Source organism: Serpentinicella sp. ANB-PHB4 (assembly GCF_031432315.1).
Taxonomy (GTDB): Bacteria; Bacillota; Clostridia; order Peptostreptococcales; family Natronincolaceae; genus Serpentinicella.
Genome location: NZ_JAVKGO010000002.1, coordinates 90,815 through 148,485, shown reverse-complemented (window position 1 = coordinate 148,485; position 57,671 = coordinate 90,815). Strand labels below are relative to the sequence as shown.

General features: G+C 32.1%; 52 protein-coding genes and 1 riboswitch (1 of these 53 cut by a window edge). Of the genes, 20 read left to right on the top strand and 32 right to left on the bottom strand.

Going from position 1 to position 57,671, the window contains the following annotated elements; all coding sequences use genetic code 11:
• Positions 1-1,284, top strand: the 3' portion of a protein-coding gene (locus RH915_RS03265; RefSeq protein ID WP_310477882.1) for an LTA synthase family protein. Its footprint begins 369 nt before the window's first position; only the last 1,284 of its 1,653 coding nucleotides appear in the window; the start codon falls outside the window, past its left edge; its stop codon occupies positions 1,282-1,284.
• A gap of 87 nt (positions 1,285-1,371) precedes the next feature.
• Here RH915_RS03265 and RH915_RS03260 read toward each other — a convergent pair whose 3' ends face one another.
• The 5 genes from RH915_RS03260 to RH915_RS03240 form a co-directional block, all read right to left on the bottom strand.
• Complete coding sequence (locus RH915_RS03260; RefSeq protein ID WP_310477881.1) at positions 1,372-3,309, bottom strand: YgiQ family radical SAM protein; 1,938 nt, start codon at positions 3,307-3,309, stop codon at positions 1,372-1,374.
• 168 nt (positions 3,310-3,477) lie between these two features.
• The gene (locus tag RH915_RS03255) at positions 3,478-4,164 is read right to left on the bottom strand and encodes an ABC transporter ATP-binding protein (RefSeq protein ID WP_310477880.1); all 687 of its coding nucleotides are present in this window, start codon (positions 4,162-4,164) and stop codon (positions 3,478-3,480) included.
• Positions 4,165-4,177: 13 nt separating this feature from the next.
• Positions 4,178-6,661 carry an ABC transporter permease gene (locus RH915_RS03250; protein ID WP_310477879.1) on the bottom strand — a complete coding sequence of 828 codons (2,484 nt, stop codon included), beginning with the start codon at positions 6,659-6,661 and terminating at the stop codon, positions 4,178-4,180.
• A gap of 146 nt (positions 6,662-6,807) precedes the next feature.
• On the bottom strand, positions 6,808-7,191 hold the full coding sequence (locus RH915_RS03245; protein ID WP_310477878.1) for a rhodanese-like domain-containing protein: 384 nt from the start codon (positions 7,189-7,191) through the stop codon (positions 6,808-6,810).
• A 155-nt stretch (positions 7,192-7,346) separates the two neighbouring features.
• Positions 7,347-7,505 carry a DUF1540 domain-containing protein gene (locus RH915_RS03240; RefSeq protein WP_310477877.1) on the bottom strand — a complete coding sequence of 53 codons (159 nt, stop codon included), beginning with the start codon at positions 7,503-7,505 and terminating at the stop codon, positions 7,347-7,349.
• Positions 7,506-7,853: 348 nt separating this feature from the next.
• On the opposite strand from RH915_RS03240, the gene RH915_RS03235 reads away from it, so the two are divergent.
• Positions 7,854-9,467: a putative manganese-dependent inorganic diphosphatase gene (locus tag RH915_RS03235; RefSeq protein WP_310477876.1), complete on the top strand. Its 1,614-nt coding sequence runs from the start codon at positions 7,854-7,856 to the stop codon at positions 9,465-9,467.
• A 65-nt stretch (positions 9,468-9,532) separates the two neighbouring features.
• Here RH915_RS03235 and RH915_RS11495 read toward each other — a convergent pair whose 3' ends face one another.
• Together RH915_RS11495 and RH915_RS03225 are read right to left on the bottom strand one after the other, a co-directional pair.
• On the bottom strand, positions 9,533-9,697 hold the full coding sequence (locus RH915_RS11495; RefSeq protein ID WP_310477946.1) for a hypothetical protein: 165 nt from the start codon (positions 9,695-9,697) through the stop codon (positions 9,533-9,535).
• Complete coding sequence (locus tag RH915_RS03225) at positions 9,628-10,020, bottom strand: LURP-one-related/scramblase family protein (protein WP_310477875.1); 393 nt, start codon at positions 10,018-10,020, stop codon at positions 9,628-9,630. The genes RH915_RS11495 and RH915_RS03225 overlap by 70 nt, the downstream gene beginning before the upstream one ends.
• A gap of 151 nt (positions 10,021-10,171) precedes the next feature.
• On the opposite strand from RH915_RS03225, the gene RH915_RS03220 reads away from it, so the two are divergent.
• Positions 10,172-10,864, top strand: a complete 693-nt coding sequence (locus tag RH915_RS03220; protein WP_310477874.1) for a response regulator transcription factor — start codon at positions 10,172-10,174, stop codon at positions 10,862-10,864.
• Entirely contained in the window at positions 10,857-12,356 is a 1,500-nt protein-coding gene (locus RH915_RS03215) for a sensor histidine kinase (protein ID WP_310477945.1), read from the top strand. Before RH915_RS03220 ends, RH915_RS03215 begins: the two co-directional genes overlap by 8 nt.
• Before the next feature lie 201 nt (positions 12,357-12,557).
• Here the strand turns inward: RH915_RS03215 and RH915_RS03210 are convergent, their stop codons facing one another.
• The 8 genes from RH915_RS03210 to RH915_RS03175 all read right to left on the bottom strand — a co-directional run bounded on the left by RH915_RS03210 (position 12,558) and on the right by RH915_RS03175 (position 20,299).
• Positions 12,558-12,722, bottom strand: a complete 165-nt coding sequence (locus RH915_RS03210) for a hypothetical protein (protein ID WP_310477873.1) — start codon at positions 12,720-12,722, stop codon at positions 12,558-12,560.
• A gap of 238 nt (positions 12,723-12,960) precedes the next feature.
• Complete coding sequence (locus RH915_RS03205; protein ID WP_310477872.1) at positions 12,961-13,290, bottom strand: hypothetical protein; 330 nt, start codon at positions 13,288-13,290, stop codon at positions 12,961-12,963.
• Positions 13,291-13,462: 172 nt separating this feature from the next.
• On the bottom strand, positions 13,463-13,621 hold the full coding sequence (locus RH915_RS03200) for an aspartyl-phosphate phosphatase Spo0E family protein (RefSeq protein ID WP_310477871.1): 159 nt from the start codon (positions 13,619-13,621) through the stop codon (positions 13,463-13,465).
• A 71-nt stretch (positions 13,622-13,692) separates the two neighbouring features.
• On the bottom strand, positions 13,693-14,688 hold the full coding sequence (locus RH915_RS03195) for a protein-glutamate methylesterase/protein-glutamine glutaminase (protein ID WP_310477870.1): 996 nt from the start codon (positions 14,686-14,688) through the stop codon (positions 13,693-13,695).
• A gap of 2 nt (positions 14,689-14,690) precedes the next feature.
• Complete coding sequence (locus RH915_RS03190; RefSeq protein ID WP_310477869.1) at positions 14,691-15,515, bottom strand: CheR family methyltransferase; 825 nt, start codon at positions 15,513-15,515, stop codon at positions 14,691-14,693.
• Positions 15,515-17,737, bottom strand: a complete 2,223-nt coding sequence (locus tag RH915_RS03185) for a methyl-accepting chemotaxis protein (protein WP_310477868.1) — start codon at positions 17,735-17,737, stop codon at positions 15,515-15,517. Before RH915_RS03185 ends, RH915_RS03190 begins: the two co-directional genes overlap by 1 nt.
• Before the next feature lie 21 nt (positions 17,738-17,758).
• Entirely contained in the window at positions 17,759-18,256 is a 498-nt protein-coding gene (locus tag RH915_RS03180; RefSeq protein ID WP_310477867.1) for a chemotaxis protein CheW, read from the bottom strand.
• Between the two features lie 15 nt (positions 18,257-18,271).
• Entirely contained in the window at positions 18,272-20,299 is a 2,028-nt protein-coding gene (locus RH915_RS03175) for a chemotaxis protein CheA (RefSeq protein ID WP_310477866.1), read from the bottom strand.
• 163 nt (positions 20,300-20,462) lie between these two features.
• On the opposite strand from RH915_RS03175, the gene RH915_RS03170 reads away from it, so the two are divergent.
• The gene (locus RH915_RS03170) at positions 20,463-21,167 is read left to right on the top strand and encodes a response regulator transcription factor (RefSeq protein WP_310477865.1); all 705 of its coding nucleotides are present in this window, start codon (positions 20,463-20,465) and stop codon (positions 21,165-21,167) included.
• Positions 21,168-21,196: 29 nt separating this feature from the next.
• Here RH915_RS03170 and RH915_RS03165 read toward each other — a convergent pair whose 3' ends face one another.
• From RH915_RS03165 to RH915_RS03155, 3 genes are all read right to left on the bottom strand, one after another.
• Positions 21,197-21,940, bottom strand: a complete 744-nt coding sequence (locus RH915_RS03165) for a response regulator (RefSeq protein ID WP_310477864.1) — start codon at positions 21,938-21,940, stop codon at positions 21,197-21,199.
• Positions 21,941-21,974: 34 nt separating this feature from the next.
• Positions 21,975-22,340 (bottom strand): hypothetical protein, encoded by a 366-nt coding sequence (locus RH915_RS03160; RefSeq protein ID WP_310477863.1) that lies wholly within the window; start codon positions 22,338-22,340, stop codon positions 21,975-21,977.
• Between the two features lie 220 nt (positions 22,341-22,560).
• Positions 22,561-25,302, bottom strand: coding sequence for a PAS domain S-box protein (locus tag RH915_RS03155; protein WP_310477862.1), 2,742 nt, complete (start codon positions 25,300-25,302; stop codon positions 22,561-22,563).
• Positions 25,303-25,497: 195 nt separating this feature from the next.
• Here RH915_RS03155 and RH915_RS11490 point away from each other — a divergent pair, with 195 nt between their 5' ends.
• The gene (locus RH915_RS11490; RefSeq protein WP_331618276.1) at positions 25,498-26,070 is read left to right on the top strand and encodes a response regulator; all 573 of its coding nucleotides are present in this window, start codon (positions 25,498-25,500) and stop codon (positions 26,068-26,070) included.
• A gap of 37 nt (positions 26,071-26,107) precedes the next feature.
• On the opposite strand, the gene RH915_RS03145 is transcribed toward RH915_RS11490, so the two are convergent.
• The gene (locus RH915_RS03145) at positions 26,108-28,012 is read right to left on the bottom strand and encodes a PAS domain-containing hybrid sensor histidine kinase/response regulator (protein ID WP_310477861.1); all 1,905 of its coding nucleotides are present in this window, start codon (positions 28,010-28,012) and stop codon (positions 26,108-26,110) included.
• 170 nt (positions 28,013-28,182) lie between these two features.
• Here RH915_RS03145 and RH915_RS03140 point away from each other — a divergent pair, with 170 nt between their 5' ends.
• Positions 28,183-29,535: a deoxyribodipyrimidine photo-lyase gene (locus RH915_RS03140; protein WP_310477860.1), complete on the top strand. Its 1,353-nt coding sequence runs from the start codon at positions 28,183-28,185 to the stop codon at positions 29,533-29,535.
• A gap of 26 nt (positions 29,536-29,561) precedes the next feature.
• On the opposite strand, the gene RH915_RS03135 is transcribed toward RH915_RS03140, so the two are convergent.
• From RH915_RS03135 to RH915_RS03125, 3 genes are read right to left on the bottom strand one after another with little or no spacing between them, the layout of a single operon-like run.
• Positions 29,562-30,248 (bottom strand): ABC transporter ATP-binding protein, encoded by a 687-nt coding sequence (locus tag RH915_RS03135; protein WP_310477859.1) that lies wholly within the window; start codon positions 30,246-30,248, stop codon positions 29,562-29,564.
• Entirely contained in the window at positions 30,241-31,401 is a 1,161-nt protein-coding gene (locus RH915_RS03130; protein ID WP_310477858.1) for an ABC transporter permease, read from the bottom strand. The genes RH915_RS03135 and RH915_RS03130 overlap by 8 nt, the downstream gene beginning before the upstream one ends.
• Complete coding sequence (locus RH915_RS03125) at positions 31,385-32,053, bottom strand: cobalamin B12-binding domain-containing protein (protein WP_310477857.1); 669 nt, start codon at positions 32,051-32,053, stop codon at positions 31,385-31,387. Before RH915_RS03125 ends, RH915_RS03130 begins: the two co-directional genes overlap by 17 nt.
• 423 nt (positions 32,054-32,476) lie before the next feature.
• Between RH915_RS03125 and RH915_RS03120 the strand changes: the two genes are divergently transcribed.
• From RH915_RS03120 to hydF, 4 genes are read left to right on the top strand one after another with little or no spacing between them, the layout of a single operon-like run.
• The gene (locus tag RH915_RS03120) at positions 32,477-32,734 is read left to right on the top strand and encodes a TM1266 family iron-only hydrogenase system putative regulator (protein WP_310477856.1); all 258 of its coding nucleotides are present in this window, start codon (positions 32,477-32,479) and stop codon (positions 32,732-32,734) included.
• Positions 32,731-33,777 (top strand): [FeFe] hydrogenase H-cluster radical SAM maturase HydE, encoded by a 1,047-nt coding sequence (gene hydE, locus RH915_RS03115; protein WP_310477855.1) that lies wholly within the window; start codon positions 32,731-32,733, stop codon positions 33,775-33,777. Before RH915_RS03120 ends, hydE begins: the two co-directional genes overlap by 4 nt.
• Positions 33,777-35,153, top strand: coding sequence for a [FeFe] hydrogenase H-cluster radical SAM maturase HydG (gene hydG / locus RH915_RS03110; protein WP_310477854.1), 1,377 nt, complete (start codon positions 33,777-33,779; stop codon positions 35,151-35,153). Before hydE ends, hydG begins: the two co-directional genes overlap by 1 nt.
• Before the next feature lie 15 nt (positions 35,154-35,168).
• Positions 35,169-36,374, top strand: coding sequence for a [FeFe] hydrogenase H-cluster maturation GTPase HydF (hydF, locus tag RH915_RS03105; RefSeq protein WP_310477853.1), 1,206 nt, complete (start codon positions 35,169-35,171; stop codon positions 36,372-36,374).
• A 62-nt stretch (positions 36,375-36,436) separates the two neighbouring features.
• Here the strand turns inward: hydF and RH915_RS03100 are convergent, their stop codons facing one another.
• Entirely contained in the window at positions 36,437-36,784 is a 348-nt protein-coding gene (locus RH915_RS03100) for a flagellar protein FlaG (protein ID WP_310477852.1), read from the bottom strand.
• A 248-nt stretch (positions 36,785-37,032) separates the two neighbouring features.
• On the opposite strand from RH915_RS03100, the gene RH915_RS03095 reads away from it, so the two are divergent.
• Both RH915_RS03095 and RH915_RS03090 read left to right on the top strand, forming a co-directional pair.
• A complete protein-coding gene (locus RH915_RS03095) occupies positions 37,033-39,168 on the top strand; it encodes a sensor histidine kinase (protein WP_310477851.1) in 2,136 nt (711 codons plus the stop codon).
• Positions 39,169-39,170: 2 nt separating this feature from the next.
• The gene (locus RH915_RS03090) at positions 39,171-39,875 is read left to right on the top strand and encodes a response regulator transcription factor (protein ID WP_310477850.1); all 705 of its coding nucleotides are present in this window, start codon (positions 39,171-39,173) and stop codon (positions 39,873-39,875) included.
• 121 nt (positions 39,876-39,996) lie between these two features.
• Here the strand turns inward: RH915_RS03090 and RH915_RS03085 are convergent, their stop codons facing one another.
• The 6 genes from RH915_RS03085 to RH915_RS03060 form a co-directional block, all read right to left on the bottom strand.
• The gene (locus RH915_RS03085) at positions 39,997-40,551 is read right to left on the bottom strand and encodes a biotin transporter BioY (RefSeq protein WP_310477849.1); all 555 of its coding nucleotides are present in this window, start codon (positions 40,549-40,551) and stop codon (positions 39,997-39,999) included.
• 155 nt (positions 40,552-40,706) lie between these two features.
• Positions 40,707-41,528 carry an ABC transporter ATP-binding protein gene (locus tag RH915_RS03080; RefSeq protein ID WP_310477848.1) on the bottom strand — a complete coding sequence of 274 codons (822 nt, stop codon included), beginning with the start codon at positions 41,526-41,528 and terminating at the stop codon, positions 40,707-40,709.
• Between the two features lies 1 nt (position 41,529).
• Complete coding sequence (locus tag RH915_RS03075) at positions 41,530-42,414, bottom strand: glycine betaine ABC transporter substrate-binding protein (RefSeq protein ID WP_310477847.1); 885 nt, start codon at positions 42,412-42,414, stop codon at positions 41,530-41,532.
• 15 nt (positions 42,415-42,429) lie between these two features.
• Complete coding sequence (locus RH915_RS03070; protein WP_310477846.1) at positions 42,430-43,080, bottom strand: ABC transporter permease; 651 nt, start codon at positions 43,078-43,080, stop codon at positions 42,430-42,432.
• 168 nt (positions 43,081-43,248) lie between these two features.
• The gene (gene mgtE, locus RH915_RS03065) at positions 43,249-44,616 is read right to left on the bottom strand and encodes a magnesium transporter (RefSeq protein ID WP_310477845.1); all 1,368 of its coding nucleotides are present in this window, start codon (positions 44,614-44,616) and stop codon (positions 43,249-43,251) included.
• Between the two features lie 224 nt (positions 44,617-44,840).
• Positions 44,841-45,012: riboswitch (M-box (ykoK) riboswitch) on the bottom strand.
• 84 nt (positions 45,013-45,096) lie between these two features.
• Positions 45,097-46,554 (bottom strand): methyl-accepting chemotaxis protein, encoded by a 1,458-nt coding sequence (locus tag RH915_RS03060; protein ID WP_310477844.1) that lies wholly within the window; start codon positions 46,552-46,554, stop codon positions 45,097-45,099.
• A 235-nt stretch (positions 46,555-46,789) separates the two neighbouring features.
• Here RH915_RS03060 and RH915_RS03055 point away from each other — a divergent pair, with 235 nt between their 5' ends.
• A complete protein-coding gene (locus RH915_RS03055) occupies positions 46,790-47,551 on the top strand; it encodes a putative ABC transporter permease (protein ID WP_310477843.1) in 762 nt (253 codons plus the stop codon).
• Positions 47,552-47,627: 76 nt separating this feature from the next.
• Here the strand turns inward: RH915_RS03055 and RH915_RS03050 are convergent, their stop codons facing one another.
• Together RH915_RS03050 and RH915_RS03045 are read right to left on the bottom strand one after the other, a co-directional pair.
• Positions 47,628-48,137: a hypothetical protein gene (locus RH915_RS03050; protein ID WP_310477842.1), complete on the bottom strand. Its 510-nt coding sequence runs from the start codon at positions 48,135-48,137 to the stop codon at positions 47,628-47,630.
• A 36-nt stretch (positions 48,138-48,173) separates the two neighbouring features.
• Positions 48,174-48,905, bottom strand: coding sequence for a DnaJ domain-containing protein (locus tag RH915_RS03045; protein ID WP_310477841.1), 732 nt, complete (start codon positions 48,903-48,905; stop codon positions 48,174-48,176).
• Between the two features lie 247 nt (positions 48,906-49,152).
• Here RH915_RS03045 and RH915_RS03040 point away from each other — a divergent pair, with 247 nt between their 5' ends.
• The 3 genes from RH915_RS03040 to RH915_RS03030 all read left to right on the top strand — a co-directional run bounded on the left by RH915_RS03040 (position 49,153) and on the right by RH915_RS03030 (position 51,710).
• On the top strand, positions 49,153-50,634 hold the full coding sequence (locus RH915_RS03040) for a 4Fe-4S binding protein (protein WP_310477840.1): 1,482 nt from the start codon (positions 49,153-49,155) through the stop codon (positions 50,632-50,634).
• A 63-nt stretch (positions 50,635-50,697) separates the two neighbouring features.
• Positions 50,698-51,177 carry a permease gene (locus tag RH915_RS03035; protein WP_310477839.1) on the top strand — a complete coding sequence of 160 codons (480 nt, stop codon included), beginning with the start codon at positions 50,698-50,700 and terminating at the stop codon, positions 51,175-51,177.
• Positions 51,174-51,710: a permease gene (locus tag RH915_RS03030; RefSeq protein WP_310477838.1), complete on the top strand. Its 537-nt coding sequence runs from the start codon at positions 51,174-51,176 to the stop codon at positions 51,708-51,710. Before RH915_RS03035 ends, RH915_RS03030 begins: the two co-directional genes overlap by 4 nt.
• Before the next feature lie 43 nt (positions 51,711-51,753).
• Here RH915_RS03030 and RH915_RS03025 read toward each other — a convergent pair whose 3' ends face one another.
• Entirely contained in the window at positions 51,754-52,494 is a 741-nt protein-coding gene (locus RH915_RS03025; RefSeq protein ID WP_310477837.1) for a flavodoxin family protein, read from the bottom strand.
• A 251-nt stretch (positions 52,495-52,745) separates the two neighbouring features.
• Here RH915_RS03025 and RH915_RS03020 point away from each other — a divergent pair, with 251 nt between their 5' ends.
• From RH915_RS03020 to RH915_RS03010, 3 genes are all read left to right on the top strand, one after another.
• Complete coding sequence (locus tag RH915_RS03020) at positions 52,746-55,247, top strand: CoA-disulfide reductase (RefSeq protein ID WP_310477836.1); 2,502 nt, start codon at positions 52,746-52,748, stop codon at positions 55,245-55,247.
• A 661-nt stretch (positions 55,248-55,908) separates the two neighbouring features.
• The gene (locus tag RH915_RS03015; RefSeq protein WP_310477835.1) at positions 55,909-56,823 is read left to right on the top strand and encodes an NAD-dependent epimerase/dehydratase family protein; all 915 of its coding nucleotides are present in this window, start codon (positions 55,909-55,911) and stop codon (positions 56,821-56,823) included.
• A 23-nt stretch (positions 56,824-56,846) separates the two neighbouring features.
• Positions 56,847-57,587: a glycosyltransferase family 2 protein gene (locus RH915_RS03010; RefSeq protein WP_310477834.1), complete on the top strand. Its 741-nt coding sequence runs from the start codon at positions 56,847-56,849 to the stop codon at positions 57,585-57,587.
• Positions 57,588-57,671 lie beyond the last annotated feature (84 nt).

Here is a 57,671-nt window from a genome sequence, read left to right as displayed (position 1 = left end):
ACAGAACCAGATATAGAATATGATGCTATGGAAGATGATGAATACGATTATAACGTAATGGATATTGATTTTAAATCTTTAATGGAAAACGAGTCTAATAGCGAAATTAAGCAAATGCACCAATACTTTAAAAATGTATCCCCTACACAAAAAAATGAATACACTGGAAAATATGCTGATTATAATCTTATACTAATTACCGCTGAAGCTTTTTCACCAATGGCGGTTAGAAAAGATATTACACCGACACTTTATAAGATGGTTCATGAAGGCTATAACTTTACCAATTTCTACGTCCCTCTTTGGGATGTCAGTACTTCCGATGGGGAGTATGTTGCCCTAACTAGCTTAATTCCCAAAAGTGGCGTTTGGAGTTTTAGAGAATCTTCAAATATTGAACTTCCCTTTGTTATGGGAAATCAATTAAAAAATGCAGGCTATAAAACAATGGCATACCATAACCACACCTACTCATTTTACAGACGAGATTTATCTCACCCTAATATGGGATATGATTATAAAGGTATCGGAAATGGTTTAGATGTAGAAGAAATTTGGCCGGCATCAGACCTTGAAATGATGGAAGTTTCTGTTGGTGAATATATAAATGATGTCCCTTTTCACGCATATTATATGACTGTGAGTGGGCATCTTCAATATAACTTTATGGGAAACAATATGGCAGCTAAAAATAGACACTATGTAGAAGATTTACCTTATTCTGAACAAGGCAGGGCTTATTTAGCTACACAAATTGAACTTGATAAAGCTTTAGATCATTTATTAAATGAGTTAGACAAAGCTGGTGTCGCTGACAATACGCTTATTGCATTAAGCTCTGACCATTATCCTTATGGTCTTGATCATGAAGTAATCGACGAGTTGACTGGTCATTATGTGGAAAGAGATTTTGAATTGTATCGTAGTCCCTTCATCCTGTATACGCAAAATATGGATTCAAAAACAATTGATAAGCCGGTTTCAAGTTTAGATATAATTCCCACACTTTCAAATTTATTAGGACTTGAATATGACTCAAGACTTTTAATGGGAAATGATATGTTTTCCGATGCAGATCCATTAGTTATTTTTAGGAACCATAGCTTTATTACTGAAAAAGGATATTACAATGCCGAGACAGAAGAATTTATTTCTACTAATAGTGCTACAGTAGACGAAGATTACATTGAAAGAATGTTAAATATTGTTGGTAGTAAATTTTACTATTCTGCAAAAATACTTGATACTGATTACTATAGCATTGTATTAGAAGGTATTGAATAACATAAAAAAATATTGTTGATTCCTTAAATCAAAAGCGTAGTTAATGTAATTTAATACATTTAACTACGCTTTTTTAAATTTACCTGTCTATCTTTTTGTTCTTTTATTTCTACCTTTATTATTTCTTTTATTGTTTTTATCATTTTTATTTTTTATGGTTTTCGTTTTCTTATCATTACGTCCGTTACGCCTATTATTATTTTTATGGTCATTTTCTATTGCCTGCTTATTTTGTCTTGGTGGTTTTATTAAACAATCTTTACCAAAACCAATTAAATCTGTTCTGCCAGCCTTTACTAAGGCTTCATGAACTAAATGATAATTTTGTGGCTTTCTATACTGGATCAAAGCCCTTTGCATGGATTTTTCATGATATGACTTTGGTACATATACTTTTTTCATCGTTCTTGGGTCTAATTCTGTATAGTACATACAGGTTGATAAAGTTCCCGGTGTTGGATAAAAATCTTGAACCTGCTCAGGCATATATCCTAAGTCTCGTAAATACTCTGCAAGTTCAACTGCTTCCTTAAGGGTAGATCCTGGATGGCTAGACATTAAGTAGGGTACAAGAAATTGATTCATACCTAAATCTTCATTAATTTTATGATACTTTTTAACAAATCGATTATAAACCTCTTTTTGTGGTTTACCCATTTTCTCTAATACATTAGGTGAAATATGTTCCGGTGCGACTTTTAGTTGCCCACTAATATGATGCTCACATAACTCTTTAAAAAAGGCATCATCTTTGTCATGAATCAGGTAGTCATATCGTAAACCAGAACGAATAAATACTTTCTTTACTTTTGGAAGTCGGCGTAGCTTTCTTAACAGCTTAAGATAGTCCTTATGGTCAATCTTTAACTGTTTACAAGGGTTTGGAAATAAACATTGTTTGTCCTTGCACACCCCATGCTTTACCTGTTTTTCACAAGCTGTATGCCGAAAATTAGCTGTTGGTCCCCCTACATCATGAATATAACCTTTAAAATCCGGCTCCCATACCATCTTTTCTGCTTCAGTCATAATCGACTGATGACTTCGAGACTGGACTGCTCTTCCTTGATGAAAGGTTAAAGCACAGAAATTGCAGCTACCAAAACATCCTCGATTACTAATTAAACTAAATTTTACTTCTTTTATTGCGGGTATTCCTCCACGCTTTTCATACATAGGATGATAGGTTCTCATATAAGGAAGGGAATATACACTGTCCAGTTCCGATTGGCTCATAGGCTCATGGGGTGGATTTTGTACTACATAGTAGTTTCTATAGGGTTCTATTAAAGGCTTACCTACAATTGCGTCCATATTATTATATTGCTTCATAAAACTTTCTGCATATCGGCTTTTTGATTCAAGTATCTCATCATAATGGGGTAAAATAATCGGTTTATAGGGTCTTTCTTTATCCTTTGTCTTATAAACTGTTCCTTTTATAAAGGTTATTTCTGATATAGGCAGTCCACTTTCTAAAGCCTCTGCTATTTCGATAATCTGACGCTCCCCCATACCATAAACAATTAAATCTGCTTTAGCGTCTAAAAGAATGGAACGTCTAACCTTATTACTCCAATAATCGTAGTGAGCAAATCTTCTTAGACTTGCTTCTATCCCACCTAAAATAATTGGTACATCACTATAAGCCTCTTTAATGCGATTTGAGTAAACTATGGATGCACGATCTGGGCGTAGCCCCCCTTGTCCACCTGGGGAATATAGATCGTCCTTTCTTCTTTTTTTTGCAACTGTATAATGATTCACCATAGAATCTATATTGCCAGCCGTTACAAGAAATCCTAGTTTGGGTTTTCCTAGTACTTTAAAATCTTTATTGTCCTGCCATGAGGGTTGTGCAATAATACCGACTCTATAGCCTCTATTTTCTAATATTCTCCCGATAACTGCTACTCCAAATGATGGGTGGTCTACATAAGCATCTCCGGAAACAAGAACAAAATCAAGTTCCTCCCATCCTCTTTCTTTCATTTCCGTTTTATTTATAGGTAAAAACTTTGTCATTCAATCAGTCCTTTAAGTCAATTGTACTTATACTATGTTCAGATACAAATTTAATTATCCCTTATTCTAAGCTATAATTCAACAGTATTTAAGCCTTTAATATACAAATAAAAGCTACGAATGAATTCGTAGCTTTAGTATTGAATCGACCATTAATTCGTTTTAGTTTTATATTATTGCTTTTTGCGATACGATTTCACCATCTTTTAACTGCAATAAATTGGTTCCATATTGTGCCGCATCCTTAGAGTGCGTTACTTGAATAAGGGTTTTTCCGAAATCTTTGTTAATGCTTTTAAACAGTTTCATAATATCATTACCACTTTTTGAATCGAGATTTCCTATAGGTTCATCTAAAAGGATGATTTCAGGTTCAAAAATTAAGGCCCTTGCAATTGCAACTCTTTGCTGTTGTCCTCCAGAAAGTTCCCTAGGTGTTACTTTTCTTTTATGGGCCATTTCTGTTACTTCTAGTAATTTATCTAACTTACTTTTATAATCTTTTATTTTTTTACCATCTAATATTAAGGGAAGCATAATGTTATCTTCAACCGTCAGATTAGGCACAAGATTATAAAATTGAAAAACAAAGCCAATTTCTCTTTTCCTCATTAAACTCTTTTCTTTTTCCTTCAAAGTACCTAAGTTTTTATCGTTTACAATCACTTGCCCACTGGTAGGTTTGTCTAGTCCTCCTAATAAATATAGCAGTGTTGATTTCCCACAACCGGAAGGCCCCATAATCGATAGAAATTCTCCTTTGTTTACGGAAAAAGTTAGATCTTTTAATACTGCTATATTTTCTTTCCCTATTTTAAACGCTTTATATAAACTTTGTACTGATATTGATTTCATTGTTATTTCCCCCCTACTCGTATTTGATTTCTTCTATAACTGATAGTTTTTTATTTCTAAAGATTACTGGTAGTGTTGCTACAAAGAAAATAATAATTGACGCAACAAAGAAGTAAATCATCGAACTTAATTCAAATTGGATCTCCATTGGAAGACCAATAAGCCTGGTAAACTTACTGACTAGGGACACTGCTAAATAACAATAAGGGATTAAAATAGCTATGGCCCAAATAACGCAAATAAATGATTCGGACATTATCATATAAGCCCTTTGTTTTGTTGTCATCCCAATAGAACTTAATATAGCCAACTCTTTTTTACGCTGTATAAAGCTAATAATCATATTATTAATTGCGCCTAACGCCCCTATAACAACAGCCATCAAAGAAAATATGCTCAATAGATCCATTAGCTGTTTGTTTTGTTCTAAGTTCAAATCTCTAGCCTCTTCAAAGGTCCAAGGCGTACCACCAAATTCTCTAACCATTCCCTCAATGTCAGACTTTACTTCATCAGGCGCTACTAAAGTATTGAATACAATATCCTGAGAAGTATGAAAATTAAAGTCTTCTTTTATTTTACCGCTATTTATATAGAAGAAATTACCAGTAAAGTACAACCCACCGTCAAAAGTTCCTAAAACTTTATAATCATGAGTCCAGCCGTTTATTGTTAGTTTAACGTGATCACCTTCACTTACACCACTTCTATCTGCTAAGGAAGTTGTCACCATAACCACCCTATCATCACTGTTTTCAAATTCTGAAAACAATGCAGCATCTCTTCCTGAATTAAACTCAAAATAATGATTATAGTTTTTATACTTACTAGGGTCCATTCCAATAACTAATGTATTTGCATCCTCTATTTTTGCATCTGTAAAAAATATTTGCTGAATTGAGTTAGCATCAATGTTCGGGTTTTCCTTAAGTTTCTCTACAAGTAATTCTCTAGAGCTGTATTCGTTTATTCTAAAATCTCGAATAGATATGTCAAAATCAATGCTTGTAAAGGCATCTATAACAATTCCCTTAAGACTAGTGGCGGCAGAATTTATGAGAACCATTGCTAGTATGGAAATAATTAAAAGGGTCACATTTCCCCTTAAAGCTCTAGAACTTCTAGTATTATTTATTGCTAAACCAGTAACTTTAAATATGCCTTTAATCCTATGAAAAATAAAATCCGTCACAACATCCATTAGCTTTGGATAGGTCATAATTAAACCAACCAGAGAAATTAATAGTAAAAATGGGCTAATATCTACAGCCCAGTTCGGACTTAATATATTAATTGTAATAACAGCAATTAATATTACACTACCTATAGCAAACTTAATCCAACCTTGTTCCTTATCTGTGTCAACACTATTTAATATAACGTCTTTCACTTCATATTTATCAGTTTTAAATATAGGAATGGTACAAGATGCAATTGATATAACAAATGCAAACATAAGTCCATACATAATGAAGGCATGATTAAATGTAAAGGCGTCTACTATACCGTAATCCCTTAGTGGTGAAAGTAGATAATGAATCAGGTAAAGTATCCCTATACCAAATCCGCTTCCTAGGACGCCTCCAAGAATTCCATAAAAAGCACTTTCTAAATACAGCACTTTCTTAATATTACCCCTGGTGGCTCCTTGACTAAAAAATGTACCTATCACAGGGAGTCTTTCTGTAATTGTTAATTTAAAAGATCCATATATAATAACACTACTCATCAGTACAACAATGACAAGCATGGCATAAAACAATCCGGTTATTTGCTCTAATTGATCTAATATTACTTCTTCATCAAATAACTCTGTTGCCTTAAAATTAGGGTTTGATTCATTAAAGGTTGTAATACTTTCCTTTATATTTTCTTCCGTACCCTCTGCTAAAATAAAATTATATTTTCCCGAGGCGCCTAACTGTTCTTCTAAGAAATCATAGGGTGTTATTACTGCAAAATCATTTTTTTGGTCAGGATAAAACAAACCGGTATTTGCGCTAATACCTACAACTGTTAATGATAGATTTTCACCATTAATAATGATGTCTATATTGTCACCTTCTTTAACAGTTAAGTCATTGCTAATTCTTTGTGAAATAATCGCTTTATTTCCAGAAAAAGTATTCCAGTTGGGTTTTTCTATTAACTCATTTTTATTTATATACGCTAGCTCCCTTGAATGAATAATGACATTCTCCATATTGTCAGTGTCCATTAGTCCGTTGACTACTAGACTTGGTTGTATACCTGTAATCCCTTTTTCCTGGAGATCATCAATAGCATAAAAACGGTTTTTTTCCGTTGTTGTAATCATCACTTCTTTTCCTTCAAAACTTTGAAGAATAGGCTTTGTAAAGCTCTCTATTGCTGATTGTACTGCTCCCATACTCCCTATAAATAAGCCAGTACTAACTGCAATTGCAAAGATTAATAATATTAATCTTGCTTTCTTTTCAAACATCGATTTTAATATGTATTTAACAAAAATTTTCAATACACATGCCTCCCACAATCATTTTCCAGTAATTTATATTATTTCCATGTCGCCTATTTATTTTACTACATTATTCTTATAAATAGAATAACGTTTATTTAAATTTTAAAAAAACTCGGGTTTTATCCCGAGTTTTTAGCCTACATCTAATGATTCACTTCGTATGGCCAGCTATTAATGCCGCCTAAATCATAAACATTATTATATCCCTTCTTGAGTAGCATATTTGCCGCTGTTCTACTTCTATTTCCAGATCTACAGTAAATAATGATTTTCTGATCTTTTTTTGGTATTTTTCTACCTACTTCTGATTCTAACACATGTAGTGGGATTAAAGTGCTCCCATCAATATGTTTTTCATTATACTCTTCAACCGTTCTTACATCCAACAGAACGATGTCTTTATTCTGTTCCAGTTGATTTTTAGCTTCTTCAGGTGACATCCGTTCATACCCACTTTCTGTCTTGTTATTATTATATAAATAGAAACCTAGTACTAATACGATTATAATGATAACCCATCTATTCAAAAAACCATCCCCTTATATTATTATATTATAATTATACGATATATGTAATAATAGCATAATTGATATAATTTATCAAGTAATGTCTCTTATCAACAAAGAAGATGACCTAATAGGTCATCTTCTAAGATCATTTTTAAATCTATTGTTCTTTTCATTTACTCCATTTGAAAACTTCCACAGTCTGTTGCCTCTTGGTTTTTGGCATGACTTTCATGCTTTACTACATTTATATGGTCTAAACTACAGTAAGATTCTTTTTTTGCATGGTATTTACATTCGTCTACTGTACACCCAATACTTTTATTCATTTTCATACTAATCCCTCCTTTACAAAAGTTTATGGACTGTTAAATCCATATAAATATTCTTTGTAATTAATTAAGTTTTATACGAGTATAAAAAATCATACTTTACTTAATAAAGTTATTTTACTTGGGAAGAATTTAATTATACTTAAAGGATTTTAATGAATTGAGCCATTTATTTGACTTCTTATTTAAATTTTAATAAAGCTATAAATATGTTCTTAGTTAATATATTGTATAAAATAAAGTAATTATACAATTTTTTCACTTAATTTGTTATAATGATTTAAATAATGCAATATGCAATATATACAAGTATTTTATTTTAATATTTCATATTTTTTTAGGAGGCTACAAATGACTATATCTATTTTTGGACATACAAATCCTGATACCGATTCTGTATCTTCAGCAATCGCACTTTCAGATTTATTAAACCAACTTGGGCTCGATACAATACCCTACGTTTTGGGAAATATAAGTAAAGAAAGTAATTACGTTCTTGATTATTTTAAACTTTCCAGGCCTTCATACCTGCCTGATGTTAAAGTTCAGGTTCGTGATTTACAATATGATTTTTCTAATGGTATTTCACCTAAGAACTCGATTCTTTCTACATATAACCATATGAAAGCCAATGCATTAGAAACAGTTGGTGTTGTGGATCACGAAGATAAGTTACTAGGTATTATAAGTATGAAAGATATCGCTATGGGTGTTATTGAAGGTGAATATTATCATTTGCAAACTTCACTGCAAAATTTAATCAATGATCTTGATGGGCGAGTTCTATATTCAAATAGAGAGTTTGTTGATGGAAAAGTTTCTGTCATGGCTTATTACTACGAAACTGATGAAGATCACCTTGGCGAAGACGATATTATAATTGTAGGAGATAGATACCATATTATTGAATATGCCATTTCCTGTAAAGTACAACTCATTATCATAACCGGTGGTAAAGAAATTCCTCAAAAGTATATTGACTTAGCAAAAGAAAATGGCGTTACAATGATTTTGGTTCCAAAGGATACTTACTTTATTTCAAAAATTATCAATATGAGTAACTTTACTAGTCAGATAATGCGTAAGAATAACATAATACAGTTTACAGAAAGTGAATATTTAGAAGAAGTTAAGGAAGAACTACACCATAGCCACTTTAGAAATTATCCTGTAACAGATAGTCAAAATAAATTTTTAGGGTTTATTAACCGTAAACATATTATGAATCCGACAAAGAAAAAGGTTATTCTAGTTGATCATAATGAATATAGTCAAAGTGCAGAAGGTCTTGAAGAATCAGAAATTTTAGCAATTGTTGATCATCATAAAATTGGAGATATCTCAACTTCTATACCGATTAACTTTAGAAATAGACCTGTTGGTAGTACTTGTACTATCGTCTATTGGATGTATAGAGAATATAATGTAGAAATTCCTTTTAAAATTGCAGGTGCTTTATTATCTGGTATTTTATCTGATACTTTACTTTTTAAGTCCCCTACAACAACAGACATGGACAAAAAAGCTGCTAATAAACTAAATGAAATCTTGAATTTAAATATAGATGATTTTGCTATGGATATGTTTAAATTTGGTACATCTTTAGAGGGACAAACAATTCCAGAGATTTTCCATAAAGACTTTAAGGAATTCCATTTAGACACTTATAAAACTGGTATAAGTCAAGTATTTACTTTAGATATTGATCATGTCTTTAATAAAAAAGATGAATTTATGACTTATATACAGGACATCCACAAAAGAAAAGAATATGATATCACCTTAGTGTTAATAACTGATATTTTAAAAGAAGGCTCCTATTTACTATATCAATCAAAACATCATAGTATCATATCATCAGCCTTTGATGTTAGTACAGAGCAAGGAGCATTTGCTGAAGGTATTGTTTCTAGGAAGAAACAGGTTATCCCTAAATTATTGGACACAATCCAATTAATAAAATAAAGCAGTAAAAAAGCAGACTATTTTTTAAAATAGTCTGCTTATTACTGTAAAATACTTTTTCTAATTTAATGATTATTATGGTTCCGATCATGTAGCACTTGATCTATAACAATGACCAGGGCTAACATAAAGGGTTGGTCTTCATCATCAGCAATATCTGTCATGTATGTATCTGCGAAGGATAACCATTTCTTATTGACTGATGCCACATACTTGCCGTTTTTTGTGATTTCAAAATTATGGCTAAAAAAGTCACCGGACATTCCATAGTTCCTGTGCTACTAGTAATAGTAAATTTAGGTTTAAAGAAAGTAAACGCTTTCTTTACCATTGCCATATGTTTTCCCTGGTGAAAAATATTATACTCCGGTAAAAAACGAAGTAGCTTTTGTTCTATCGCTATTAGTTCATTCCCAGCTAAATCTTCTAACTTTAATTTATCTCCGAGAGCAAAAACCTTTCCCCTTACAATAAATTGTGGTTCATCATTTTCATCTTTGATGGTAAAGTTATCCCCAAAACTAAATATCTTTTGTCTTATTTTATATTTCAATATGATCACGCTCCATACTTAATCTTAATAAGTATATTATACAGTATATTTACTATGTTTTGGGTCCTAATAGTTCACCCATTATATAGAAAGTAGAAAGTAATTAATAATGATGATACAATATTGATAATAAAAATTTAAGGGGGATTCTATGGACTTGGATCGAGTAGCACTTCTTGTGGAAGATGATGGAGATATTTGTGAACTTGTGAAAATTGTTTTAAGATCAGAAAACATTGAACTTGATATAGCATATGATGGTCAAATTGGTTTAGAAAAAGCGTTAAATAATAAATACCACCTTATTATTTTAGATGTTATGCTTCCAAAAATAGATGGATGGACCTTATGTGAAAATATAAGAAATGATTCTAAGAGTAATGATGTTCCAATTATTATGCTAACCGCAAAGGACCGAGAATCAGATAAGGTATATGGACTTGAAATTGGTGCTGATGATTATATATCTAAACCCTTTAGCCCTAGAGAGTTTTTAGCAAGAGTGAAAGCACTTCTAAGGCGATCTTCTAAATATAACCCCCAAGAAAATCAATTAACATTCGGAAATCTAACGGTTAATTTAAATAAATATCAAGTTCTACTAAATAAAAAAAACATTTCATTAACCCCAAAAGAGTTTGAACTTTTATATACACTGGCATCTCATAAAGGTCAAATTTTTACCCGACAGCAATTGCTTGAAAAAATATGGGGATATGAATATTTTGGTGAAGAACGTACTGTTGACGAGCATGTTAAAAGAATAAGAAAAAAGTTAACCCAAGAAAGTCGCCATAAATACATACACACGGTTTGGGGGGTAGGTTATAGGTTTGATGTTTAAAAAAATGATTTTAAAAAGAACTGGTAGTCTATTTTCTAGAATTTTGCTGTCACATATTATTATTATCGGCATAACACTTTTCACAATTAGTTTATTATTTTTTAATCTTGTGGAAAAATATTTTTTTAGCTTAAGAGAATGGGAACTAGTAGAAGATGCGAATAAAGCTATCGCTCTAGTTACTGAAGATTACGAAGATCGTAATTATGCCGAACTTGAAAAAACAGCTTCAGTTTTATCCGCCTCTATGAATTCTAACCTGCGAATTATCGATCCTCGCATTGATTCTTCTTATAGCAGTACTATCATACCTATTCCTTCCGATGAACAAAGTGAAGCGCTAACTGGATTAGGATATTATGAAATTAATAATGTTTTAATGGGAAATACATTATTTAAAAAGCAATATGGACCAAATATGCAAAGATTGATGGTCGCTATGCCTATAGTTTCATCTAATGAAGATTTTTCTGAATCAGGAGAAGCATCTACTATAGGAATGTTAACTTTAAGTACACCTATTGCTGCAATTGAAACTACAATATCTAGAGTAACTAGATTGATTATATATTCTTCTTTATTTGCTGTAACCGTAGCTTTAGCCTTAGCTTTATTTTTATCAAAGACAATTTCAAAACCTTTAAAAGCAATGGCGCTCTCGGCTCAAGAGTTGTCTAAAGGTAATGCCTATAACAAAGTAGACGTAAGTACTGCTGGTGAGATAGGAGATTTAACTATTGCCTTTAATAAAGTTATCGAGGAAACTGAAAATACAGTAAATGAACAAAAGAACCTTCAAGCCTTACAAGACAAGCTAATTGCTAATGTCTCCCATGAGTTTCGTGTTCCACTGACATCTATACAGGGCTATACAGAATCGATGTTAGAAGGATTTGTTAAAGAAGAAGAAAAAGAAAAATGTTTACATACCATTTTAAACAATGCATTACACTTAAATCACCTTGTTGAAGATCTTTTAAAATTATCTAGTATGGAAAAAGGTTATACAAACTTAAACTTTAAACCGATTTACCCAAAAGCAATACTTAATAGAGCAATTTACAGTATTAAGTCTAAATCTGATGGTAAAAATATATCTATTACAGTTTTTCTTAATGAAGAAATACCATATATCTTTGCTGATGAAAATAGGCTATATCAAATTTTAATCAATTTACTTGACAATGCCATTGCTTATACACAAGAAGGTGGACATATTGAATGCTCAATACGAACAGAAGATGACTTACTTGTATTTGCAATATCTGATAATGGCATTGGTATTAATAGAAAAGATTTGCCTTATATTTGGGATCAGTTCTATATGGCGGATAGTTCAAGAAATAGAGCAAACAAGAGACATCGTGGTCTTGGTTTATCTATCGTAAAAGAATTGGTTAAATTGCATGGTGGGGAAATTAATGTAGAGAGTAAAATTGGTGAAGGGAGTACATTTTATATAAAACTTCCTACTTATAAAAAAAGTAGCTAAGGAAACTTTCGCTAGGAAACCCTAGGTTTCCTTCGGCAACAGTTATGCTGACTGAGCCCCGCCCTTACTACGACAGAGGATTTTATCCCCTATAACCTCTATTTTTTATATAGTAGAAAAGCAGAACTTTCCTACTATATAAAAAAAAAATTATACCCCTAGTTTGTTACTCTAGGGGTATAGAATGGGAGGCTTTTCTAATTAGTCTTCTTCAGGATCAACAGGTGGCTCATCAGGTCCTGGTTCTTCTGCTGGTACTCCTCCTGGAACCTGATCCATATTCTCATCAATAGCTTCGCACCCGATAACGAATATAGAACCAATCATTAGTATCATAGATAGTAAAATCATCAATTTCTTTTTCATTTTCTATCCCTCCTAATTATTTATACTCTAACTATAACAAGGATTTTTCAATAATTTTTAACCCTTTTTTAAACTTTTTGTAAACTTATATTTAAAATGTATCCCGACCTTAAGTGACATTTTGTTTTATACTAACCTATAATAATGTAAGTAATTTTCTCATTTAAAAAGATATAAGATGATCTCTAGATTTAAACCTAGAAATCACCTTTTAATATACATACTGCTGCACTAAGCTTTATAATAGTATTTTATAAGCTTCCATCCCTAACCAATCAGGGCCAAAAACTAATCCTAGTATGGCGATTATAATTAAAAACCCACCAAAAACAATTGAAAATACACCGGATATGCCAAAATTAATTAACGTATCTATTATATTATCTCCCAGAGATTGCTCAGAAAATATGAAAACACCAAATGATATACTAAGTAAACCTAAAAATATTACTGCTATAAGTAATATATATCTTAGATCCATAAATGGACTTATGTAGTCTGAAAAATATAAAATTACAAATATAAAAACTAAAATAAGTATAATAGAAATTATGATGCTTCTTTGCATTTTTACCCTCCTTACGCAAGTGCTTCTATGTTAACCAATCTTATTAAAATTAAACTTCTCTACTTATTCTCATACATTAAATAATTCAACAATGTAACTCATATGTGTAGATATAAAAAAAGAAGGTTTTTGTTTTAACCTCCTTTTTAATCTTATTTCTTCCTTTATTTCGTTAGTATTTAAATTTAGTAATACTATTTTGCAACTCTGAAACAATTAATTTATCTAGTTCTTGACTTAATTTAACTACTTCTTTATCCGTTAGTTCATCTTTCTTTTGGATGACTGTATTAAGCTTTTGTTTAAGCATATTAATATTATAATCTTCCATAAATTTATCCCCCTGTATTATTTTTATTGTCTTTTTCCCACATATTTATTTGATAAATATAGCCAAACCTACTAGTTTAGCATCTGCAAAATAACATTTGGTATCTTTTCTAAGGGTACTTGTCTTTCCACTGCCCCTAAGTCGTAAGCCGCTTTTGGCATCCCATAAATAACCGAACTTTTCTCATCCTGTCCAATTGTTTTAGCACCAAGTTTTAGTAAACTATATAGCCCTTTAGATCCATCTTTTCCCATACCTGTAAGAATAATCCCCAAACTTTCTTTATGTCCTATACCCACTATCGAATCAAAAAAAACATCTACAGAAGGCCTATGGCCATTAATTTTTTCATTTTGATTTAATTCAACTTTTAGTACTTCTCTCGTTTTTTTTACTTTTAAATGATAATCGCCCGGTGCAATTAACACTTGTCCTGGTTTTATTAAAGTCCCATTTTCCGCTTCTAATACATCTAGTACACTTATTTCATTTAGTCGGTTCGCGAATATTTTAGTAAATGTTTTTGGCATGTGCTGAACCACTACAATTCCCGGAACGGTTTTAGGAAGATTTTTAATAATATATGATATAGCCTCTGTTCCTCCAGTTGATGCGCCAATTGCAATTAAACTTATTTTTGTGGTACTTCTTTTTAAATTATTTTTTTCTGTTTTTAATAAATCTAAATTAACTGTTGAAGCCATCTTTATTTTAAAAATTAATTCCTGCATAAATACATCTGCATTTTTTCCTGATGGTTTATCGATAAAATCAACAGCCCCACTATTTAATGCTTCAAAAACTTTTTCACTTGCACTACTAATAACTACCGTCGGTAATGGATATTGTGGCATTAATTTTTTTAAAAATTCTATTCCATCCATTCTTGGCATTTCTATATCTAATGTCATCACATCTGGTCGAAACTTTATAATTTTATCCCTTGCCTCAAAGGGATTTGAGGCAAGGCCTAATACTTCTATATGTGTATCTTGCTCTAAAGCATTTTTTAAAAATTCTCTAAATAAAAGAGAATCTTCTACTATTAGTACGCGAATCTTTCTCATATTTATTCCTTTCTGTATATTGAAGGCATTACTTGATGATATAAGTTCCAATCATAATTAATGGATTCTGACTGTCCTATAATTAAGTATCCTCCTTTTTCTGTCCAATCATAGAATTTTTCAACTAGTGCTTTCTTTGTGTCATGATCAAAATAAATCATAACGTTTCTACAAAATATTACTTGAAATTTTTTCTTGAATGAAAAATCACCCATTAGATTGAACCTTCTAAACAATATATCTTCTTTGATTTTTTCATCAATTAAGTATTTGTTATTATGTTGCTTAAAATACCGTCTAAGGTAACCCTCAGGGATTTTATTCACTTTATCATCTTCATAAATACCTTCTTTTGCAATTTCTAATGCTTTTGCAGAAATATCTGTTGCAAGAATCTTTGTGTCCCACTGATTGTTATTCTTACCAAAATAATCATTAATGACCATTGCAAGCACATAGGGTTCTTCACCACTAGAACAACCAGCGCTCCATATTCTTAAATCTCTAGTGTTAACATATGTTTTTTCTAAATAAGGAAATATCACTTTTTTTAAATACTCAAAGTGCATATTTTCTCTCATGAAGAATGTATGATTTGTTGTAAGTTTGTCTACTAAGTAACTGATTTCCTTGCCATCTTTATCAGCAAGAATATAATCATTGTAATAAGTTTTGAAGTTAGGAATATTCCTTCGCATCAAATCATTTTGTAACCTACCGATGATCAATGACTTTTTTGACCTAAGATTAATTCCGTAATTATTTTTAATATATGCAATAAGTAGCTCTATATCTTGATCAGAAATTCTAAATTGATTTTCCTTCATTAATACTTCCCAAGGTCTTTGTCATCAAGGTCAATAGATATATCGGCATCGTTATTCTCATTTTTTTCTTGCTTTATCTCTTGGTTGTTCTTGTTGTTAGCATCTTCTTCATATCCCCATCGATTCACATTATTTCCTAAGCGCTTAGATTTTTGAAGCTGAAACTTTTCAATCATTTTTCTTACTAACTCAGCCTGATTTGTTAACTCTTCTGTTGTTGCTGCAGTTTCTTCTGCTGTAGAAGAATTTGTTTGAACGACTTCACTTACCTGGTCAATAGATTGGTACACTTGTGTAACAGCAGTAGCTTGTTCATTTGACGCGCCTGCAATTTTTTCAACTAGTTCATTAACCTTATTTACATTTTCTACTATAACTTCTAATGCATTAGAAGTTTCCCCTGCAATTTCAGTGCCTTGGGCTGTTTTCTTAATTGAGTTCTCTATTAATTTTGTCGTTTCTTTTGCTGCATTTGCACTTCTTGCCGCTAAGTTTCTAACTTCTTCTGCGACTACTGCAAAGCCTTTACCATGTTCTCCAGCTCTTGCTGCCTCTACTGCTGCATTTAATGCCAATATATTTGTTTGGAAAGCGATCTCATCAATTACTTTAATAATTTTAGAAATATTTTCTGCTGAACCATTTATCTCGTCCATGGCATTGACCATATCTCCCATTTGTTTGCTTCCCATTTCTGCTTTTTCATTAGTTATGGTCATCAAATCATTCGTTTTATTAATATGTTCTGCTGTTTCTTTTACCTGATTCGCTATGTCTGACATTGTCACATTTGTTTCTTCTAGTGCACTTGCTTGTTCCGTAGAACCTTGAGCTAGGCTTTGACTACCTTCAGAAATTTGTATTACCCCACTAGCAACCTGCTCCATTGCACAATTAATTTCACCAATAGTTTCATTAAAGGACTCTATAATATACTCTAGTGCTTGTCTTATTTTAATAAAATCTCCCTTATAAACTTTCTTAAGCTTTACATCTAAATTATTATTGGCCATTTCCGAAAGCACTTCTGATATTTCACTTATATAATCTGAAAGGATTTCCATTGTACTATTTAATCCATCTTTAATTTGAGCATGGTCTCCTAGATATTCTCCTGTAACTTTTGCTTTTAGATTACCTTCCGAAAGCTGTTGCAACACTTCATTTGCCTCTTTTACCGGATTGAGAACAGCATCTAATGTGTTATTAATGCCATCTAATAGTTCATACCAAGCACCGTGACAGTCCTCTGTACTTGCTCTAAAGCCAAGATTCCCCTTTTTAGCAGCATCGTTTAATGCGTTCACCTCGTTAATTATTTTTTTTACGATCGTTGCAGATTCTCGTAGCTTAGCTCCTAAAAAGTCTTTATCCGACTCCAGCTTTACATCGTAATCTATTTCACCTTTGGATATATGTTCAGCAATTTCGGCTTTGTATTGGATACTTGAAATCATTTTTTTAAATGATTCTCCTAACTCACCAATCTCGTCCTTTGAATTAACATCTACTTTTACATCTATATTTCCTAAGGCTAGTTCAGATGCAATATAGGTTAATTTTTTAATTGGTTTACTAATTGCTTTAGTGCTTATAAACACTAATAAAATTGCAAGTAGCATTCCTATAATAATAATCACCATAATAATTTGATTTACACTTGATACTGTTGCAGTATTTCTTTCTGAAATACTTTGTGTATTTTCAGTGATGAGTGTAAACAGTTCATCAATGTTCCTGTTTACACTTTCTGCTACAGGTGCTCCTTCATTAGTTAGCAGAATATATGCCGCTTCATTTTCATCATTCAAAGCTAAATTTACCATTTCCTCTCTAATACCTTGGTAATGATAAAGGTTTAAGCGTAACTGTGCAACATCTCTTAATAAATCTTCATTTGTTAATGCCGCCTCTAGTTCCTGTAAATCTTGTTGTATCTCCGCTGCAATATGATCAATTCTCTGGGCATAACTTATTTTAGCATCCATGTTATTAGATGCAATCATCTGACTTACGTTAACACGCTCTCTTTGAAAACGTGTTGATATTTCTGAAATTTCAACCATAGGAATAACGTTTTCTTCGTACATTTCAGTATAACCTTGGTCTATATCATTAAAGTAATAAATAGATGCCCCACCTACTGCAATTATTGCTATGCCTAAAACAATTGTACTAAACAAAATTTTACTTCCTATCTTTAAGTTATTAAACCATTTCATCATATATCCCCCCATTTTTTATTAGTCTTGCAATACACCTTCTATTTCCTCTTTTTTTATTAATTGCTCTACATCTAGTAGTAACTTTATCTTTTTTGATGTTTTTACAATGCCTCGGATGTACTTATTTTTATATTGGTTATTAATTTGAGGCGGTGGCGTTATATCTTCTGTTTTAATTGTAATTACTTCTGAAACACTATCTACGGCTAAACCAATAAATATATCCTGTATTTTTATTACAATTATACAAGTTCTGTCGTGATAAGCCTTAAAAGCTTTTTTAAACTTAAGCCTTACATCCATAACAGGAATGATCTTTCCCCTCAAATTTATAACGCCTTTTATATAAGTCGGCAGTTCTGGTATTGAGGTAATTTCTTGAATCCCAATTATTTCTATTACATGACTAATATCAATACCAAACTCTTCTTCTCCCAATGCAAATACAAGTATCATCTCTGTAAGCTTTACATTTTCAGAAGTTGGTAATACAACTTCCTGTTCAGCAATCGACATAAAATCTCCCCCCTTTTATTCATCTAAAAAATCCGTTAGTTTGTTTACATCTAAAATTAAACTGACACTACCATCTCCTAATAGCGTGCACCCTGCAACGGCCTTTACTCCTTTTATATATTCCGGGAGTTCTTTTACAACAATTTGTTGTTGACCAGCAAGCTCATCTGCAAAGACACAAAACATTTGTTTATCACTTTCTACAATAATAATAACGCCTTCTGAAATCTTTTCTCGGGCACCTTCCGTTTTATACAAATGATGCAACCTTAGAATAGGCAATGCCTGATTTCTTATTAAGAGCATTTCGTTCCCATCTGTATCTTTGATGATCTCATCTTCTTTAATGCATATGGAGTGGTTAATTGACATAGTCGGTATAATATATTTTGAGACACCTACGTTAATAATCATGCCATCGATGACTGCTAAAGTTAAGGGGATTTTAATACTAATGGTTGTCCCCTTTCCAGATGTACTATCAACGGCTACACGCCCTCTAACCTGTTCAATATTTTTATTAACAACATCCATTCCTACCCCTCTACCGGAAAACTCGGATACATTGTCTTTAGTAGAAAACCCGGGTAAAAAGATAAAAGCATAGACTTCTTTATCCGTTAATTCTTTTGCACTAATATCTACTAATCCATGATCTAAGGCTTTATTTAAAATCTTATCTCTATCTAAACCCTTTCCATCATCTATAATATTAATGACAACATCTCCACTTACATTTTTTGCTTCTAAAGTTATTTTTCCCTCTTCTGCCTTTCCACAGTTTAATCTTTCTTTTGGGGATTCAATACCATGGTCTACTGCATTCCTTATAATATGTAATAATGGGTCGGATAAAAACTCGATCACATTTTTATCTACTTCTACTTCTTCCCCTCTTGTGACTATCTCTACTTTTTTGTTTGTCTTTTTTCCCATATCTCTAACGAGTCGTTTCATCTTTTGAAAGGTTTGAGATAAGGTGACCATTCGTATAGACATCACCTCTTGTTGTGTATCGTGAATAATCTTTCTTAATCTTGTCGTTGCTTTACTAAAGCTTTCTATATTTAGATTTGCAACCTCTGGATTTCTACTAACCATGGATTCGGCTAATACTAGCTCGCCAACAAGATCCATCAAACTATCTAATTTATTTACATCTACACTTATCATTTTGTTTTTTGATTTCTTTGTAGTTGTTGGTTCTTTTGTTTTGTTTTCTTGGCTTTTTCGATCGTCTTTTTGTCCCACTTGTAATTTGTTATCTTTTTCAATAGTGGCTTCTTCTACAGGAGTTATAATGTATTCTTTTATTAGAGACAGTGAATTAATACACTTTTCTATTTCTCTTAATTCCCCTGCTTCCAATTTTATTTTAAACCCTTCTTTTATAATCCTTTCTGCTGTGTCACTATCTGATGCAATTGTTTCCGGTATAAAGCTTAGTACATTTACAATCTCACTTAATTGATGAACTACGGAAAAGGCTCTAACATTTTCCATTCCTGCATCTTCCTCAAAAAACAGCGTAATCCAATAAGTGTCTTCTAAGGCACTGTAATTGTCTAATTGACCTATGTTTCCATTATTGGTTTGATCTGTCTTTTGCTCCATTTCTTTAGGGCTAGAGGTTGTCCCTTTCAACTTATTTAGGACATCCTTAGCATCTTTTATTAAGGCTTCTGGTGCTGTGTCTATTTGCTCGCCATTTTCTATCATTTGTATCTGTTTTTTTATAAAATCACTAAATTTCAATGTAATATCTGCTAGTTCTGTGTTATTTATTTCTTCTTCCAGTTGTCTGTCCCTTATAATAAAAAATAAATCTTCTAATGTATGAGACAATGTAGATATACTTTCATACCCCATCATAGTAGATGAACCTTTTATGGTATGCATCACTCTAAAAATTTCATTTATGTATTCATTTAAATTATTTGAATCTTCAACCTGGATGATTATTTCTTCAAGGCTTTCAATTAGTTGAGAGGTCTCAAAAACAAAAATGGACAGCATTGCATCTACGTCAAAATCTTTATACAAATCTTCCCCTCCTTGCCATGATTTTTAAAGAATTTTACTAATATAGTAACTTTATATACAACTATAGTAAGTTTTTGTAAAATTTGTTACCATAGTTGTAAATATATTGTAAATAATTGTTTTTTTTTGTATACTATAATTATTAAAAAGGAGTGGGTATTAAATGAAAAATATTTTAGTTATTGAAGACGAGCTCACTACGGCAAAACTAATAGAGCAGACATTAAACAAACATCAATATAATTCTTTAGTAGGTACCACAGGAGAAATAGGTCTAGATTTATTAAATAATCATCATATTGATGGAATGGTATTAGACTTGTTTTTACCTGATATAAATGGGTTTGATATTATAAAAGACATTCGTAAAAACGAGTTCTACAATGAAATGCCCATTTTAGTTGTAACAAGTAATGAGGATAAAGTTGATGTGATTTTAGCCTTAGAATTAGGGGCTGATGATTACATTACAAAACCCTTTTATAACAGGGAATTAATCGCACGTCTAAAAGCTTGTTTTAGAAAAACAAATCGATTAGTAGTTAAAGAAAATAATATTAAAATTAAGGATATTACAATCGATATTGATGCTAGAAGAGTGATAAAAGATGGTAAAAACATAAAATTCACTTCAGCGGAGTTTAATCTTTTACTGATTTTAGTCGAAAACGCTGACCATGTATTTTCAAGGGATCAGCTACTAACAAAACTTTGGGGAGATTCATGTTTTTCCGAGACCAGAATAATTGATATGCATATTTCTTCTTTAAGAAAGAAATTAGCAGACAAAGACAACAAACTAATTGAAACGGTCCGTGGTGTCGGCTACCGTTTTGCAAAAGCTTTTATAAATACTAATAGTGAATAAAACTGAATCATTATTTGGGTTATTCAGTTTTATTCCTTATGATCTATAAATTGTAAATAAGCGGATAATTTTATACTGACCGCCTCATATTCTTTTTTTACTAAATTATAATTCTCTGGTATCGATTCATAACTACCTTCTTTAATCGTATTTTCTAATACTTTGACCAGCTCATATAATGGAGATATATCTTTTATATATGCAGTTGTTCCTTTTAATTTATGGGTTATTTCTTTTAGCGCAGCATACTCAGTCTTGTTAATCATACTTTCCATTTTATCCAAAACATTTTCTTTAAATTCATTAGATGTAAAATACGTAATTAAATCTATCAGTAATTCTTTGCTCCCACCTAAAAGTGCTAAAGCATTATTTAAGCTAGCTAGATCCATTTGTTCATGTGCATTTTTATTTGTTAACCTTTCTAATATGCTATATAACAGCTCAGGGTTTATGGGCTTATATAAACAATCTTGCATACCAGCTTCAATACATCTAATTTTATCTTCAATTGATGTGCCTGCTGTCATGGCAAAAATTGGTGTGTTTTTATGTAGAGATTCATTCTCTTTTTTAATTTTTCTTACTACTTCAAAACCATTCATATCTTCCAAATGTAAATCCATTAGTATCGCATCATATAAATTATTTCTAGTTAAAGTAATTGCTTCTTCACCATTACTGGCTATGTCTAATAACCACTGTTTTTTCTTCATCATAAAATAAACAATCTTTTGACTGACTTTGTCATCCTCTACTAACAGTATTTTCATGTTTCTCAACCTTTCTAGTTCTTATATAAGTCTCCTATGCATATAATTTATGAAAACTAGTATATTCATAAATGTCAAATTTTCCTACTTCCATCACTAAATAACCTAAGTTAAAGTAGTGCTTTTCTTGTTGCCGATCTATTCTATATAAGCTATAATTTTGATCGTTTTTTATAACTGTGTAGTAACGCATTCTTCCACTTAATATCCGTATCCAAGTGTTCATTGTGTAATCTTCTTCTAATATTAGATGTTCTTTTTTTACTTTTAAAAAAACCAGTTCCCCCCTAAATATTGAATGCTCAATATCAATGTACTTGTCCTTATTATTGACGATTAACATTTTTAAATCTTCAATAACCGCCTCCATTGTTATCTTTTTAAATTTGATATTATTCATTTCAATCCCCCCCTTTATTCTATAGGGATTATTTTACCATGTCACTTTTTTTGCTACTATCATTTTTTGTAACAGTTTTGTAAATTTTATGTATTAATTTGTAATAATATCAAAAAACTGCTTAACATAAATTTAAGCAGTTTTTATTACAGTAGGAAATTTATGGTGATGGGCCTGTATAGAGGAAACTTTAGACAAAATGCTGGTATTCATTTTTTCGCTATAATTTTTCAATGTAACTTTTTAATTGCTGAATTAAAGTATCTAAACAATCTATACTCATATTATCCTGCATTTTACCTTCACAACTTTCTATTAGCCCAATAATAGAATATGCATGAATATTTCTAGAAGATTCTTTTATTTTCATCAGCACGCTATCTATATATTCCTTGTTTTCATTAGAAAATTCTAGGCTATCTACATAATTTAACATCTGCGTTCTATAATCATACAATAATTCGTTAATCATTTCTTGGCTGAGTCCTAATTGATTTTCTAAATATGAAGTTATATCCTTTTTAAACCCTGTATTTGTAAACCTATGTGGATAAAATCTTTTAATGATTTTTATTACGTCACTTAACTGGAAAGGCTTAGTGATATATGCATCCATACCACTGTCAAAACAATTTTGAATATCTTCTTCCATTGTATAAGCGGTAACAGCAATTATCTTAGGATATGGAGATTTTAATTTTGATTTCCTGATCTCCTTTGTTGCCGTATATCCATCCATACTCGGCATCTGACAATCCATAAAAACAATATCATAGTCTTTTTTAAATACGGCTTCAATTGCTTGTTTGCCATTTTCTACAACATCACACTGTAAACCTAAAGTCTGCAGTAGTTTTATAAAATATTTAGCATTGTATTTATCATCTTCCGCTAATAGTATTTTTATATCTTTTGCTATAGATACGTTACATTCCTTTTCGTTACCCAATCCCTCAATTTCAGTAGCACTATCAACTCGCTCTAATTGCAGGGTAAAAGTAAATTTTGTACCTACACCTACCTCACTACTAACCTGTATCTCTCCGTTCATTTTTTCTATAATCCCTTTTGTAATCGGCAGTCCTAATCCTGTGCCACCATATTTTCTTGAGTGAGACGCATCTCCTTGCATAAAAAATCTAAAAATACGATTTATGGTTTCAGCGGTCATCCCCATTCCTTCATCTGCGACACTTACCTGTAACGAACAATATTTATCTGATTGTTTAATAAGTTGCACATCGATATCTACACTGCCTTTTTGAGAAAACTTGATTGCGTTATCTATTAAATTTATAAATATTTGTTTTAATTTTATCTCATCACCTTTTACTAGTTTTGGCAGGTGTTCGTCGGTACATATATTTAACCCAAGTCCTTTTTCTTTTGCATTTCCACTCAAAGAAAAAACTGCTTCTTGTATTGTTTTCTCTAAGCTAAATACTTCACGGGCTAATTTCAATTTATTTGCTTCTATTTTAGATAAATCTAGTAAGTTCTCAATATGATTCAATAATAACTTAGATAGTACATCCACATTTTTTATATACTCATATTGTTCTTGGTCTAAAGTTGTGTTTTTAAAAAGTTCCATAAAACCTAAAATACCGTTTAAAGGTGTTCTAATCTCATGACTAATACTGGCAAGAAATCGACTTTTTGCCTTGTTTCCAGCCTCTGCATTTTTCTTTGATAAAATTAGTTCTTGTTTTTCTAATATACGTTTAGTTATATCCTTTGCGTACACTAATATCTTGTCTTCAGAAAGTTTAATTCCTTCAATATACCAAAATCGATTTTCACCGGTTTTCGTCTTTATCGGCACTTCTATTTTTGCTCGACCAGTGCTTAAAATTTCTTTAAAGGCCTCCTGAGCCGCTTTTTTTCCTTGTTCTCTTATAATATCTGTATAATGTTTATTTATAAGCGCTTCTTGAGAAAAACCAGAAAGTTTTGTAGCTTCTTTGTTAACCTCTTCATAATATCCATTTTTATTAATGATAAAAATTCCATTTGGCGCCTCATTTATATAACTCCTAAACTTTCTTTCACTTTTTAGCAGTAATTTTTCTGAATTTTTCAACTTTAAAACCAGAGCAATTTTCTCACCATAAATTTCAAGTAAATTTTGATTTTTTATGTCACTCTTAGCACATAAAATGATTTGACCTAGTTGTTCATTGCTGTCTTTTATACTTAAGATATACATTTTATTAAAGTCTGTAACCTGCTTCAGTCGTTCTTTTAGACTTGAATTTAAAACCGCTTGATCAACATCATTTGTATTTGAATAAACTGTTAATAATGTCCTGCTTTTTTCTTGATGGTTTTGATAACCCCACTCCTGTCCGATCATTTTATCATAATTTATGCTAGCATCCTCATTATTTAAAATTGATATACCTTTTGTTATTGCAACTTTATTTTTTAACTCAAATCTGTTGAATACCACCAAGCATGCTTCAGTTAAATTTAGAATATTATCTGTAAGCCTATTAAAGTTAATCTCTGACCATGTAAAACTTAGTAATTCATTAGAATATTTAATGAAATCTTTTAGAGTTGCTTTTTCCTCTACTCTATCAGTTATATCTCTTGCAACCGCTAAGATTAGATTATTTTTGTATGTACTTCGCCATTCAATATACTTATACGTTCCGTCTTTGCATCTATATCTATTTACATAATTCTCAGCATTTTTACCCGTTAATAACTGTTTGACTACTTTTTCTGTCTTTTCTATATCATCCTCATGGATAAAATCATAGAAGTTCATTTCTAGAATTTCATCTATAGTATAACCCAAAGTTTCGCTCCAAATATTATTAATTTTTAAAAATTTTCCATCTGTTCCTGCAATACAGAGCATGTCTATAGATAGATTGAAAAAATTTTGTAAAAGATCCTCCTTAGATTTATCATTGTACTTCGTATCTTTTTCATAACTATCTGAGAAATCCATGCGCACACCACCCTTAATCAAAGAACTAATTTTCTTTCATTTTACCTATTACTACAATAATTTCTATAATAATTCATATTTTCCTTTATTTAAATTTTTTTACTTTTTATTTTCTAAAGGAAAAAGTTTAAAACTTTGAAATTGGGGCTATAAACAATAGCAAATTATCAAAATATAAAAAGGAGATTGCCCCCTATGTCTGATAACATTCGTCCTAAAGTTTTAATTGTAGATGACGCTGCTTTTATGCGGGCAACATTATCCGCATTATTTACTGAAAACGGATTTGAAGTTGTTGGTGAAGCAGCCAACGGCATTGAAGCAGTGCGAGAGTACAAAAGTCTAAGCCCTGACCTTGTCACAATGGATATTACAATGCCTAAAATGGATGGCATCGAAGCAATACAAGCGCTTGTTTCATATAATCAATCTGTTAACATTATTGTATGTAGTGCTCGTGGATTCGAAGATGCGGTTGTTGAAGCAGTACAAGCTGGTGCAAAGGGTTTTATTGTTAAACCAATCGATACAGAACGACTTATTGAAGAGGCTAAAAAAATTCTTGGAATAAAAACGGTTGTAAAAGAAGACACTCCATCTAATGAAAAACAAAGTAGACAACCTGAGGATAAAAAAAATCCGCGTGCTGAAACGGCTCAAATGGAACCTGTGTCAGAAATGGATATTGCTAAAAAGGAACCTACTACGAATTATTCTAGTGAAGTTTCTAATAACGAACCACCACAAGATGATAATAAAGAAGCATAATTTAAACATAATAAACCCATATAGCATAAATATAAAGCTATATGGGTTTATTATGTAAAATTTCATCTATTTTTTCTATCAAATGCTTTGGAAAAATTGGCTTTAGTATATAGTCTTCCATATTTAGATTTTTACATTTTATTTGGTCTTCTGGACTCATAGATGCTGTTACAGCAACAATTGGTACTTTGATTCCTCTTTCTTTTATCTTTTTTGTAATTTCAAAACCGTCCATATCCGGAATGTGAAGATCCATCAATATTAAATCATAATGTTTTTCTTCTAAAATCTCAAATACTTCCTTACCACTACTTGCAATAGAAGTTAACGCTCCTGCACTTGATAAAGTATGGGATATAATTTTTTGATTCACAAAGTCATCCTCTACTACAAGAACATTTATATTATTTAAATTTAATGCTGGTATAATATTTTTATTTTCTTTAGTTTTATGTTCATGACTTAACTTTTTAAAAGTTAAGTTAAAGAAGAACTGTGTGCCTTCTCCTTTTCTACTTTCAACATCTAATTTACTGCCTAAAAGCTCCACGATGTTTTTACATATGGCAAGTCCTAATCCTGTTCCTCCATACTTACGAGCAATTGAAGCATCTACCTGATGAAAGGGTTTTAAAATGCTATTTTTCTCTTTTAGGTCTATGCCTATACCAGTATCCGTAACTGTAAAAAACAATACTATATGCTCTTTGGAACAAGATTCTTTTGTTATGTTTATTGAAATCTGACCATTCTTGGTAAATTTAATGCTATTTTCAATCAAATTAGATAATACTTGGCTTACTTTCATCTCATCGCCAATCACTTTTGTTGGTATGGTTGGATCAATGTTAAAGTCAAAATCATTGCAATTATTTTCTGTACTTTTCTTGAAATGCCTTTTTAAACGATTGCATAAGTGATAGATACTAAAACATTTTTCTTCAATTTCCATATGTCCTGACTCAATTTTAGATAGATCTAACAAACTATTAATCAACGTATATAAGCGATTAGCAGAGTCAGTTAAATAATCTATATACTCACTTTGTTTTCCTTCTAAATTTGTATCTTTTAGAAGCTGTATTGAACCAATGACCCCATTAAGGGGTGTTCTAATCTCATGACTGGTATTCGCTAAAAACTGACTTTTTAGATGATTTGCTTCCTCGGCTTTTTTTCTAGCTTGCTCTAACTCTTCTTCTATTTTTTTGTGCTTTCTTATATCCCTTGCAATCATAAAGTAGGTTTCTTTATCATTTAGTTTTAAGCGATTTACGCTTACTTCCACTAAAATAATTTCGCCTTTTTTGGTAATCTGTTCCCACTCTTCTTGAACACTACCATGCATTTGTATTCTTTTTCGTACTTGAACTAATTTGTTTCTAAATTTTGGCGCAGTTATATCCTCTATATTTAAACCAAGAAATTCTTCCCTTGTATACCCTAGTAGTTTACATGTTTTATCATTTACATCTATAAAATGGGGCGCATTGTTTTGGTAGCTATATAAAATCATTGCATCACTTGCGTTGTTAAAAATTTGATTAAAGTTCCTTTCATTTTGTAGCTCAAAGTGCCAGACCATTCCTTTATATGCATTTTCTATTACTAACGGCGTGTACGTTCGTTTTATAGATTTACCATTTTTTAAATTTAAAATATCGACATATTTATTTTTCCCTTTTATAATCTCTTTTATATCCGGTATGAAATCATTATCATTAACTAACTGTTCTTTAACAACTTCTGCTAGTTTCCATGCATCTTTAAAAGAATAGCACGCTTCTTTTAATTGCCAAATTTCTTTAAATTTATTATTCATAAATAGAACCTGTGAATTTTGATCAAGTACAAGGATTCCTTCTATAGTTCCGTTTATAATATCCTTTATTATATATTGGTAAAACCATGATTCATCTGTTTTTATATCCTGTGTTTGCATACAGTTCACCTCTTTTTCTAAAACTTAAGCCCTATAATAACCATGACTATATTAGCATATTACATTTTTTAATTAAAGAGATAAAAGATAATTTTATTGAATAGCTATTGTTTTTCTTATAATTCTTTAGGGTATAATGAATAGGAATTATGTATAAAGGCGGTGTTTATTTGAAGATTAAAAGAGTCCGTAAGTTTAAAAATGATGCGCAGCATACTACTCCAGGTGCTATAATTTATTGGATGAGCCGAGATCAACGGATCAAGGATAATTGGGCTTTGTATTACGCGCAGACTTTAGCATTAAAATATCAAGTCCCTTTAGGCATCGTCTTTTCATTATCGCCACAATTTTTAGGTGCCACAATAAGACAATACGATTTTATGCTTAAAGGATTAGAAGCGCTTGAAACAACCCTTTCAGAATATGAAGTACCTTTTTTTCTACTTTTAGGTGAACCAACAGATACTATAGAGGCATTTGTTCAAAAAAATAAAGTTAGTGCTTTAGTTACGGATTTTTCTCCTTTGAAGATGCAAAGGCATTGGAAAAAACATTTGTTTCCTACTCTTGAAATTCCTATATATGAAGTGGATACCCATAATATTGTACCTATTTGGGAAGCTTCAGAAAAACAGGAGTATGCGGCTTATACGATTAGACCCAAGATACATAAACGTTTAGCCTATTACCTAGATGAGCTAAAACAAATAGTTCCCCATCTTTATTCATGGCCTACTACAACTCATAAGACAGATTGGAAAGGTGTATATGAAACACTAGAAGTGGATGAAAAAGTATTGCCACTGGATTGGTTAGTTCCAGGTGAACAAGCTGCCAAGGAAGTGTTGGAGGATTTTATCGATAATAAGCTGGATGTCTATGACAAATATCGAAACGACCCAAATAAGCAGGTTACTTCAAATCTGTCTCCTTATTTTCATTTTGGGCAACTCTCGCCCCAGCGAGTAGCATTAGCAGTTCAAGCTTCGAATGCCTCGGGGGACAATAAGGAAGCATTTCTAGAAGAACTTATTGTAAGACGGGAATTAGCGGACAATTTCTGTTATTACAACAGTAATTATGATAATTTTTTAGGTTTCCCAAGGTGGGCCCAAGCATCATTAAAAGCCCATAGGGAGGATCCGCGGGAGTTTATTTACAGTAAAGATGATTTTGAAAAAGGTCAAACACATGACCCTTTGTGGAATAAAACCCAAGAAGACCTTGTAAACAAAGGTAAAATTCATGGATATTTAAGAATGTACTGGGCTAAAAAAATACTAGAGTGGTCAAGAAGTCCTGAAGATGCCATGCATATTTCAATTTATCTTAATGATAAATATGCTATTGATGGCAGGGACCCTAATGGCTATGTGGGTATTGCTTGGAGCATAGGCGGGGTTCATGATCGTGCCTGGTTTAATCGAAATATTTATGGAAAAGTGCGCTACATGAACTTTAATGGATGCAAATCCAAGTTTGATGTTGATGCATATATCAATAATGGAACACTCGTTTAAAAAGCAGGTCTCTTAGACCTGCTTTATTATCGTTTAAAATCCATATTTATTCTTCCATCATTTATCTCAATAATTCGATCTGCCTTTTCTGCAATACGTTGATCATGGGTAATAATAACAAAAGTCGTGTTAAACTGCTTGTTAATGTCCCTAAGTAAGTTGTATACATCCTCAGAAGTATCGGAATCTAGGTTACCAGTAGGCTCATCTGCTAAAATTACTTTCGGGTTATTCATCAATGCCCGAGCAATTGCTGTTCTTTGCTGCTGCCCTCCTGATAATTGAGTAGCAAGATTGTTTTTTACTTTTGTTAGTCCCAGCATATCGATCAGGTATTCAGCTCTTTTTTCTACGTCACTGGTTAGTTGCCCCCCTTTAATGTAATGGGGCATTAAAATATTTTCAATCACTTTAAATTCAGGGAGCAAGTAGTGAAATTGAAAGATAAACCCTAACATATCATTTCTTAAATTAGCCAACTGATTTTTTGTCATCTCTGTGGTGTTCTTTCCATTTATATACACTTCTCCATTTGTAGGATTATCTAAGGTTCCCATTATATTTAACAGTGTACTTTTCCCACTACCGGATTGTCCTATAATCGAATTAAAACTTCCAGCTTCAAATGATAAGTTTATATCATAAAGTACCTGTGTTTTTATATTTGTTCCATATATTTTCTCTACACCTTTCATTTTTATAATATTATCCATTTTTGATTACCTCCATTGGTGACAGTTTTGATGATTTTATGGCTGGTATAAGTGCAGCAATGGTTGCTGAAAAAATTGCAATTATTGCAGATAAAGCAATAAATTTATAATTTATATATATTGCTACTACTGGCGTCCCATCTGGATTTACAGCAAAAACAGTGAAGCTATATAGTAGTAACATCCCTAATGCTATACCTAAAATGCCTCCCATAATTCCAAGAATAAATCCTTGGAATAAAAATACTAGACTTGCTGTTCTATCCTTTACTCCCATGGCCTTTAAAATCCCTAATTGTCTTGATTTTTGTAATACTGATATTGCTAGTACACTAGCAATTCCTAAAACTACTGCAACTAAAACAAAGACTTGTATCATAATACTCGAGACACTCTGTCCTTGCAAACCACTTAGCAGCTGTTCATTTTCTTCTTTCCAATTTGTAATGGTCAAGTCTTTCATATTTATTTTTTCCTGTATTTCATTTGCTATTTGATCCGCCTCAAAAACATCAAAAATTTGCATTTCTAATGCCGTAATGCGATTGTCAATATCAAATACATTTTGTGCGGTGCTTATGTTTGTAATAATCCAACTTTTATTAATATTGGTTACTTTTAAATCGAAAAACCCTGCTACGGTTAATGCTTGTGCTTTGCCTTGGGGTGTAATTATGTTTACTTTTTCTCCTTTATTTACTCCTAGTTCATTCTTTAATTGTTTTCCTATTATAATTTGATTTTCTTTTAAAGGCTTTTCACCCGCTATCATACTATCTGAGATTTGATATATAAGATCGGCTTGTTGTAATCCGAAACCTCTTAAAACAATTGATTCTGTTTTATCATTAAAGTCTATAAATCCTGGTAGGGATACTGTAGGAGAAACAACGGTAATTTCATTGTCTTTTTTATTTATTTCATTCATTATAGATTCCCAATTTTCAATAGTTTTGTCACTTTTTTGTGATTGTATTGTTATTTGAGATGTATTGCCAATGGTTGTATTAATTAAATCTTTTTGTAGTCCTTGAATAAGAGAACCAATAAACACTTGTACAGCTACTCCTATGGCAATCCCTAATGTAATTAAAAGCGTTTGTCCTTTACTTGATTTTAAAAAACGCAGTGCTATTTTAAATGCCAGTTTCATTTAGTGTACTCCCTTCCAATTGACGAATGCTATCAAAGTCTTGTAATAAAAGGTCAGCGCCAATGTCCTTATAGGCTTGAGGATTTCTGTTAAAGGCATACCCTCCAACAATAATTTTAATCGATTTTTTATATGTGCTTCGTAAATTTTTAATAGCTCTTTCTGCAGCTACTAAATGAAAATAGTTTGAAACACTTATTGCAATGTAATCTGGTTCATATGCCAAGGCAATTTTTAATATTTCCTCTTTGGGCGTATTTCCACCTACAAAAGTAGCTTGGTAACCACATAGATTGAAAAAATCTGTCACCATTCTTGGGCCAATTTCGTGATATTCCTCTTGTGGACACATTACAAGCACTTTTTTACCATGGTGAAGTTTGTATTTTTCATCCCGTTCTTTTATAACATGTGGGTAACAACACTCAATAACTGTTCGAACTATACTTGTACGTATATGTTCTTGCCAAATGTGAATATTTTGTGCCTTCTTATAATGGGCTATGTCATTTAAAGTTGGCGCCAGTATATCTTCATATAAACTAACTATGTCTATATTCCCTTTCGTTAAATTTTCCAATATATACTTTACTGCATTTTCTTTATCCTCATTATTGATATACTTTACTATTTGGTCTTTTACGGCATTCACACTTGTCACTCCATTCTTTGTATATTTCTTTAAATTAAAGAAAAGGCTATGTATTTCAGCGTTCAATCTATGATATTTATACCCAATAGTTTTTCACAATATCATTTTCTACTAAATATCCTGTAATACTTCACAACACCATTGAAACCGTTTAATGTTGACAAACCACTTTTTGATTGATAAAATATTAACAAACCATCAATTAATCAGAGTTTATTCTTTGTTTAATTGAAACTATAAATAAAATGACCTGTAAGAAAAGTATTGTCTAATCTTAGCAGGAAGTTTGTTATAACATACATTACCATGCACAATGGTTATTTTTGATGTGTTCAAACTCTCCTTCTAGGGGAGTTTTTCTATTTACAAACAAGAAATTAACGATAGGTTGTTTTAATCCTAATAAAAAGGTTGTGATCTACTATGAAAAAAATTGCAATCATAAGTGCAATACTAGAGGAACCAAGGCTATGTCAACAACAGTTTAATGATGTAGTATCCTCTTTTAGTGGCATTGTCAAGGGTAGGATGGGTATTCCCTTTGATCAAGAAAATATATCAGTCATTTCCCTTACAGTTGTTGGAACCCTTGATGAAATAAATAGCCTTACGGGTAAGTTAGGAAATATTAAACACGTATTGGTTAAAACCGCCGTGTCAAAGAAAGAGGTTGGCCTATGATTAAATTAATTGATCAGCTTTATAGCGATAATGATTTAAATGAAAAAGAACTCCTATACCTTCTTAATAATCTTGATCAAGAAAGTAGAAATTACTTAATGAAAAAAGCCCACGAAACACGGATGGCACACTATGGAGACGCCGTCTATATGCGGGGGTTAATTGAGCTTTCTAATTACTGCAAAAGAAATTGTGTCTACTGTGGAATCCGTACGACCAATAATAAGGCTGAACGCTATCGCCTCTCTTTGGATCAAATTCTTCAGTGCTGTGAAATTGGCTATAATCTAGGCTATAGAACCTTTGTTCTTCAAGGGGGCGAGGATGATTACTTTAGCGATGATAAAATAGTAAATATGATTAAAAGCATTAAAGATAAATACGCTGATTGTGCGATCACGCTATCCCTCGGTGAAAAATCCTATGAATCCTATAAAAAGTACTATGATGCTGGAGCGGATCGTTATTTACTTCGTCATGAGACTGCTTCGAAAAAATTATACAAGTCACTCCACCCAGGAATGCGCTTAGAAAACCGTATACAATGTTTGAGTGACCTTAAATCTATAGGCTATCAGGTTGGCTCTGGTTTTTTAGTTGGGCTTCCCAATCAAAGAAATGAAGATTATGTAAAGGATCTTTTGTTTCTAAAAGACCTTAATCCTCATATGGTTGGTATTGGACCTTTTATTCCTCATGAGCACACGCCTCTTAAGGATGCGGATAAAGGTACTGTGGAAATGACCACTACCTTAATTGGTATTGTGCGTCTGCTACTCCCAAAGGTTCTTTTACCAGCAACAACAGCACTAGGTAGTATTGATCCACTGGGAAGAGAAAAAGGGATTCAGTTTGGGGCAAATGTAGTTATGCCTAACCTTTCCCCTACAAATGTTCGTGAAAAATATGCACTTTATGATGGTAAAATTTGTACAGGTGACGAAGCTGCTGAATGCCGTCAATGTATTGAGGGTAGAATTAACCGAGCTGGATTTTCTATTAATATGTCCCGAGGGGACCACAAGGATTGGAGTGAAGTATAATGTTTATCAATCATAAATATATTGAAAATTTATTAGAATCGTCAAAAAACGCCTCTAAGCATGATATAGAAAAAGTACTCAATAAGGCGGAAACAAAAGTAGGTTTATCCCACGAAGATATTGCGCTGTTACTACAGGTCGAAGATCAGGAACAAATAGAAAGAATGTATAGGCTCGCCGGTGATATAAAACAATCTATTTACGGTAATCGAGTGGTTATTTTTGCTCCCCTTTACGTGAGCGATTATTGTGTAAACAACTGCGTATATTGTGGTTATAAACGGGATAATAAATTCTCTAGAAGAAAATTAAACCGTCAGGAAATACAAGAAGAAGTACGTTTTCTTGAAAAGATGGGACACAAACGATTAGCCCTAGAAGCCGGTGAAGATCCTATAAACTGTGATATTGATTATATTTTAGATGCTGTTGATGCAGTGTACTCAACCTACGAAGATCAGGGTGCAATTCGTCGGATTAATGTTAATGTTGCAGCTACAACGACAGAAAATTATAAAAAACTTAAAGCAGCGGATATTGGTACCTATATTCTATTTCAGGAAACCTACCATCAACCCACCTTTGAAAGAATGCATCCCAAGTCAATTAAAGGGGACTACGAATATCATCTTACTGCCTTTGATCGTGCAATGGAGGCGGGTATCGATGATGTAGGTGCCGGTGTTCTTTTTGGTTTAGCAGACCCTAAATTTGAAGTGCTTTCCCTTATGCTTCATAACGAACACTTAGAAAAAAAATATGGCGTGGGTTTTCACACAATTTCTGTACCTCGTTTAAAAAAGGCTGAAGGAATGGACTTAAACACATTCCCACATATCATTAATGATGAAATGTTTAAAAAGGTTGTTGCTATCATTCGATTAGCGGTTCCTTTCACTGGTATTATTCTGTCCACTAGAGAATCTGCAAAAATGCGTAAGGAAGTTATTGAATACGGGGTATCCCAAATTAGTGCTGGCTCATGTACCGGAGTTGGTGGGTATAAGGAATCTGACTCTGGCAGAAAGGTCAGTCAGTTTGATGTAGAGGATAACCGAAGTCCTATTGAGGTATTAAAAGAACTGATTGGTGATGCTCATATTCCAAGCTACTGTACCGCATGTTATCGACAAGGACGTACCGGTGACCGTTTTATGCGCCTTGCAAAGTCAGGAGAAATACAAAATGTCTGTAATCCGAATGCCCTTATGACACTGATGGAATTTATGATGGATTACGGAGATGATGATTTATTTAAAATTGGTGAAGCACTTATTTATAAAGAAGTAGAAAAAATTCAACGAGAAGACATTAAACAGTTAACGCTGAATAATCTTGAAAAAATTAAAAATGGTGAGCGGGATTTATTTTTATAAGAAGGGAGCAAAAACATGAATAGTACCCCTAATGCTAACAGAGTCCACATTGCGATATATGGTAAAACAAACTCTGGGAAGTCCTCTCTTCTCAATGCGATTATCGGACAAGATATTTCTATCGTTTCTGACGTCAAAGGGACAACGACAGATCCTGTTTTTAAAAACATGGAACTTATACCCTTCGGACCTGTAGTCTTTATTGATACTGCTGGTCTTGATGATGAAAGTAATCTTGGTACCTTAAGAGTAGAAAAAAGTTTAAAAATTCTACAACGTACTGACTTTGCAATCTATGTTTTAGATATACAAGATACAGATTTAAAAGCTTATCATGAAACAATACAGGATTTTAAAAAATATAATATTCCTTATATGACCGTATTTAATAAAATGGATACCGTCACTCATGAAGCTATTGAAAAGAAAAAAGAAGCTTTTGATGATGCGATCTTTGTGTCTGCCCTAAAAGACAAAAATGTTCTTTATCTTAAAGATCATTTAATCAAAAAATTACAGCAAGGAGAAGCTGATCCTCCAATTGTAGGTGACCTGATCCCATATAATGGTACCGTAGTTATGGTTGTACCTATTGATTCAGAAGCCCCTAAGGGACGAATTATTTTGCCTCAGGTTCAGCTAATTCGTGATTGTTTAGATCATGGTATTAAAAGCTATGTAGTAAGGGATACAGAACTTGAAGGTGCGTTAAAGGATATTAAGAACATTGACCTTGTGGTGACAGATTCTCAAGCTTTTAAAAAAGTAAATGAGATTGTTCCAAGTGACATTAAGCTAACTAGCTTCTCTATTTTATTTGCCCGGTACAAAGGAGATTTAGATGTATTTGTAGATGGGATAAAAAAGATTAAATCCTTAGATGCGTCTTCAAGAATACTGATCTCAGAAAGCTGCACCCATAACCATTCCCATGAGGACATCGGGCGAGTGAAAATTCCTATGCTTTTAAATAAGCATATTGGTAAGGAACTCAACTATGATTTTAAAATGGGTCATGATTTTCCTAAGGATTTATCCAATTATGACTACATTATTCACTGTGGGTCCTGTATGGTGAATAAAAAAACAATGATGACCCGACTTTCACTGTGTAAGGAAAAAAATATTCCTATTACTAATTATGGGGTATTACTTGCTGATTTAACGGGTATTTTATCTAGGTCAATTGAGATATTCAAAGCTACACCTAATTTAAAATAGAGTTATAAATTTTAAGCACGCCATTTCTCTAAAAGGCGTGCTAATTAATTTTCTCTATAATTTTAAGTGTATTCATCTGCTACCAACCCAGCTATTTCCCATGTCTTTGATAATATATCCAGTATTTTTTCTGAAGGAAACTCTTTTATAACCTCCTTATTCTCAACATCCATTACTTTTACAATTAATCGATTTGTTTCTTCATGAATATCAAACTGTAAAGTAGTCGATTTATAATCTCTTAAACTAGGTAAAATTTGAATTAACTTTTCTTTCTTTATATTTAATTGATCTTCTACTTTATTAATGTAATTTTTTGATTCTTGTTGGGATTTTATTTCACTATTATGTCCTAATCCATTGTAATGAGATTGTGCCCATTGATTAAATTCTATACGTAATACATTCATACACAAGCCCTTTTTAACATTTTTATGAAAATTTTGATAAATTTACTTTAATTTTTGTTGAGTCTAGGCTATAATTTAAGTTATCTCAAAATTCTTAATTTTTTATATAACGATATAAAATACTATTCTAAAAATCATACTCTAAAGTTAATTTTATCATACATGCTAATCTAAATACGATAAATACAAGTTTAAGAAAACCTTAACTTTTCTTTAACTATAAATGATCATTGGGGGTTATTCCTAAAATGGGAAAATTTAAATTTGTTATTATCCTAATATTTTTATTATTATCTGGTTGTACTTCCAGTAGTTATGCATCGTATGATGTTCCCCCAACAGCTATTGATGGTAAATTAGACTTATATGATTGGCATTGGGATCAGATACTCCCTTTAAATGGTGAGTGGGAGTTTTACTGGGATGAGTTATTGTATCCCGAAGACTTTAATGCCTCAAGAACAGCAACTAATTTTATTACCTTACCACGGGCTTGGAATAACTATGTTGTTAAAGATAAGAAGCTACCAGGCTTTGGAAAAGCAACCTATCGCCTTTTGATTCAACATTCTAGTGATGAAATATTAGCAATAAAGATTCCTAGAATTTTTACTTCTTATAATTTATGGGCTAATCAAGAGTTAATTGCTTCTGCTGGTGATATTGATATAAACAACCATAAACCACAATATCTGCCTCAGATTCAGTATCTTAATACCGATGCAAAAAATATTGAACTTATAGTCCAGGTAACTAATCTTAGTCACAGAAGTGGGGGTATTTTAGAAAGCATACAAATTGGTACTGCTGATCAAATAACAGAACGGCGAATTAGAAATCTTACCCTAGAACTTTTTTTATTTGGTTGCTTGTTTATCATTGGACTATACCAGTTAGCCCTATATATATTTAGGACAAAGGATAAATCTACTTTGTATTTTGGAATTTACTCTTTATTTATTAGTGCTAGGACATTAATCGTAGGTGAAATATTTTTTATACACCTTTTTCCTAGTTTCAGCTGGGAAGTTGCCCATAAAGTCCAAACCCTTGCTTACTATTTAGGTATTCCTTTAATATTTTTATTTTTACGAGAAACATTTCCTAAAGACACATCGAATAATATATATAAGGTTATTAAAGTAATGACAATTGTTTCTATATCTCTAGTTTTCTTTACACCAGCTAGAATATTTACCTATTTTAACCCAGTATACCAAGTTTACTCTTTGATAATTTTTGCATATATTTCTTATTTTGCTTGCGTTCTTTGTTATAGAAAAAGAGATGGTGCCTATTTAATTTGTTTTGGACTAATGAGTCTAATCCTTACTACTATAAACGATATTGTTTTTTTAAGTATTGTTGTAGCAGATACGGATAATCATTTTTTAAGAAATATTATTACTAAGGGTAATCTGTCCTCTTGGGGACACTTAGTATTTGTATTCACCCAATCTTTGTTGGTAGCTAAAAGGTTTTCAAAAAGCTTCTCAAACGTAGAGTTATTAAAAGAGCAACTTCAATCATCAAATAGAAACCTTGAGGAAAAAGTTAAAGAACGTACTTTAGCTTTGGAAACTTCGAAAGAAGAATTAAAGGAAGCCTATACTACTGTATCTAGGTCAGAAAAGTCATTACAAGACTTAATGCAGAATATATCCCATGATTTACGTACACCTTTATCTTCCATTAAAGGATACACAAACGCTATATTGGATGGTATAGTAAATGAACCTAAACAACAAAAAAACTATCTTAAAAGAGTGATTGATAAAGTAAACCACTTAAATTATATGGTACAGGAACTATTTGATCTATCACAACTGCAGTCCCGGCAGTTAAAACTACAACTTACACCGATTTCAGTAAAGTGGCTAATAGAGAATCTTTCTGAGAAATATCATTACGATATGATGAATGAGGACGTTAATTTTACAGTTAGCAATACTGACTATTACAGTGAGCACGAGCCTTCATCTTTTTTTGTTAAGGTTGATATACAAAGACTTGAGCGGGTTTTCTCAAATTTGTTAAATAACGCACTAAAATATACACCTAAAAACGGTACTATTACCCTTAACTTTAAGATTGATATAGATAATAGGGAACTTCTCGTTGAAATTTCAGACAGTGGCATTGGTATCTCAAAAGAAGATCTCCCTTATGTATTTGAACGTTTCTACATGGCATCTAAGTCACGTCAAACTACTAATAAAAGTAATGGTTTAGGTCTTGCCATTGTTAAGGAAATTATTGAGTATCACCAGGGCTCAATTTGGGTTGAAAGCAAGAAAAAACATGGTACTTCTTTTTTCTTTACCTTACCAATTTATCAAGATAGTCTTGAAAAAGTTTATTCTTATAACCTTGAGGAGGTGTAATAATGTCAGGCGAAAGAATTCTTGTTGTTGACGACGATTCCGATATTAGAGAAATTATTTCATTATACTTAGAAAAAGAGGGTTATGACGTATTAACGGCATCTGATGGAAACCAAGCACTAAAACATGCTTTTTCATCAAAACCGGATTTAATTATTCTTGATATGATGCTTCCTGGTTTAGATGGTATAGAGGTGTGCCAAGAGATACGAAAAAAACTTGTTACTCCTATTTTATTTCTTAGCTGCAAGTCCACACCGAACGACAAATCAATAGGACTTATCGCAGGTGGGGATGACTATATGAGCAAGCCCTTTGAAACAATGGAATTAATTGCTCGAGTTAAGGCTCACTTACGCCGTAACCGAATGTTAGACATTGGACATAATTTAAACAAAGATATTGGTATTATTAACTACCCCGGGTTAATAATTGATTTGAGTAGTCATTCAGTCGTTAGCAATAACAATGAAGTGACTCTATCCCCTCGGGAATTTCAACTGCTTACTTTACTTGCACAAAGCCCTAATGTTGTATTTAGTAATGAAGAATTATTTCAAACATTATGGGGAACAGAGAGTTATGGGGATTATCGAACGGTTATGGTACATATTAGTAATATTAGAAAAAAGATTGAACAGGATGCTAAAAATCCTATATTTATACAGACTATAAAAGGTGTTGGTTACAGATTCACAGCTGGTTAGTTATACAAATTAAAAGTATAGCTGTTAACCGATAATTTTTATATATGACAAAAACCTCAGTTATCTGAGGTTTTTGTCATATATATTCCCATTGCCTGGGTGTGCTTATCCTACATTAATTTTAAATATAACCTAATCTTTTTAGTTGCGGTACGATCTTTAATGATGTTATTGCTACTAAAGTACTCCAACCTAAATCTGGAATAATAAATGGTGTAGCGCCTGCTGCAATAGCACCATTTATTGAAATGTCAACGCCAAGATAAATATTTAAGATCATGTACATATATGACACACCAATTATATATGTAATTGACAGTCCTAAAACTAAAGGTAAAAACACATTTAAGAAGGTTAACTTCTCTTTCTTTTCAATTAATTTTCCTACTACAAAAGCACAAATTATAAATCCAAGTAAGTAACCAAAGGTTGGTTTTAAAACATAGCCGATCCCGCCTCCTTCTGTGAATACAGGTATGCCTAATAATCCAATGCCAACGTATAGGATTTGAGACATAAAGCCTTTCTTTGCACCTAAAATTACACCGGAATAGCCACAAAATAGAAACTGCATTGAAAAAGGAACAACCCCTATTGGAATTTTTATAAATGCTCCGATTGCTGTCAATGCAGCAAATAATGCAATCAGTACCATATCTTTTGTATTAAGTTTCATCATAATGTCCTCCTATAAAATAATTTAACGCTTAATATAAGATACCGTATTAAAATATAATTGTCAACCAATTTAATTTATAGGTTAACTAATCGAGCATAAAAGAAACCAAACCTAACAAGTTTAAATATAATTAGGTTTGGCAAACTTAAAATTCAGCAAGCAGAAATCTTATCTGTTATTTCATTTCTTTCCCGTACAGTTCGATCATAAATTTCTTTTAATTTTTCATCATCAATAATTGCCTTAAATCCTTTTATTCCGAAAAAACTTTCTACATATTTATTTTTAGGAGAAAAGACAATTTCCTCCTTTGTGCCTATTTGTTCTATTCTTCCATTATTCAAAAGAATAATCTTTGACCCTAGTTTTAAAGCTTCCTCTATATCATGGGTAACTAATATGATTGTATTATTTAATTTTTTATGGATTTTAATGATTTCATCCTGAAGCTTAGTCCTTGCAATTTCATCTACTGCACCGAAGGGTTCATCCATTAATATAATGTCTGGATCTGCCGCCAACGCTCTTGCTACGCCCACACGCTGTTTTTGACCACCACTTAATTCTCTAGGATACTTTTTTAAATACATTTCTGACAAACCAACTAAATCAATTAATTCATGCACCCGTTGTTTCTTTAAGTTCATGTCTTTCCCCATAATATCAAGTACATAATTAATATTTTTCTCTATTGTCATATGTGGAAATAAACCTACTTGTTGTATTACATAACCAATTGTTCTTCTTAATTGAATTGGATCCCACTGCTTAATATTTTTTCCCTTAACATAAATGTCTCCACTACTGGATTTTACTAAGGTATTAATCATTTTTAATAATGTTGTTTTTCCACATCCAGATGGGCCTACTATTGTAACTAACTCGCCATGATTTATTTGTAAATTTAAATTTTCTAGGACGACATTTGAATCATCATATCTTTTCGTCACACCTTCAAATTCTATAATTGCCATACTACAACAATCCTTTTTTTGTTAAAAATTCTATAGCTACAGTCTTTGGGTCTTGGTTCTCTATCTCTACTTGATAATTCATTTCCATCATATCCTTATTGGAAATTTGTCCTGCTAGCATATTTAATACATCCTCCAGCTCAGGAAACTGGGCTAAGGTTTCTTGTCTTACTAGGGTTGTACAATGGTATGCAGGAAAAAACATTAAATCATCTTCTAAAAAGACAAAATCGTATTGATTTAACCTCCCATCAGTTGAAAATGCAGGCATAATATCTATTTGATTTTGATTTATAGCTTCGTACCTTAAACCAATATCCATCTCTACAGTATTTTTAAATTCTAGATTATAAGTTTCTGTCAATCCTGGAAAACCATCTTCTCTTTCATAAAAATCGTAATTAGCACCGAAGGTTAGTTGATTTGCGTGCTGGCTTAAATCACTATATGTTTTAAGATTAAATTGTTCTGCAATATCCTTATTAACTGCTAGTATATAAGTGTTATTAAATCCATAAAGATCTAACCACTTTATGTCATAGTTCTCTTCATACTCAGTCTTAACTGATTGGTACAATTCTTCTGGATCTCTAATTAAATCTTTTTTTAGTACAGTTAGCCAGCCTGTACCTGTATATTCTGGATATACATCTATCTCCCCTGACAGCATTGCCGGATGGATATTTGTCGTTCCTCCTCCTATGCCCAATTTTTGTTCCACTTTTATATCAGTGTGTTCTTCTACCAGCTGGGTTAACATTTCAACAATTATATATTGTTCCGTCATCGGTTTACTTGCAATCACAATTTGATTTTCATCCTTTGTGCATCCATATAGTGAAATACTAAGCACTAAAATAATTCCTAATATCCATACTTTTTTCATGAATTCTCCTCCTATCTATACTTTCCCTAATATTCTTTCTCTCAACCTTTTCTCAATTAGTTCTAATATAAGGTCAGTAACAATTGCCATAACGGCGATTAGTAAACTGCCTGCTATTGTCATAGCAGGAAAATTTGTTGTAATACCTCTCCATATTGCATCCCCTAATCCCCCGGCTCCTATAAATGATGCAATTGCTCCCAGAGCAATTGTCATGATCACCATTGTACGAAAGCCAGAAAAAATAATAGGGAGTGCTAATGGTAACCGTATTCGAAATAGCATCTGCCTACTTGTACTTCCCATTGCTATGGCTGATTCAATAATCTGTTCATCTATTTCACTTAAACCTACATAAGTATTTCTTATAATTGGTAGTATGCCATACAAAACCAAAGCGATAATTGCACTTTTATACCCTATTCCCGTTATAGCCACTAGAAAACCAAATAAAGCAATTGATGGAATTGTGTATAAAAAACTAGTTAATCGTAAGATTACTTTCGCTAAAAAAGCATTTCTGATCATTAATATCCCTGTAATCAATCCAATGCAAGTTATAATAAATACCGCAGTGACTGTAAGAATAAAATGTTCTACTATAAGTCCAAGAAAAAATTCGCGCCTTTCGTTATAAAGTTGAAAAACTTGACCTATTAATGCCATATATACCTCCTTAGTGTGTCATTTTTTATGTAAACTTGTCCTTTTCTGTCAGCCATAACTGTAATATTTATACCAAATTATATATCCGTTAAACATTTTCATGCCTATAATAAAAAATGGTGCTATTCAATTATAAGTTGAATAGCACCATTTTTTATTATTCTATTTTTATAACAGGTTTCCTAAAAAGTAACTAGCTAGTATAAAGTAAATCAATAATCCAGAAATGTCTTTAATGGTTGTAATAATAGGATCAGCACCGGCTGCTTGGTCAACGCCTAGCTTGAATAATATAAAAGGAATAAAGAACCCTAAGGTTGTAGCCAATGTCATTGTAATTGCTAATGCAAGCCCTACTGCTATACCTAGTTCAGGAATACCTTGCCATATGGTTGCAATTGTTGCAGTTGCAATACCAACAAGTATACCCATACTCAAACCAACTAGTGTTTCTTTACCTAAGTGTCTAAAGAACTTTTTGGTATTGATATGCCCAAGTATTAGTCCTCGTGCAAAAATTGTACTCGACTGGGTTCCAGCATTTCCACCCATATCCATAATAACTGGTATAAATATTGCGACCGCAGCGACCGCATTTAATGCTTCTTCAAAAACCTCTATAACTGCACCTGCTAATAACCCACCAATCATAGTTATTACTAAAAATGGTAATCTTACGCGCCAAATTTGGTAAACAGATCCATTTACTAATCTTTCACTTCTGTTTGATTCTCTGTTATTTAAGTCTGCTAATCCTGCCTTATCAAAAATATCTTCAGTAGTTTCTTCTTCAATTATATCCATTGCATCGTCAATTGTGATAATTCCTACTAGTCGTTTTTCTTTGTCAACAACAGGTAATGCAAGTAGATCTAACTCTTGTAATGTTCTAGCTACCTCCTCTTGATCTGTACCAGTTGATACACTTATAATCTTTTTATGCATTATGTTTTCAAGTTTTTCCTCAGGCGGCGCCATTACTAGCTCTCTTAAAGAAAGAACCCCTTGTAATTTTCTGCTATCGTCTGTGATATAAATTGTATAAATAGTTTCCTTTTCCCCTGCATTTTCCCTTACTTTTTCTAGGGCTTCTTTTGCAGTGTAGCTCCCTTTTAAGCGTACATATTCCGTCGTCATGATTCTTCCAGCAGTTTCTTCCTCATAACCCATTAGTAATGCAGTTTCTTTTCTCTCCTCAACTGAAAGCGAAGTTACTAGTTTTTTTGTTACTTTAGCTGGCAGTTCATCTAATAATCTTACACGATCATCCGGTGCTAATTCTGATATTAGCTCAATTACACGCTCTTGTGTAAATGATGATAATAGTTCTTGTTGTAGATGTACATCTAATTGTTCAAATACCAGCAATGCTTTATCCTTTGATAAAAGACGATAGACAATCACCTGCTCTTGTGCAGATAACTCCCACATGACATTTAGTATTTCAATAACTTCTAAGTTGCTAAGTAGCTTTTTTAAAGACTCCATATCCTTATTTTCAAGGTGAGTCCAAATAGTTTGTTTAAGTTTTTCCATGTCGATCCCTCCGGTTCTACTGTAGTTTCTAACAATTTATCTTCCTTTATACATTTACTACCCCACAAGGGGACATCATTATCACATTCCATTGAACTCACCTCCTTTTTTAAAAAAAATAAAAAAACGACTCCCAGGAGTCGTTTAATAACACATCAACAAAGGCATGTTTAATCCATACCTTTTAAAAGCTTCACTTAAACAATAAGCTAGCCTTTTGATTTTTATTAACTCCTCGTCCTGGTTTTAGCACTAAATGACGTAGATTCATTTGATTGAATCAGCTATGTTAAGCAGACCTTAATCCGATCGTGCCTGTTATACCCATTGGCGTGTCTCCACATTTTTGGGCAATAGCCTATGTTCATTTAGGAGCCTCTCCTAACAAGTTATTTTATTAATAGTTATTTTATTAATATTCACAATGAACAGTATAATGTCCATATTTGTTATTGTCAAGGTGTAAAATTTGGTTTTTAGCTATGAATTAAACCCATCAACTGTTTTCTTTAATCCTTCAGCTAATTTAGAAAGGTTTTCACTAATACTTGCCATATTATCCATTGATGTAGACTGTTCTTCTGCTGATGCTGCCACTTCCTCGGTACTTGCAGCATTTTGTTGCGCTACAGCAGCTAAAGATTGTAAAGTATCCATAATTTTATTTTTCATTTGTGTCATCTGAGATTGAATGGTGTTTAACTCGTTTATTTTCCCCTGTGTGTTTACTAATGATTGCGCAAAACGATTGAATATATCCTGAGTTTCTTCAATTGATGTTGTCTGTGAGCTGATCATATCTACAGCTAATTCCATTTTTTCAAGGGTCATATCCGTATTATCTTTCAGATTTTTTATAACATTATTTATTTGTCCAGCAGAATTTGAAGATTCTTCAGCAAGTTTTCTGATTTCATCTGCAACAACTGCAAAACCTTTTCCAGCTTCACCAGCTCGTGCTGCTTCAATAGCGGCATTTAGTGCTAATAAGTTTGTTTGTTCTGAGATTTGTGCAATAGAGCTACTTGCAATATTAATTTTTTCTGCGCTATTATTCGTGTTCTGTACCATGGTTTTTAAGGAGCCTATTGCTTTATTACTTTCTTTTGTTTTACTTCCCAATTCAGCAACAATTGTTAATCCATTATTTTTAAGCTCCTCATTTTCCACTGCTAAATGACTTAATGTATCCGTAACAGAAACCATTTTTTCAATACTCTGTGCTAGTTTTTCAGATTCACTTGCCCCTTCTTCTGTATCTTTAGCTTGGGAGGAGGCACTTGTGGCAATTTCCTCTACAACATTCGCTACCTGATCAATAGACTCTGCCGTTTCCTTCACTGTATTCATAAGCGTATGTCCGGCATCCGCTAATTGTTTAGTAGTTTGAGTGATTGACTCAATCACTTTTTCTTTATTTTCTTGATCTTTCTTCATTTCTTTAATGTAATCACTATTTTCTTTATTAGATTTTCCAATTATATATGTATTAACTAATTGAACAAAAGCTGTTAATGAAATAGTAACAAGGATTACTAATACATCGCTTGATTCAAATTTACCTGATACGGCATTAATTATATTAACACTTAAAACCACAGCAATGACGCCACTAATTAACCTTTTATTTCCAAATACTGTAAAAACTCCAATTAACGGAAATGCAAAAGTATAAGCTATGACACTGTCTGTCGTTAACGTTGTGTAAAAATGTGTACTCATAAATGTCACTGCTAGTATATACTTTATGTATGTATCTGCTGGGTTCCTTTTCAAACGGTAAAAAGAATAAATCAACGCAATTATCGAGATCCCAATTAACAGAAATAAAATATTTTCTACGTCACTAGTAAGGGCTGTAAAAGTAACAAGTACACCTACTAAGGTACATAGTAGCATTAAGCTTTTATTGGCTGCGGCTAAAAATTTATTATTCATTTCTTTCCTCCTTTAGTTCTGATACATTTTAATAGTTCTGTTTAACTTTACTAGCTTATTATCTATCTATATATCATTCTACATTTTTTTACAATATTAGACAACAGTATTTTTTTAACAATTATGCATTCTAAAAGTTTTTTGAAGTTTTTGATCCATCGTTCTTTGGGTATATAGCTTGATAGTCTAATCTTATACTGATAGTTGCTACACGTTTTTCAAAGGAGTGATCTTGTTGGATATATATCATCTATTATTTCATTTTATTATTTATGCTTTTCTGGGCTGGTGTATTGAAGTAATGTACCAATATAAAAAACATCGTCGTTTTATAAATAGAGGATTTTTGTATGGGCCTTTATGCCCAATTTACGGCAGTGGAGCTGTGCTATTGCTATTTTTTCTACATGACGTATCCTCGCTTTTTCTTCTTTTTATTGGCGGATTCTTAATTGCCACTTTTTTAGAACTGATAACTGGCTATCTTTTAGAAGTTTTTTTTGAAACCCGTTGGTGGGATTATAGTAATGAGAAATTTAACTTATGGGGCTATGTGTCTTTAAAATTTTCAGTATATTGGGGATTATTAACAATTGTTTTTGTAAAACAAGTACATCCTTTTATTGAATATCTCATTTCTTACATACCAGAATCTTTGGTTTCATCTATATATACTGTTTTTCTAATTATTCTCTCAGTAGATACTACGATAACTATAAGTAAAATGATTGAATTTCATAGCATTTTTGTCGAGCTATTAGCAACCTCTGGAGAGATTACAGATAATATTGAACACCTTGCAAAAGACAAGTTTAAAACATCTATAGAAAAGGTCAAATCTAAAAATGAACAACTTCGTAATAATTATGACCATTTAATTCAAAAGTTTATTAATAAGAATTACAGATTGTTTTTAAGAAACTATCCTTATTTAAAATCGAATAAATACAAGCGTATAATTGAAGAGATAAAAGAAAGATTAAATCAAGATAAATAACAGAAAGATATAACTATAAAATTGAATAAATCATGTAATACCTAATATTACATCGCTATACCTAGCTTAACTATTCTTAAGTTGTTTGTTTTTGCGTTGTCCTTCCAATAAGTTTTAATACAGACACGCTCACTATTATAATCGTTAGTAAAGTAATTAGTTGACTTATAATAATTCGACCTAATATCCCTTCTATAACATAAAAACCGTATCTATAACCCCATGTTATGATATCTGCAAAAGTGCTATATATACTAAACAATATTGCAAAACCAATAATTTTTTTTATATGGAAATTTGTAATTCTTCCCTTAAAAACATTATAACTACGATCCAAAGTTATTAAACCACCAAAAGCCCCTACCATGCTATACAAAACTAATCCCCAAAAATGAATATGTTGTATCCCATAATCTAAATTTAAACTGATAACGCCTATAACTCCCACTAATACACCTAATAACGGACCTACAAATGTTCCAGCTAAAAATAAGATTGCTGTACCTATACCAAAAAGATAGTTACTATCTATATTTCTTAAAAATATACTTACGAAAATATATGTAACAATAAACAAGGCTGCCATACCATACTTTTTCCATGTACTATCAAAATCTTTAGTTTATCTAGTATATGCACTGTTTTTCTTAATTTTATAGTTTACTCCCAACAACATCCCCACGGTTATACTTATTAGTGCAAACCCATGCATGATCATCTCTGACTCATAAAAATAAAATATACCTACTGCATATCCTAGATAAAGAACTGCAAAAACTAGAGTCGGTATATATAATATCATACCAATAAAAATATTTTTAAAACCTACAATCATGTTTTTATCAATTAGTACCACTTTTATTAATAAGGGAATAGTTATAGGCGCAAGTACTGCTGTAAAAGTTAGTATTAATAAAACAATTCCAAACCAACCTTTAACCCCCAGTATAAGTAGATCCTTCAATGTGATATTACTGTTATACGCATTCTCTCCGAACAATGTTGCCTTTCCAACTTCAATAGTCGTTTTAAAAACTTTTTTAAATAAATCTTCTAAAGAAATTGAAGAGTAATATTCGCCTCTTTCTCTCGCTTGTTGTTGTTGCTTACTAAAATCAAAGTCATGATGTGCTTTTTCATAACTATTGTTTCTTTTTATTTGATCATATTGGGCTCTCGATTTTGGATTTGATAAAATCTCATATGCTTCAGATATCTCTACAAACTTACCCTGCGCCCCGGGGGGTTTATTTACATCTGGATGCCACATTTTTGCTAATTGTCTGTACGCTTTTTTTATATCCGCTTCAGTTGCATCTTGTTTTATTTCTAGTATTTTATAATAGTCCTTCATCTTGTCTAACCCCCATATTATCGTTGTCATATCATCTAAGTATATTTTAGCTTTTACATGTATGTCAATATGCCATATAAGTTAAGTCTTTCTTCAAATGAAAAAACTTGATATTTAATTTTCTTCCACTCTGTTTACTTGCATAATTTCCCCTAACTCCTAAACCCCTTTGACAAAAAACACAAAACTAATTATAATAGATTTATACCCCCCATACCTATTGGGTAATTGTTAGGAGGAATTGGAAATGAAAAATTATTTTATTAAAACAACCCGTGCCTTTACACCTATACGTAAATATGCCTGGATATTTACAGTATTAGTTGCTTTAGGTGGTCTATGGCAACCGAAGTTAGGACTACTTGTTGTACTGATTATGGCTGGCTTAACAGGAACTGCATTTTTCAATGGGCGTTACTGGTGTGGAAATTTTTGTCCCCATGGAAGTCTTTTTGATGTGCTAATTACACCAATTAGTCAAAATAGAAAAATACCTAAGTTCTTAAAATCAAAAACAATGATCTCTTTATTTTTTGTGTTCTTTATGTTTAATTTTTCTAGAAAAGTTTTAAATGTTACTACTCTGTGGGGAAATTATGACTTTTTCGATAAATTAGGCTTTGTTTTCGTTACAACATACTTAATGGTCATGGTTGTAGGTGGTCTTTTTGCCCTTTTAGTCAATCCAAGAACCTGGTGTCAGTTCTGCCCAATGGGAACACTTCAGAAATTATCATATAGAGTAGGAAAAACATTAGGAATTGCCAAAAAGACGGAGAAAAAAATAACTGCATGCAGTATTGACCAGTGTCATGCCTGTGGTAAATGTGCAAGAGTTTGTCCATTCCAATTAACACCATATTTAGAGTTCTCAGAAAACAATCAATTTGATAATATAAACTGTATTAAGTGCTCTACTTGTGTTGAAAACTGTCCAGCCGGTATTCTTTCTTTAGAAACTGAGGAAGACGCAATTAAACTAAAAGAAGATTCATCTTCTGTTCATGGTTACGAAAGTCGTCAACAAATTGAAGCCGAAATATCCAATATAATTGACTTAGGAAATGGTATTAAAGAATATGTATTTAGTTTCCAAAAGCCAAATAAAGTTCATTATAAAGCAGGTCAGTTTATATTGATTAAAATACAAGATAACCCGAAACAGTATCGAGCTTATTCTATATCGTCATACAATGAAGACAGTACAGCGCTTAGGGTCATTATTAAAAAAATTGAAAAAGGCCATGGAACAGACATTATCTTTAATCAATTTAAGATAGGCGATACAATAGAACTAGAAGGACCTATGGGAGATGAACTTGTACCTTCAGAAGATACTGAAAAAGTATTATTTATTGGTAATGGTATTGGTATCACACCGTTTATTGCCCTTTCAAAAGATATGGTTTTAAATCATAAAAGCGCTAAAGAAGTTAAATTATTATATGGTCAAAGATATGAACATGAGTTTTTATATCATGAATATTTTAATGAACTAGATAAAAACAACGATATATTTGAATATCATCCAGTTGCTTCTAGGCCTGATAATCAAGATACAAGAAAAGGTTATGTAACAGATTTAATAAAAGAGATGTCCTTAGAAGGCTATAAAGTTTATATGTGTGGTTCAAAAAATATGATTCAAGATAGTTATAATATTTTAGTCGAAAAAGGTGTTAGAAAAGAAGATATTTTTTACGAAAGTGAAGAAAAAATCAAACTATAATGAAAATGTGATGCTCTAGTACCTACTAGGGCATCCAGTTTATGAAAGGAGTTGGAGATCGCCATGTTTACTATTGTGCTTTATATTTTAGCAATTGTGTTATTGATCGTGTCTTCTTTAAAAGATACGAAAAAAACAGTACAAGCACTAAAAAAAGCTTGGAAGTCATTTGAAAATATTTTGCCCCAATTTGTTGCCATTTTAATTATTGTAGGAATTATGCTCTCTATTTTAAGTCCAGAGATGATATCTAAATTAATTGGCGATCAGTCAGGTTTTACAGGTATGATCTTTGCTTCTTTAATTGGTGCTATTACGTTAATACCAGGCTTTGTTGCTTTTCCTTTAGCAGCAGCACTGCTTAATAGTGGCGCAGGCTTTATGCAAATTGCTGTCTTTATTTCGACGCTTATGATGGTTGGTATTGTTACTATTCCCGTAGAAATAACTTATTTTGGTAAAAAAGCAACTATATTAAGAAATTTATTGGCCTTTGGATTTTCCTTTATTGTTGCCATCGTGATTGGAGTGGTGTTAACATGAAAAAATTTATGATTAGATACAAAGCTGCTTTACTTTTAATACTCTTAAATATAGTCTTATTATTTGTTTTACCAGATCTAGGCCGTAATTCACTTGCACTAACTAAAGCAAATACGATTGAAATGATATCCATTATTCCACCTATATTTATCCTTTTGGGATTGCTTGATGTGTGGGTAAAGCGAGATACGATGATTAAACTTATGGGTGAAAAATCAGGGATACTTGGTACTGTGATTGCATTTTTAATGGGATCAGTTGCTGCAGGTCCTCTTTATGCTGCATTTCCTATTGCAGGCATCTTATTAAAAAAAGGTAGTAAACTTTCAAATGTCCTTATCTTTATAGGGGCATGGTCTACAACTAAAATCCCTTTATTATTATTTGAAGCCTCAGCTATGGGATGGGAATTCATGCTTACTAGATTTTTCGTTAATTTGGTCGGTATTCTTGGAATTGCTTTCATAATAGATAAGCTTTTAGCTCAAGAGGATAAAGCAAGTATCTATGCAAATGCTGATACAAAAATATAATATAAACAAAATCTCTAATGGCATCATTAGAGATTTTGTCTTCCTATTCTTGTTTATTTTCTACTCGCTTATTTAAAATAAAGTAAAGAAGATTTCCCATCCCTTTTGATATTGGTGAAGTTTTAGCGTTATAAAAATACCTAGTATTTAGCCAGCCTTCTTTTTCCCAATATACTCTATCTATCTTTAATATTTTTTCTGCTAATACCTTTTGAACTTGAAAATGCATAACCTGCTTCATGCTTAGTTTATATTTTTCCCGAGGTAAAAATAAGTGTATTAAGAATTTTTTATATTCTTTGTCCGAAACAGGTTTGGTCATGTTTTTTGTATTCCTAGAAATATAATCAGTAGGAAAAGCTCCCCACTGAATAGCTACTGTCTCTAATGATTTAAATGTATCCCTGATACCAGACGCAGCAGTGGTTGTTACGAACAAAGTCGGTTTTCCAACAATTTCAGGTCTGTGAAACCATCGACAAGTTCTATCAATAAAGACTTTTAACTGACCGCTAATGTTACCCATATATACTGGAGAACTTAAAATTATGCCATCATATTCAGTAAGTTTTTTCATTAGAAGCTCGCCTTCATCATTAATGTTACAGCTTCCTTTTCTTAAACAATGCTCGCATCCTATGCATGGTCTAATGTCATAATCAAATAAGTTAACAATATCAACATCTATGTTATTTTCTTTAAGCTGTTTACTCATTTGTTCTAAAAGCCCATAAGTATTTCTCTTTCTTTTGCTACTATTAATAGCAATAACCCTCTTTTTCACAAATTCACCTCCTAAACTTTTTACGCTATTATTTTCTCTATCTAAAGCGTATTGGTTAACACTTTTTTATTCCAACATACTATTCTTGTTTAATGGTTTATTACTTCTATATAATTTGTATATAACCTTCATCTTTTTGCCAAAATAAATACAACTATTTGAATAGTTGACACATAAATCTATATATTATAATATTGTAATATAATAATTTGCTATGTTATTATTTAATTTTAATTGGAGGTTGTAATAAAATGAACAATAAAAAACGAGTTTTAATCGTTGGTGGTGTTGCTGGAGGTGCATCTGCTGCTGCCCGTCTTAGACGTTTAGATGAAAATATAGAAATAATTTTATTTGAAAGAGGTGAATACATCTCCTTTGCTAACTGCGGTCTTCCATACTATATTGGAGAAGTTATTCAGCAAAGAGACGCGCTGTTAGTACAAACACCTGAGGGTATGTCTTCTAAATTTAATATTGATATTCGAGTGCTTAATGAGGTTACAGAAATACACCCTAAAGAACAAAAAATACAAGTTAGAGATTTAAAGAAAAATAGTCTTTATGAAGAATCCTACGATTATTTGATTTTATCCCCTGGTGCAAATCCTATTTTGCCCCCTATTCCTGGTATTAAAGATGCAAAAAATTTATTCACACTAAGAACAATACCGGACACTGATCAAATTAAAGCCTTTGTCGATGAACAACAACCTAAATCTGCGGTGGTTATTGGTGGTGGGTTTATTGGTATAGAAATGGCTGAAAATTTAGTTCATAGGGGCGTTAATGTAACGATTGTTGAAATGGCAGAACAAGTGATGGGTCCTATAGACTATGAAATGGCATCTATATTACACAATCATATCGAAGATAAAAAGGTTGACCTTATATTAAAAGATGGTGTAAAGTCCTTCGAGAACGCAGGTAAAGAGATTATCTTAGAAAGTGGCAAGCAGTTAAATCCTGACTTAATCATTTTTTCTATTGGTGTGCGTCCTGAATTACAATTAGCTAAGTCGGCTAATTTAAAAATAGGAGATCGTGGGGGTATTGTTGTAGATGAATACTTGCAAACATCTGAGAAAAATATTTATGCCCTTGGAGATGCTATAGAAGTTACTGATTTTATTACCGGAAATCAAACTATTTTACCATTAGCCGGTCCCGCAAACAAACAAGGTCGTATTGTTTCAAATAATATTGTAGGTACAAAGGAAAAATACTTAGGCACGATGGGTAGTGCTGTTGCTAAAGTTTTTGATATGACCGTTGCATCCACAGGAAAAAATGAAAAGAGCTTAAAACAGTTAGATATCCCATATGATGTTATCCACATTCATCCTGGATCCCATGCTGGTTATTATCCTGGTGCATTTCCAATTTCTTTAAAAGTTTTATTCAACAGGAAAACAGAAAAAATTTACGGTGCCCAAGCAGTGGGTTATGATGGTGTAGAAAAACGTATGGATGTCATAGCTACAGCAATATCTGCTGGTCTTAAAGTAACACAACTTAAAGATTTAGAATTAACCTATGCCCCGCCTTACTCATCGGCGAAAGACCCTGTTAATATGATTGGATTTATCGCTGAAAATATGATTCATGATCATGTTCAGACCTTCCAGTGGCATGAAGTTAATGACTTAGTTGAAAATGGTGCTCTACTACTTGATGTAAGAGAAGAAATTGAATTAGATTTAGGTCATATTGAAAAAGCGATTAACATTCCTCTTCATCAACTTAGAGACAGATTAAATGAATTGCCCAAGGATGAAATCATTTATGTTTTCTGTCAAGTTGGATTAAGAGGCTACTTAGCAGCTCGTATTTTATCACAAGCTGGGTTTAAGGTTAAAAACCTTGACGGTGGTTACAAAACATATCAAACTGTTTTTAGACCAAATATAACAGCTAATTGCCCTATTCAAATAGAAGATGATGGTGTAGCGAAAAAAGAATGTAGATCAGAAAAAGATGAAATAAATGAAGCAGTAACGTCTCATGTTCAAATTAATGCATGTGGGCTACAGTGTCCTGGACCGATCATGCAGGTCTACCAAGCTATTAACAACATGAAGGAAGGCGAAATACTAGAAGTTTCAGCTACAGACCCTGGTTTTTCAAAGGATATTAACGCTTGGTGCCAGAAGACTGGCAATACACTTTTAAAAAGCGACTTTGATGATAATGCATTTAAGTGCTTTATACAAAAAGGTACTCCCAAAAAAAGCTTAAAAGGTAATCAAGAAAAAGATCAATCCATTGTTGTCCATGAAGATAAAGAAAATGCCACTATTGTTGTATTTAGTGGGGATTTAGATAAGGCTTTAGCATCCTTTATCATTGCATCTGGGGCTGCAACAATGGGCAAAAAAGTAACTTTATTCTTTACTTTTTGGGGGTTAAATGTATTGAGAAAACATACATCACCAAAGGTTAGAAAATCCTTCATTGAAAAAATGTTTGGTCGTATGATGCCTCGTGGAACAAAAAAACTGCCTATTTCAAAAATGAATATGGCTGGAATGGGGCCGAGAATGATTCAATATGTTATGAGTCAAAAAAATGTCGATTCTCTTGATGTACTGATGAAAAATGCTATGGATGTTGGTGTTAACCTAGTTGCTTGCGCTATGTCTATGGATATTATGGGGATTAAAGAAGAAGAGTTAATTGACGGTGTTGAAGTTGGTGGTGTTGCCACTTATCTTGGTGAAGCTGAAGATTCTAACTTAAACTTATTCATTTAAGCATTCTTGTGTTGAATGTAAATTTGATTTATCTAATGATGATTCATAATTATATATACAAAACAGAGATCTACAGTGATCTCTGTTTTTTGTGCTTTTTTTACCATAATACCACTAAATCTATTCCTTTTACCTACTTTTATTAAATTAGTGTTACATGCCGTAATTTCCCGGGGAATATGCAAATTAATCACTGACATTTGTCTTCTTTTGTAAAAGCTCAATTATTTAGAAATTACATGAGGAAATTGCATAATTAATTTTAGACCAATAGATATAAAAAATATACCTTCTCTGCTTCGAATTTGTCGGCTTGTTTTTTCGCTATAAATTCAATGATACAAGTCAACAAATGAGGCGCAACCTCAGGTAACATTTATATAGTAAGAAAATAGTATTTTCTTACTATATAAATAGGGGTTGTAGGGGATGAAATCCCCTGCCCGTATTTAGGAAGGTGCTCAGACAGCTTTGCTGTCGTCGAAGGAAACCTAGGGTTTCCTAGCAAAAGCGACTCTGTCGCTATTTTGTATATTTATACTATCAAAACCCCTAATTATGTAAATATACCACTTACACATTTAATATTTTAATCACTTAATTACTATTGCAGAATACAATGAACTAAGTAAATGTACTATATTTAAAGTTGGTGAATGCTATGAAACTTTTAGTTATCGGTGGCGCTGGATTTATTGGTTCTAATCTTGTGGACACTCTACTTGCACAGGGTCATTTTGTAACAGTAATAGATAACTTATCCACTGGTAAAGAGGATAATATACATAGTGGTGCAAAATTTTATTATAGGGATATTACTGACCCTAGTATTATTGAAATTTTCAAAACTGAAAATTTTGATATTGTTTTTCATCTTGCAGCTCAAATTTCTGTTAGTTATTCTCATAATCATCCAATAGAAGATGCATCCACTAACATTTTAGGTACAATTAATGTGCTTAATGCTTGTCTTTTAACACATGTAAAAAAAATAATCTTTTCCTCCTCTGCTGCGGTATATGGAGAACCTAACTATTTAGGAATAGATGAACAACACCCACTCTCTCCGATTTCTTTTTATGGATTATCTAAGCTATCCGCTGAGAACTATATTTTACAGTACGCCAAGAGTTTCGGTTTAGATTATACTATACTTCGCTACGCTAATGTCTATGGAAAAAGACAAGATCCAAAGGGCGAAGGTGGTGTAATATCCATTTTTATTGATCACTGTCTCAACAATAAAAAAGTAAAAATTTATGGTGATGGAAGTAATACGAGAGACTTTATTTACGTTGACGACGTTGTAAATGCAAATATTCTCTCTATGAAAAAAAATATTAATGCAGTATTAAACATTGGAACAGGCAAAAGCTGTTCTATAATCAATCTGTATGCGCTAATTTCTAAAATCTTAAACATATCTGAAACCCCAATATACGCTAGAGCAAAGCCTGGTGATATTGAAAATAGTTTCTTCGACATTAATAAATCAAAAGAAATGTTAAACTGGTCACCTAAGTACGCATTAGATGCAGGACTTAAAAAATCAATTTTAAATTATAAAAATTCTTGAGGAAAGGAGCTATCTGAGACTTTATGAATCTTCGAATAAAAAACTCATCTCAGCCTTTTGTATCCATTATTACACCAACAATGAGAGATCAACATATGGATCAAGTCTTTAACAACTTTGATAGACAATACTATAAAAATAAAGAGCTAATTATTGTATTAAATAAAAATACGATGGAATTAGATAAGTGGCAACAGAAAGCAAAAAAATACCCAAATGTAAGGGTTTATCAAATAGATGAAAGTGCAAGTTTAGGCGCATGTAAAAACTTTGCTTTAGAAAAAGCTAAGTATGATTATATTGCACACTTTGATGACGATGATTACTACTCTCCTTTTTACTTAATTAATTCTATGAACTGTTTTAAAAAAGTCGATACTGATATTGTTGGTAAAGCGACCACTTACATTTATTTTGCACGTAATGGTGTACTTGCGCTTTATCAGCCTAGTTTACAAAATAGATTTTTTCGTCATGTCCCAGATGCAACTTTAGTTTACAAAAAAGACATAACAAAAAAATTAAAGTTTAATGATATCACTTTAGCTGTAGAAACTGATTTTCAAAAAAGATGCATTGCTGAGGGTTTTAAAATCTACTCCGGGGATAAGTATGATTTTGTTATATGTAGAAGTGCACAAAAAGGTCATCATACTTGGCAGGAAAGTGATCATTCTTTATTAAGGCAATCTATGTTCATAACAATTACTAAGGATTTTCGGGAACAAATTATAAATAAACGATTACGTAAATATCTATCTTAACAACAAGAATTGAAAATCATTAATACTGTAGATCTTAATTATTAAGGCCAGATAGCTTATGGAAGCTTCCCTTCCACTAACATA

Excerpts from the sequence above, each read along its gene's own strand:
- RH915_RS03260 (WP_310477881.1), bottom strand. The coding sequence starts at position 3,309 with ATGACAAAGTTTTTACCTATAAATAAAACGGAAATGAAAGAAAGAGGA.
- RH915_RS03255 (WP_310477880.1), bottom strand. The coding sequence starts at position 4,164 with ATGAAATCAATATCAGTACAAAGTTTATATAAAGCGTTTAAAATAGGG.
- RH915_RS03240 (WP_310477877.1), bottom strand. The coding sequence starts at position 7,505 with ATGAAAATGAATAAAAGTATTGGGTGTACAGTAGACGAATGTAAATAC.
- RH915_RS03235 (WP_310477876.1), top strand. The coding sequence starts at position 7,854 with ATGACTATATCTATTTTTGGACATACAAATCCTGATACCGATTCTGTA.
- RH915_RS03220 (WP_310477874.1), top strand. The coding sequence starts at position 10,172 with ATGGACTTGGATCGAGTAGCACTTCTTGTGGAAGATGATGGAGATATT.
- RH915_RS03215 (WP_310477945.1), top strand. The coding sequence starts at position 10,857 with ATGTTTAAAAAAATGATTTTAAAAAGAACTGGTAGTCTATTTTCTAGA.
- RH915_RS03210 (WP_310477873.1), bottom strand. The coding sequence starts at position 12,722 with ATGAAAAAGAAATTGATGATTTTACTATCTATGATACTAATGATTGGT.
- RH915_RS03205 (WP_310477872.1), bottom strand. The coding sequence starts at position 13,290 with ATGCAAAGAAGCATCATAATTTCTATTATACTTATTTTAGTTTTTATA.
- RH915_RS03200 (WP_310477871.1), bottom strand. The coding sequence starts at position 13,621 with ATGGAAGATTATAATATTAATATGCTTAAACAAAAGCTTAATACAGTC.
- RH915_RS03195 (WP_310477870.1), bottom strand. The coding sequence starts at position 14,688 with ATGAGAAAGATTCGCGTACTAATAGTAGAAGATTCTCTTTTATTTAGA.
- RH915_RS03190 (WP_310477869.1), bottom strand. The coding sequence starts at position 15,515 with ATGAAGGAAAATCAATTTAGAATTTCTGATCAAGATATAGAGCTACTT.
- RH915_RS03185 (WP_310477868.1), bottom strand. The coding sequence starts at position 17,737 with ATGAAATGGTTTAATAACTTAAAGATAGGAAGTAAAATTTTGTTTAGT.
- RH915_RS03180 (WP_310477867.1), bottom strand. The coding sequence starts at position 18,256 with ATGTCGATTGCTGAACAGGAAGTTGTATTACCAACTTCTGAAAATGTA.
- RH915_RS03170 (WP_310477865.1), top strand. The coding sequence starts at position 20,463 with ATGAAAAATATTTTAGTTATTGAAGACGAGCTCACTACGGCAAAACTA.
- RH915_RS03165 (WP_310477864.1), bottom strand. The coding sequence starts at position 21,940 with ATGAAAATACTGTTAGTAGAGGATGACAAAGTCAGTCAAAAGATTGTT.
- RH915_RS03160 (WP_310477863.1), bottom strand. The coding sequence starts at position 22,340 with ATGAATAATATCAAATTTAAAAAGATAACAATGGAGGCGGTTATTGAA.
- RH915_RS03155 (WP_310477862.1), bottom strand. The coding sequence starts at position 25,302 with ATGGATTTCTCAGATAGTTATGAAAAAGATACGAAGTACAATGATAAA.
- RH915_RS11490 (WP_331618276.1), top strand. The coding sequence starts at position 25,498 with ATGTCTGATAACATTCGTCCTAAAGTTTTAATTGTAGATGACGCTGCT.
- RH915_RS03145 (WP_310477861.1), bottom strand. The coding sequence starts at position 28,012 with ATGCAAACACAGGATATAAAAACAGATGAATCATGGTTTTACCAATAT.
- RH915_RS03135 (WP_310477859.1), bottom strand. The coding sequence starts at position 30,248 with ATGGATAATATTATAAAAATGAAAGGTGTAGAGAAAATATATGGAACA.
- RH915_RS03130 (WP_310477858.1), bottom strand. The coding sequence starts at position 31,401 with ATGAAACTGGCATTTAAAATAGCACTGCGTTTTTTAAAATCAAGTAAA.
- RH915_RS03120 (WP_310477856.1), top strand. The coding sequence starts at position 32,477 with ATGAAAAAAATTGCAATCATAAGTGCAATACTAGAGGAACCAAGGCTA.
- hydE (WP_310477855.1), top strand. The coding sequence starts at position 32,731 with ATGATTAAATTAATTGATCAGCTTTATAGCGATAATGATTTAAATGAA.
- hydG (WP_310477854.1), top strand. The coding sequence starts at position 33,777 with ATGTTTATCAATCATAAATATATTGAAAATTTATTAGAATCGTCAAAA.
- hydF (WP_310477853.1), top strand. The coding sequence starts at position 35,169 with ATGAATAGTACCCCTAATGCTAACAGAGTCCACATTGCGATATATGGT.
- RH915_RS03100 (WP_310477852.1), bottom strand. The coding sequence starts at position 36,784 with ATGAATGTATTACGTATAGAATTTAATCAATGGGCACAATCTCATTAC.
- RH915_RS03095 (WP_310477851.1), top strand. The coding sequence starts at position 37,033 with ATGGGAAAATTTAAATTTGTTATTATCCTAATATTTTTATTATTATCT.
- RH915_RS03090 (WP_310477850.1), top strand. The coding sequence starts at position 39,171 with ATGTCAGGCGAAAGAATTCTTGTTGTTGACGACGATTCCGATATTAGA.
- RH915_RS03085 (WP_310477849.1), bottom strand. The coding sequence starts at position 40,551 with ATGAAACTTAATACAAAAGATATGGTACTGATTGCATTATTTGCTGCA.
- RH915_RS03080 (WP_310477848.1), bottom strand. The coding sequence starts at position 41,528 with ATGGCAATTATAGAATTTGAAGGTGTGACGAAAAGATATGATGATTCA.
- RH915_RS03075 (WP_310477847.1), bottom strand. The coding sequence starts at position 42,414 with ATGAAAAAAGTATGGATATTAGGAATTATTTTAGTGCTTAGTATTTCA.
- RH915_RS03070 (WP_310477846.1), bottom strand. The coding sequence starts at position 43,080 with ATGGCATTAATAGGTCAAGTTTTTCAACTTTATAACGAAAGGCGCGAA.
- mgtE (WP_310477845.1), bottom strand. The coding sequence starts at position 44,616 with ATGGAAAAACTTAAACAAACTATTTGGACTCACCTTGAAAATAAGGAT.
- RH915_RS03060 (WP_310477844.1), bottom strand. The coding sequence starts at position 46,554 with ATGAATAATAAATTTTTAGCCGCAGCCAATAAAAGCTTAATGCTACTA.
- RH915_RS03050 (WP_310477842.1), bottom strand. The coding sequence starts at position 48,137 with ATGGCAGCCTTGTTTATTGTTACATATATTTTCGTAAGTATATTTTTA.
- RH915_RS03045 (WP_310477841.1), bottom strand. The coding sequence starts at position 48,905 with ATGAAGGACTATTATAAAATACTAGAAATAAAACAAGATGCAACTGAA.
- RH915_RS03040 (WP_310477840.1), top strand. The coding sequence starts at position 49,153 with ATGAAAAATTATTTTATTAAAACAACCCGTGCCTTTACACCTATACGT.
- RH915_RS03035 (WP_310477839.1), top strand. The coding sequence starts at position 50,698 with ATGTTTACTATTGTGCTTTATATTTTAGCAATTGTGTTATTGATCGTG.
- RH915_RS03030 (WP_310477838.1), top strand. The coding sequence starts at position 51,174 with ATGAAAAAATTTATGATTAGATACAAAGCTGCTTTACTTTTAATACTC.
- RH915_RS03020 (WP_310477836.1), top strand. The coding sequence starts at position 52,746 with ATGAACAATAAAAAACGAGTTTTAATCGTTGGTGGTGTTGCTGGAGGT.
- RH915_RS03015 (WP_310477835.1), top strand. The coding sequence starts at position 55,909 with ATGAAACTTTTAGTTATCGGTGGCGCTGGATTTATTGGTTCTAATCTT.
- RH915_RS03010 (WP_310477834.1), top strand. The coding sequence starts at position 56,847 with ATGAATCTTCGAATAAAAAACTCATCTCAGCCTTTTGTATCCATTATT.